Source organism: Aporhodopirellula aestuarii (assembly GCF_023701485.1).
Classification (GTDB): domain Bacteria; phylum Planctomycetota; class Planctomycetia; order Pirellulales; family Pirellulaceae; genus Rhodopirellula; species Rhodopirellula aestuarii.
In genome coordinates this window covers 1-57671 of sequence record NZ_JAMQBK010000046.1, presented here as the reverse complement: position 1 = coordinate 57671, position 57671 = coordinate 1, and the positions used below count along the sequence as shown (strand labels likewise).

51 protein-coding genes (1 of these 51 running past the window's edge) are annotated in these 57671 nt (G+C 56.5%); 18 read left to right on the top strand and 33 right to left on the bottom strand.

Annotated elements, in window-relative coordinates; all coding sequences use genetic code 11:
- The 6 genes from NB063_RS17560 to NB063_RS17535 form a co-directional block, all read left to right on the top strand.
- On the top strand, window positions 1-50 hold the 3' end of the coding sequence (locus tag NB063_RS17560) for a polyribonucleotide nucleotidyltransferase (RefSeq protein WP_250930052.1). 2200 nt of this gene lie to the left of the window's left edge; only the last 50 of its 2250 coding nucleotides appear in the window; its start codon lies off the left edge, out of view; the stop codon is at window positions 48-50.
- Between the two features lie 604 nt (window positions 51-654).
- The gene (locus NB063_RS17555; protein ID WP_250930051.1) at window positions 655-1596 is read left to right on the top strand and encodes a rhomboid family intramembrane serine protease; all 942 of its coding nucleotides are present in this window, start codon (window positions 655-657) and stop codon (window positions 1594-1596) included.
- An 8-nt stretch (window positions 1597-1604) separates the two neighbouring features.
- Window positions 1605-2618: a sugar phosphate isomerase/epimerase family protein gene (locus tag NB063_RS17550; protein ID WP_250930050.1), complete on the top strand. Its 1014-nt coding sequence runs from the start codon at window positions 1605-1607 to the stop codon at window positions 2616-2618.
- Window positions 2619-2725: 107 nt separating this feature from the next.
- On the top strand, window positions 2726-4000 hold the full coding sequence (locus NB063_RS17545) for a redoxin domain-containing protein (RefSeq protein WP_250930131.1): 1275 nt from the start codon (window positions 2726-2728) through the stop codon (window positions 3998-4000).
- A gap of 37 nt (window positions 4001-4037) precedes the next feature.
- Entirely contained in the window at window positions 4038-5201 is a 1164-nt protein-coding gene (locus NB063_RS17540) for an FG-GAP repeat domain-containing protein (protein ID WP_250930130.1), read from the top strand.
- Complete coding sequence (locus NB063_RS17535) at window positions 5198-5557, top strand: nucleotide pyrophosphohydrolase (RefSeq protein WP_250930049.1); 360 nt, start codon at window positions 5198-5200, stop codon at window positions 5555-5557. The genes NB063_RS17540 and NB063_RS17535 overlap by 4 nt, the downstream gene beginning before the upstream one ends.
- A gap of 3 nt (window positions 5558-5560) precedes the next feature.
- Here the strand turns inward: NB063_RS17535 and NB063_RS17530 are convergent, their stop codons facing one another.
- The 6 genes from NB063_RS17530 to NB063_RS17505 all read right to left on the bottom strand — a co-directional run bounded on the left by NB063_RS17530 (window position 5561) and on the right by NB063_RS17505 (window position 14269).
- On the bottom strand, window positions 5561-6550 hold the full coding sequence (locus NB063_RS17530; protein WP_250930048.1) for a type II secretion system F family protein: 990 nt from the start codon (window positions 6548-6550) through the stop codon (window positions 5561-5563).
- Window positions 6551-6606: 56 nt separating this feature from the next.
- On the bottom strand, window positions 6607-7572 hold the full coding sequence (locus NB063_RS17525; protein WP_250930047.1) for a type II secretion system F family protein: 966 nt from the start codon (window positions 7570-7572) through the stop codon (window positions 6607-6609).
- A gap of 104 nt (window positions 7573-7676) precedes the next feature.
- Complete coding sequence (locus NB063_RS17520) at window positions 7677-8996, bottom strand: CpaF family protein (protein ID WP_250930046.1); 1320 nt, start codon at window positions 8994-8996, stop codon at window positions 7677-7679.
- Between the two features lie 154 nt (window positions 8997-9150).
- Entirely contained in the window at window positions 9151-10968 is a 1818-nt protein-coding gene (locus NB063_RS17515; RefSeq protein WP_250930045.1) for a serine/threonine-protein kinase, read from the bottom strand.
- Between the two features lie 15 nt (window positions 10969-10983).
- Window positions 10984-12681, bottom strand: a complete 1698-nt coding sequence (locus tag NB063_RS17510; protein ID WP_250930044.1) for a glucan biosynthesis protein — start codon at window positions 12679-12681, stop codon at window positions 10984-10986.
- A 268-nt stretch (window positions 12682-12949) separates the two neighbouring features.
- Window positions 12950-14269 (bottom strand): glucoamylase family protein, encoded by a 1320-nt coding sequence (locus tag NB063_RS17505; RefSeq protein WP_250930043.1) that lies wholly within the window; start codon window positions 14267-14269, stop codon window positions 12950-12952.
- Window positions 14270-14959: 690 nt separating this feature from the next.
- Here NB063_RS17505 and NB063_RS17500 point away from each other — a divergent pair.
- Window positions 14960-15118 carry a hypothetical protein gene (locus tag NB063_RS17500; RefSeq protein WP_250930042.1) on the top strand — a complete coding sequence of 53 codons (159 nt, stop codon included), beginning with the start codon at window positions 14960-14962 and terminating at the stop codon, window positions 15116-15118.
- Window positions 15119-15440: 322 nt separating this feature from the next.
- Window positions 15441-17486, top strand: coding sequence for a glucans biosynthesis glucosyltransferase MdoH (gene mdoH, locus NB063_RS17495; protein WP_250930041.1), 2046 nt, complete (start codon window positions 15441-15443; stop codon window positions 17484-17486).
- A gap of 42 nt (window positions 17487-17528) precedes the next feature.
- Here mdoH and NB063_RS17490 read toward each other — a convergent pair whose 3' ends face one another.
- On the bottom strand, window positions 17529-17993 hold the full coding sequence (locus NB063_RS17490) for a hypothetical protein (RefSeq protein WP_250930040.1): 465 nt from the start codon (window positions 17991-17993) through the stop codon (window positions 17529-17531).
- A 147-nt stretch (window positions 17994-18140) separates the two neighbouring features.
- Here NB063_RS17490 and NB063_RS17485 point away from each other — a divergent pair, with 147 nt between their 5' ends.
- The 6 genes from NB063_RS17485 to NB063_RS17460 all read left to right on the top strand — a co-directional run bounded on the left by NB063_RS17485 (window position 18141) and on the right by NB063_RS17460 (window position 24165).
- A complete protein-coding gene (locus tag NB063_RS17485; RefSeq protein ID WP_250930039.1) occupies window positions 18141-18848 on the top strand; it encodes a hypothetical protein in 708 nt (235 codons plus the stop codon).
- Between the two features lie 149 nt (window positions 18849-18997).
- The gene (hemB, locus tag NB063_RS17480) at window positions 18998-19960 is read left to right on the top strand and encodes a porphobilinogen synthase (RefSeq protein ID WP_250930129.1); all 963 of its coding nucleotides are present in this window, start codon (window positions 18998-19000) and stop codon (window positions 19958-19960) included.
- Window positions 19957-20652 (top strand): class I SAM-dependent methyltransferase, encoded by a 696-nt coding sequence (locus NB063_RS17475; RefSeq protein WP_250930038.1) that lies wholly within the window; start codon window positions 19957-19959, stop codon window positions 20650-20652. Before hemB ends, NB063_RS17475 begins: the two co-directional genes overlap by 4 nt.
- 2 nt (window positions 20653-20654) lie before the next feature.
- Entirely contained in the window at window positions 20655-21698 is a 1044-nt protein-coding gene (locus tag NB063_RS17470) for a Gfo/Idh/MocA family protein (protein ID WP_250930037.1), read from the top strand.
- The gene (larE, locus tag NB063_RS17465) at window positions 21695-22552 is read left to right on the top strand and encodes an ATP-dependent sacrificial sulfur transferase LarE (RefSeq protein WP_250930036.1); all 858 of its coding nucleotides are present in this window, start codon (window positions 21695-21697) and stop codon (window positions 22550-22552) included. Before NB063_RS17470 ends, larE begins: the two co-directional genes overlap by 4 nt.
- The gene (locus tag NB063_RS17460) at window positions 22549-24165 is read left to right on the top strand and encodes a serine/threonine-protein kinase (protein WP_250930035.1); all 1617 of its coding nucleotides are present in this window, start codon (window positions 22549-22551) and stop codon (window positions 24163-24165) included. The genes larE and NB063_RS17460 overlap by 4 nt, the downstream gene beginning before the upstream one ends.
- A gap of 30 nt (window positions 24166-24195) precedes the next feature.
- Here the strand turns inward: NB063_RS17460 and NB063_RS17455 are convergent, their stop codons facing one another.
- The 4 genes from NB063_RS17455 to NB063_RS17440 all read right to left on the bottom strand — a co-directional run bounded on the left by NB063_RS17455 (window position 24196) and on the right by NB063_RS17440 (window position 27880).
- Window positions 24196-24699 carry a 6-pyruvoyl trahydropterin synthase family protein gene (locus NB063_RS17455; RefSeq protein WP_250930128.1) on the bottom strand — a complete coding sequence of 168 codons (504 nt, stop codon included), beginning with the start codon at window positions 24697-24699 and terminating at the stop codon, window positions 24196-24198.
- A gap of 159 nt (window positions 24700-24858) precedes the next feature.
- Window positions 24859-25626, bottom strand: a complete 768-nt coding sequence (gene yaaA / locus NB063_RS17450; protein ID WP_250930034.1) for a peroxide stress protein YaaA — start codon at window positions 25624-25626, stop codon at window positions 24859-24861.
- Window positions 25627-25658: 32 nt separating this feature from the next.
- Window positions 25659-26276, bottom strand: a complete 618-nt coding sequence (locus tag NB063_RS17445; protein ID WP_250930033.1) for a metallophosphoesterase family protein — start codon at window positions 26274-26276, stop codon at window positions 25659-25661.
- Window positions 26273-27880, bottom strand: coding sequence for an FMN-binding protein (locus NB063_RS17440; RefSeq protein ID WP_250930032.1), 1608 nt, complete (start codon window positions 27878-27880; stop codon window positions 26273-26275). The genes NB063_RS17445 and NB063_RS17440 overlap by 4 nt, the downstream gene beginning before the upstream one ends.
- A gap of 853 nt (window positions 27881-28733) precedes the next feature.
- Between NB063_RS17440 and NB063_RS17435 the strand changes: the two genes are divergently transcribed.
- Both NB063_RS17435 and NB063_RS17430 read left to right on the top strand, forming a co-directional pair.
- The gene (locus tag NB063_RS17435) at window positions 28734-30308 is read left to right on the top strand and encodes a serine/threonine-protein kinase (protein ID WP_250930031.1); all 1575 of its coding nucleotides are present in this window, start codon (window positions 28734-28736) and stop codon (window positions 30306-30308) included.
- A gap of 12 nt (window positions 30309-30320) precedes the next feature.
- Entirely contained in the window at window positions 30321-31571 is a 1251-nt protein-coding gene (locus NB063_RS17430) for an FHA domain-containing serine/threonine-protein kinase (RefSeq protein WP_250930030.1), read from the top strand.
- On the opposite strand, the gene NB063_RS17425 is transcribed toward NB063_RS17430, so the two are convergent.
- The 22 genes from NB063_RS17425 to NB063_RS17320 form a co-directional block, all read right to left on the bottom strand.
- Window positions 31568-32371, bottom strand: coding sequence for an ADP-ribosylglycohydrolase family protein (locus tag NB063_RS17425; RefSeq protein ID WP_250930029.1), 804 nt, complete (start codon window positions 32369-32371; stop codon window positions 31568-31570). The genes NB063_RS17430 and NB063_RS17425 overlap by 4 nt on opposite strands.
- 52 nt (window positions 32372-32423) lie before the next feature.
- Window positions 32424-32912 (bottom strand): hypothetical protein, encoded by a 489-nt coding sequence (locus tag NB063_RS17420; RefSeq protein WP_250930028.1) that lies wholly within the window; start codon window positions 32910-32912, stop codon window positions 32424-32426.
- Between the two features lie 67 nt (window positions 32913-32979).
- Window positions 32980-33741 (bottom strand): hypothetical protein, encoded by a 762-nt coding sequence (locus tag NB063_RS17415; protein ID WP_250930027.1) that lies wholly within the window; start codon window positions 33739-33741, stop codon window positions 32980-32982.
- Window positions 33742-33852: 111 nt separating this feature from the next.
- Entirely contained in the window at window positions 33853-34266 is a 414-nt protein-coding gene (locus NB063_RS17410) for a hypothetical protein (protein ID WP_250930026.1), read from the bottom strand.
- Between the two features lie 398 nt (window positions 34267-34664).
- Window positions 34665-35480 carry a DUF2310 family Zn-ribbon-containing protein gene (locus NB063_RS17405; protein WP_250930025.1) on the bottom strand — a complete coding sequence of 272 codons (816 nt, stop codon included), beginning with the start codon at window positions 35478-35480 and terminating at the stop codon, window positions 34665-34667.
- 34 nt (window positions 35481-35514) lie between these two features.
- Complete coding sequence (locus NB063_RS17400) at window positions 35515-35967, bottom strand: hypothetical protein (protein WP_250930024.1); 453 nt, start codon at window positions 35965-35967, stop codon at window positions 35515-35517.
- 269 nt (window positions 35968-36236) lie between these two features.
- Window positions 36237-36593 carry a hypothetical protein gene (locus NB063_RS17395; protein ID WP_250930023.1) on the bottom strand — a complete coding sequence of 119 codons (357 nt, stop codon included), beginning with the start codon at window positions 36591-36593 and terminating at the stop codon, window positions 36237-36239.
- Between the two features lie 723 nt (window positions 36594-37316).
- Window positions 37317-38432, bottom strand: a complete 1116-nt coding sequence (locus NB063_RS17390) for a BPSS1187 family protein (RefSeq protein ID WP_250930022.1) — start codon at window positions 38430-38432, stop codon at window positions 37317-37319.
- A 173-nt stretch (window positions 38433-38605) separates the two neighbouring features.
- Window positions 38606-39094: a hypothetical protein gene (locus tag NB063_RS17385; RefSeq protein WP_250930021.1), complete on the bottom strand. Its 489-nt coding sequence runs from the start codon at window positions 39092-39094 to the stop codon at window positions 38606-38608.
- A gap of 79 nt (window positions 39095-39173) precedes the next feature.
- Window positions 39174-39377 carry a hypothetical protein gene (locus NB063_RS17380; RefSeq protein WP_250930020.1) on the bottom strand — a complete coding sequence of 68 codons (204 nt, stop codon included), beginning with the start codon at window positions 39375-39377 and terminating at the stop codon, window positions 39174-39176.
- A gap of 289 nt (window positions 39378-39666) precedes the next feature.
- A complete protein-coding gene (locus tag NB063_RS17375) occupies window positions 39667-39921 on the bottom strand; it encodes a hypothetical protein (protein ID WP_250930019.1) in 255 nt (84 codons plus the stop codon).
- A gap of 4 nt (window positions 39922-39925) precedes the next feature.
- The gene (locus tag NB063_RS17370) at window positions 39926-41515 is read right to left on the bottom strand and encodes a HEAT repeat domain-containing protein (protein ID WP_250930018.1); all 1590 of its coding nucleotides are present in this window, start codon (window positions 41513-41515) and stop codon (window positions 39926-39928) included.
- A complete protein-coding gene (locus NB063_RS17365; RefSeq protein WP_250930017.1) occupies window positions 41508-41921 on the bottom strand; it encodes a hypothetical protein in 414 nt (137 codons plus the stop codon). Before NB063_RS17365 ends, NB063_RS17370 begins: the two co-directional genes overlap by 8 nt.
- A 33-nt stretch (window positions 41922-41954) precedes the next feature.
- A complete protein-coding gene (locus NB063_RS17360; protein ID WP_250930016.1) occupies window positions 41955-42683 on the bottom strand; it encodes a hypothetical protein in 729 nt (242 codons plus the stop codon).
- 393 nt (window positions 42684-43076) lie between these two features.
- On the bottom strand, window positions 43077-43805 hold the full coding sequence (locus tag NB063_RS17355; RefSeq protein ID WP_250930015.1) for an SOS response-associated peptidase family protein: 729 nt from the start codon (window positions 43803-43805) through the stop codon (window positions 43077-43079).
- Between the two features lie 98 nt (window positions 43806-43903).
- The gene (locus tag NB063_RS17350; protein WP_250930014.1) at window positions 43904-45970 is read right to left on the bottom strand and encodes a DUF4129 domain-containing protein; all 2067 of its coding nucleotides are present in this window, start codon (window positions 45968-45970) and stop codon (window positions 43904-43906) included.
- Between the two features lie 151 nt (window positions 45971-46121).
- A complete protein-coding gene (gene cysK / locus NB063_RS17345; protein ID WP_250930013.1) occupies window positions 46122-47063 on the bottom strand; it encodes a cysteine synthase A in 942 nt (313 codons plus the stop codon).
- Window positions 47064-47225: 162 nt separating this feature from the next.
- Window positions 47226-48236 (bottom strand): 2-oxoacid:ferredoxin oxidoreductase subunit beta, encoded by a 1011-nt coding sequence (locus NB063_RS17340; RefSeq protein WP_250930012.1) that lies wholly within the window; start codon window positions 48234-48236, stop codon window positions 47226-47228.
- Window positions 48237-48394: 158 nt separating this feature from the next.
- Window positions 48395-50314, bottom strand: coding sequence for a 2-oxoacid:acceptor oxidoreductase subunit alpha (locus NB063_RS17335; RefSeq protein WP_250930127.1), 1920 nt, complete (start codon window positions 50312-50314; stop codon window positions 48395-48397).
- A 372-nt stretch (window positions 50315-50686) separates the two neighbouring features.
- Entirely contained in the window at window positions 50687-52195 is a 1509-nt protein-coding gene (locus tag NB063_RS17330; RefSeq protein WP_250930011.1) for a hypothetical protein, read from the bottom strand.
- Window positions 52196-52206: 11 nt separating this feature from the next.
- On the bottom strand, window positions 52207-52812 hold the full coding sequence (locus NB063_RS17325; protein ID WP_250930010.1) for a gluconolactonase: 606 nt from the start codon (window positions 52810-52812) through the stop codon (window positions 52207-52209).
- A 79-nt stretch (window positions 52813-52891) separates the two neighbouring features.
- Window positions 52892-53713, bottom strand: a complete 822-nt coding sequence (locus tag NB063_RS17320; RefSeq protein WP_250930009.1) for a carbohydrate-binding protein — start codon at window positions 53711-53713, stop codon at window positions 52892-52894.
- 251 nt (window positions 53714-53964) lie between these two features.
- On the opposite strand from NB063_RS17320, the gene NB063_RS17315 reads away from it, so the two are divergent.
- Window positions 53965-54915, top strand: a complete 951-nt coding sequence (locus NB063_RS17315) for a DoxX family protein (RefSeq protein WP_250930008.1) — start codon at window positions 53965-53967, stop codon at window positions 54913-54915.
- A 110-nt stretch (window positions 54916-55025) separates the two neighbouring features.
- Entirely contained in the window at window positions 55026-56882 is a 1857-nt protein-coding gene (locus NB063_RS17310) for a Gfo/Idh/MocA family protein (protein WP_250930007.1), read from the top strand.
- Window positions 56883-57671: the final 789 nt, after the last annotated feature.

The following is a 57671-nucleotide window of genomic DNA, read 5'->3' as shown; positions in this document are numbered from 1 at the left end:
GCGGACCTCGCCGGGATGGTGGTGGCGGTGGCGGACGCTCCCGCGACTAAAGCACGTTTTGCCGGGAACGCAATTCTCGGCAGGCGAAGCGTGCTCTCCTAACGAGGCGACTCGCTCTGGCAAAAATGCAAACGCTCTTCATCCCGCCCCGTTACCTTGGGGCGGGGTGATCGAGCCGAGCATCTCAAGAGTCGAGCCATGCACCTCCGGTGTCATCGGGTGGAAGAAACGCTTTGCCGCGTCGTGACAAATCTCGTGGCTCTTTCGTGTCTCTATCAACACGGATCGAGTGCATTCTGGGAACGGACGTAGGCTTTCAATAGATAGCTACGTTCACCGGAACGTGGTTCATCGTCTGGCTACGGTGGCTACAGCAAAAAAGAGTTTGCTCTCGTCAACCTTCCCTCAAAAGAAGAATGACCGGGCACCGAGTAATTCAGCAATCAATCATCAACGGCGGCTCGAGGCATTTCCTTCAAGCCGCCGTTTTTTCAATCGCTCGTGGTTGATGTAACTCGCCCGATTGAAAAACGGTCACGGTGAATTGAAAATGGGCCTATCATGTTCCAGTGGACCATTGGCTCTCTTTGAATAGTCGGTTTGGCTATTCGCGTATCTACGATTGGCATCATTCTCGACGAGGCTTAGCTGACGATGGGGATCTACGATCGCGACTACGGTCGCTCTGAACGAACGCCCTGGGACCGCATCGAAAACCCACGCAGCATGTTGATTGTCTTGATCGTGATCAACGTCATCGTCTACGTGCTGCAGTTGCTGTTCATGCACAGTGTGCAGAGTACGACGGCGGACGGACTCGAAGTGCTCAATACCGGAAAGCAAAGCTACATCGACGAAATCTTTGCGGTCCGCGGAGTTTCGCTCGTCCGGCCCTGGCTATGGTTCCAGACGCTCACCTACGGGTTCCTGCACAACACGGGAAATATCTTCCACCTCGTCTTTAATATGTTCCTGCTCTTCGTCTTTGGACGACCGATTGAACAGCGGCTTGGCGGTCAAGAATTTTTGAAAACCTACCTCGCCGCGATCATCTTCGGTGGGATTGTCGCGATGATCTCTCCGTGGATTTTGTCGGCGTTCATGCCCGCGGCGTCGGTCCACTCGATGACCTTGGGGGCCAGCGGCGGTGTGGTTGCCATGATCGTGATCTTTGCCTGCTTTTTCCCGAATCAAGAACTGTTGTTCATGTTCGTGTTCCCCATGAAGGCTTGGGTGCTCGCGAGCCTCGTGGTCGTCATGGATTTGCTCGGTGCGGCGGGTCTAGCGGGCAGCGCGACCGCTTTCGACGTTCACCTCGCCGGCGCCCTTTTTGGGTTTCTGTATGTGAAACGTCGTTGGGATTTCCAGTGGATTGATTTAACCCGCTTGGCGGATTTGCCCGGGCAGCTGCAACTGCGATCTCGTCGAGCTAAACTAAAGATCCACGATCCGGAAAGGAAAATTCGCGAAGAAGAACGGGAAGCAGACCGAATTTTGGCTAAAATTCATCAGTCCGGTGAATCCAGTCTGACGGCTCGCGAACGCCGGACCCTCGAACGATATAGCCGTCGAAAACGCCAATCACGCGAAACCTAGCGAAAACGATGCCCAGCGCCCCACGAATCAGCCGCCGCACCGCCTCCGGGTTAACCGCCGCGGCAGCCCTCACCTCCTGGCTCGCTCGGCCATTGCTCAGCTTCGCGGATGAACCTGCGGCCGATCCTGCAAACGGAGCCCCCCCTGCCGAGGAGACGCAGTCTGGCGAATCAACGCCGCTGGGGAATTCATCGCTGCCCTATCTCGATCGCATCGGTCTGCAACTCTACACCGTTCGCGACCAAATGGCGGCGAACCCGGAAACGACGCTCGCCGCCATCGCGGCTGCCGGTTACTGGCAAGTCGAACTGATGAACATCGACGAGGGAGCGATCAAGATTGCAGCGATCGCCCGTGACCACGGCCTCGCCGTTCACAGCGGATTTCTCGATTTCAATATCATCACAGATCCGAAACGCGAAGGTGTCGCTTCGCTTTCAGAAACGCTCGATATCGCTGAACGCATCGGGCTGCGTCACGTCGTGTTTGGTTACATCGCCAAGAACCAACGTGACACCGCGGACAAGTGTCGTAAGATCGCCGACTCCGCCAACGCCGCCGCGGATCAAACGCGGGCGGCCGGGATGCGGATGTGCTACCACAACCACTCCTTCGAGTTTCAACCGTTCGCAGTCGACTCGGGCAAAGAGAATGATGCCTCACCGTTGACGGCCTATGACATTTTCACCGAACGGTTTGATCCCCATCAGATGGAATTCGAACTCGATGTGTTTTGGGCAAAAATTGGAGGCCACGATCCGCTCGCGATGATGAGGCGTCTCGCCGGCCGAATCAGCCAAGTCCATCTTAAGGATTTGTTGTCGGGCACGCCCGTGATCACCGACGAATCTCAAGTCCCCAAAGATGCCTTTCAAGAACTCGGCGATGGCACGATCGACATCCCCGCCGTCATGCGATTGGCCAAGGAGATCGGGGTCGACGAATGCCACGTTGAACAAGATCAATCGCCTGCACCGCTTGAGAGTATCGTGCAGAGCTATCAGTTTTTGAAGACGAAATAATCTCTCCCGACACACACCGGACCTAAATCCCAGTGAAGATCAATCTCCCCGGCCTCGGCGTTTCTCCTAGTCTCCGGTGCAACGGATTGTTGGCGATTGTGGTTTTGATCGTCGGCAATGTTTGCTTCGTATCTCCCGCGTTCGCCGACTCCGACTCGACCGCGAATGCGTTCCAACCTAGCGAAGAGGTCAAGGCCACCCTGCTGCCATTGTTCACCGCGATCGCAGATGCGGATGTGTCTCGCACCAAGGTCGAATTGTCCGTCGAAACCGTCATGCATGGTGAGATCGTCTCGAACGAAAAATCGACATTTCAAATCGCGTCGAAATTTCCCGGCAAGTACACCATCTATCACAAATCCGAGGAAGAACGGAAGCGGCTTTATTCCGACGGGGAAACCAGCACCGTGGCGATGTCGCCCGAAGCCTACTACGTGCTGCCCGAAGCACTCAACAACCAAACGCTCGTCACTCGAACACCCATCGGGCTCGGCCCCTACCCCGAGCCGATGCTCGCCCTTTCTGTCGCCGGCGTCGATCCCTCGGTGACGTTCTTTGGCGGCATGCTCTCAGTCTCGATTGTTGGACAAACGCAATTCCGTGGCCGGGTGGACTCGATTCATCTGCATGGCGAACAAGACGACGGAGTCGTTTGGGATTTGTGGATGACCGACGAGAAACAACCACGCCCGCTTCGGTTGCTCGTTAACCTGACGCCGATGTTGATCGCGACGGGACAAGTTCGTGTTCCCCAAGGCTACGAGCTCTCGTTGCGTTACGACTTCGTTTCCTGGCGGATGTCGGGTGAAGTCGATGACAGGCTATTCCGATTCATTGCCCCGAAAGACGCGACGAAATACGAGTCACTCGCCGACTACCAAAAACAGACGGCGGTCCGGCTCGGTAGTCATCCGCTGCTCGGCAAAGCTGCCCCCGACTACACGCTCACACTGCTCGACGGTACGGAGATTTCTTCGGATGATCTCAAGGGCAAGACTGTCGTCCTGGACTTTTGGGCGACATGGTGCACCCCGTGTATCCAAGCGATGCCGATCATCAAGGCGGCCGTCGACGAATTCAATGACCAAGACGTCGTGTTCTACGCTGTCAACGTTGCCGAAAACGCGTCACTGGTTAACGGATTTGCCGGCGAACAAGACTGGGGTGTTGACGTTGCTGTCGATCCCAAAGGCACGATGATCGAAACGTTCTCCGCGGGAAAGATTCCCTTAACGCTGGTGATCGCACCGAGCGGAATTGTGGAAGCGGTGCACGTCGGCTATCCGGGTAAGGAAGCGTTAAAAAAACAGTTTCAGGACGAACTTGACGTCCTCACCCAAGGTGGGCGGATCGCCACCTCGCAACCCCAGAAGGCGGATTAGGATGAGTCGAATCAGTCAGTTTTTACTGCTCACTTGGATGATTGCACCTGCTGTTCCCTGCGTCGCCGATGAGGCTCTGCAGTTTGACATTCGGTTGCTCACCGTTGACGCCAACGAGGGGATCGCCGCGGGCGATGTGGATGGTGACGGAAATCTCGACCTCGTTGCCGGACGAAACTGGTATCGCGGTGGCGACTGGTCGCCACGGCCGCTTCGAAACATCGATGATTGGAACGGTTACGTACAGAGCAATGGCGATTACCTGTTCGACGTCGACGGTGATGGACGGCTCGACGTCATTGCCGGCTCGTTTCTGCCGACGCAGGTTCAGTGGTTCCGAAATCCCGGCGAAGAAGGTCTGCGGCTAGGCAAGCAGTGGCAAGCCAATCTGCTCGTCGATACAGGTGCATCGGCAAACGAAGGGCAATTACTCGAAGACATCGATGGTGACGGAAACCTCGAATGGATCGTCAACAGTTGGAAGGCGGATTCGGCGATGGTCGTGTGGCGTTTGCTACCTAAGTCTGCCGAGAAGGTTAATGCGAAATCGGCCAATCGCCCTGCCGCCTATGAGATCAAACGCCAACTGATTGGCGAGAACGCGAACGGTCACGGGATCGCGATCGGCGATATCAGCGGTGACGGCCGCAAAGACATCCTCGTGGGCAACGGATGGTACGAACAACCTGCCGAAAATCCGTGGGAGCAAACGTGGACGTATCATGCCGATTGGAATATCCACTCGAGTCTTCCGATGATCGTGACCGATCTCGATCAGGATGGCGACAATGACCTGATTTTTGGAAACGGTCACGACTTTGGACTGCAGTGGTGGGAGAACCAGGGCATTGCCGAAGCTTCATCAGGGACGATTCAGTGGCAGGAGCATCCGATCGATCGAAGCTACTCGCAACCGCACTCGATGATCTGGAAAGATCTCAATGGCGACGGCAGCCCTGACTTGATCACAGGTAAACGCTACTACGCCCACAACGGACGAGATCCAGGCGGCCAGGACGTTCCCTGCTTGTACTGGTATCAATGGAACCCAACGTCAAAATCGTTCACCCGTCACACGATCGATGAGGGACGCGTCGGTACCGGCCTGCAAATCGTCGTCGAAGATTTGAACCACGACGACAAAATGGACATTGCCGTGGCTGGCAAGAGCGGCACTTATCTTTTGATTGCCAAACCATGATGGATGATCGCGGCAACGACTCAGGCCCTCTCACCATCGGTGACGCGCAGCGTTGTGTCGACCAGTGGATCCAAACGATCGGCGTCCGCTACTTCAACGAGCTTACGAACCTCGCGCAGTTGATGGAGGAAGTCGGCGAAGTAGCTCGAATTTTGTCTCGCAGTCATGGAGAGCAATCGAGCAAACCGGGGGAGTCGCCCGGCGAACTCGCTGACGAACTCGCCGACGTGATGTTCGTGCTGATTTGTCTCGCAAACCAATCGGGTATTGACCTCACTGAGGCTCTGCGAAAGAACCTCATCAAAAAGACGCACCGAGATCGAGATCGGCATCAGAGCAACGACAAGCTCCGCTAGCGATTATTTCGCGAGCATCTGACGGTACATGTTGATCGCGGCCGGGCCGACGAGCACCACGAAGATGCCTGGGAAGATGAACAGAACGAGCGGGAAAATCATTTTCACGGCCGTCTTCGCTGCTTTCTCTTCCGCAATCTGACGACGTTTGGTTCGCATCGAATCGCTCTGCACCCGCAGTGCCGTCGCGACGCTGGACCCGAATTTGTCGGCTTGGATCAGAATCGAGGCGAGTTGCTTTAGATCGTCCACACCACTGCGATAGCCCAACGCTTGCAACACTTCGCTACGCGCCCGGCCGAACTGCAGTTGCGAGTTGGCGATACTAAACTCGATGCCAATGTTCTTGTGGCTTTTCCCCATTTCCTCGGCGACTTTTCGCAGGGCTTGGTCCATCCCCAATCCCGCTTCCACGCAAACGACCATCAAGTCGAGTGCGTCAGGCAGGCCCAGGAAGATGGATTCTTTTCGCTTGCTCGCGAGATAACCCAGCGCCAGTTGAGGGATGCCGAAGCCGACGATCATGCCGCCAAACAGCTTGATCAGCAGACCCTGCGTCATGCCATCAACGAGGAGTCCCAGCACGCCACCAAAGAACAGACCGACTCCGGTGCAAACGAGTTGAATCATCTTGAAAACGATTGGTGAACTCTCGCGTCGGAAACCCGCGTTAACGAGTTTCTCACGCAGTTTGCCCATTTCTTCTTCGTTGCCCGACACCGAATTTGCGATCGGATTAGCCGCTTTTTCTAGTGCGGCCGTCAACGCTTCATTCTTGCTGCGTGCTTTCTCTTCGGCTTCGATGTTGCGGACGCCACGCTTGGCATCCTTCATCCGGTCCAATCGCGATTCGGCAGGTTCTTGGTCGGACCCGCTCATCTTGTTGATGATCAACCACGATACCGAGGCAACCCCTAAAAAGATCGCGACGGTGGTCAGAAGCATCGGATTGATGAAGCCCGGAGCGGCGGTTTCAGCGAAGAGAGTACACATGGGAATGACGATGTATGGATATGGATGGAATGAGTAGGATCAGCGATCGTGCGAAATCAAACCTTGATCGTAATAATCTTCTTGATCACCAACGCGCCGATGATCTGCGAAACAATGGCGGCTCCGAGTGCGTATCGACCGAGTTCATCGGTGAACAGCATCATGATGTAGTCGTAATTGAGTCGTAACATCGTTAGGAACAGCACGGGCGGCAACGCCAACAGCACCGCACCGCTCATCCGGCCTTCCCCGGTGAGAGCTTGAATGGTTCCGAGAATCTGCAGACGCTCACGAACAAGGTGACCAATCTTGTCAAGGATTTCGCTGAGGTCACCGCCCGTTTGTCGTTGCAGCAGCACGGCTGTGGCGAAGAAGCGAATGTCCATGTTGGGAATCCGCTCCGCCATGTCCTCGATCGATTCATCGAGTGGAATGCCGAACTTTTGTTCCTCGTAGCATCGCTTGAATTCGGTCGCCAACGGTGCTTCCATTTCTTCGCCCACCAAACCAAAGCCGGCTTGCAGCGAGTGACCGGCACGAAGTGATCGCCCGAGCAATTCAAGGGCTTCAGGAATCTGTTGACCAAAGCGGGCCAAGCGTCGTTTGCGTTTGAAGAGCACCACGCACAAGGGCAGTGTCGAGAGCACGAGTCCCAACATCGGACCGAGCAATGCCGGCACGGGTGTCACCACGCAGATCACAACACCCGCGAGGAAACAAAGGCCGGTCATCCCCATGAATTGCACCATCGAAAGCTTCATGTCGGCTTGTTCGATGTACTTGTGAATCGCGGGAACATGATTGCTCACGCGATCGAGTAGCGACGCAGCTTTGTCCATCTCGTCGACCAGCAACAACGACGGCGATTTTTCGGCACCACCGCCACGGTTTTTGGACGCCAAAGCGGCTAGGCGATCTTCAGTCGCCGTCGTCTCTTCGGACGGCATCAAGACCGACGCGGCGAATGCCACCATCGCGGCGACAAACACTCCGACGGCAGCAATGATTATGAGCGATGACATGTGAGAACTAGGTCTGAGTACAAGAGGTGAGAACAGAAAAACAAAGGGCGATTACGTGAGGCCGGTTTGGAACGCCGGCCTCCGTCACCACGCCTCCCTACTGATTAGGCTTCCATCATGATGCGTTCGCGGAAGGCGCTGCTAGGTAAACGCACGCCTGCCGATTCGAGCTTGCTCATGAATCCAGGGCGAACACCCGGGCATTCGAACACGCCGTGGGCTTTGCCTTCTTCGTTGATTCCGATTTGTCGATAACGATAGATGTCTTGCAACACGATCGTGTCTTGCTCCATCCCGACGACTTCGGTGATCGCCGTCACACGACGCGGGCCACCTTGCAATCGGTTGGCTTGGATCAGAACGTCGACGGCACCGGACACTTGCTGACGAATCGCTTTGACGGGCAGGTCGAATCCGGCCATCATGACGAGCGTTTCGAGACGGGCGATCGCGTCACGTGGCGTGTTCGCGTGAATCGTCGTGAGCGATCCGTCGTGACCCGTGTTCATCGCCTGCAACATGTCGAGTGTTTCACCACCACGGCATTCCCCGATGATGATCCGCTCAGGACGCATCCGGAGGGCGTTTTTCACCAGATCGGTTGCAGTCACCGCTCCGGTTCCTTCAATGTTCGCCGGGCGGGTTTCCAACCGGACAACGTGATCCTGTTGCAGTTGCAACTCGGCCGCGTCTTCGATGGTCACAATCCGGTCGTCGTGTCCAATGAACGATGAGAGCGTGTTGAGCAGCGTCGTTTTACCCGAACCCGTACCACCAGCGATGATCATGTTTAATCGAGCTTTGATACAACCTTCGAGCAACATCACCATCTCAGGTGTGAACGCACGGTAGTTGAGCAAGTCTTCGAGCTTCAGCGGATTGCTGCCGAATCGACGAATCGAAACCGCGGCACCATCAAGCGCCAACGGTGGAATGATCGCGTTGACCCGCGATCCGTCCTCGAGTCGAGCGTCGACCATTGGACAGGTTTCGTCCACGCGGCGACCGACCTTACTGACGATCCGGTCGATGATTTGCAGCAGGTGCTTGCCGTCGCGGAATTCCACGTCGGTCTTCTGCATCTGGCCGCCCTTTTCGACATAAATGTTCTTAGGGCCGTTGATCAGAATGTCGCTGACCTTGGGATCCTTGAGGATCAATTCGAGGGGGCCAAGGCCGAATGTTTCGTCGAGAACTTCGTCGACAATCCGTTCGCGTTCTTGACGGTTCAAAAGAGTGTCTTCAGCATCACAAAGATGCTCGACGACCATCCGGATTTCACGTTTGAGCGTATCGCCTTGCAAATCACCCACGCGGGAAAGGTCGAGTTTATCGACCAACTTGCCGTGGATGCGCCGTTTGATTTCTTCGAATTGTTCTTGGCGACTGGTTTCTGGCCGGACGGTGGCGGTGTTCGTGCGCATATGGTGCTTTCCTTTGCGAGATGTCTGAATCGACCCACGCAAATGTACGACGCGTTTGATGACACACCGTCATATGGCAAACAACACAAACCCTTTGCGACAGAGAAACCTAGCCGATCACGTCAAAAATAGCGGTTGTACCGATCAAACGGATTCACTCGTTGACGGAGTCCCGCGATTCGGTGGGAATGCGCGGTGCGGCATAGCGTCGCGCGAGCACCGACATGGCAATCATCCAACCGGTCCCGAGTAACAGCGGACTGACCCGCGGCCACGCGGCGCTGCCGACGGCAATCGCGAAGAACATCAACCCGGTAATGGCGTTGCCTCCCCACAAGTGACCCGCCATCGCGAGAAACCCAAATCCGCTGAGCACGCCCGCCAGCACCATCACGTCGGAATGATCGAAGTAACCGAACGCCCAGAAACCGTTAATCATCGTGAGGGTCGCCAAATACCCGAGCCAAATCGACCAAACCGGGCGTTCGGCGACACCGCGAGGCATCCATTGTCCGTCGCGCGCATAGTGAATCGTCCACGCGATTCCCGCCAACATGAACATCCGCGGGAGGAAGTAGCCCAAAAACGAACTGCTGCTCCATGCCGATAACAACATCGACTCACGCACCTCGGTGGTCATCGATTCTTGGATCACAAACATCAGTGTGTGAGCGACCAGGACCACGATGCCGATTCGCGTCAACGCACGTCCCCAATTGGCGAACGAGGCCTGGTGCTGATCTCGGGCGAGTTCACGGGTGACCTTCGAGACGATCCCGTCATTGCCCGCCGTGGGAGGTTCGCCGGCCAACACGCGATCCAAATCATCCGCAAAATCATCCGCCCATCGATATCGCTGAGCGCGCTCGGGAGCCATCGCACGCGACAACACATGCTCGAGATCCGCGAGTTCAGGCAAACGTGGCATCCCGCCAGGCCAGGTCAACCGCAGCGATGGCGCGTCCGAACATAACACGTTTGAGAGAACTTCCGCAGTCGATTGACCGCGATGCGGTGGGCTACCGGTCAGCAATGCAAACAGAATTCCTCCAATCGAATAGATGTCCGTTGCTGAGGTGACGTCGGATTCCCCTCGGGCTTGTTCAGGACTCATGTAATGTGGCGTGCCGAGAATCTGTCCGTCGAGCGTCACCCCCGGCTCATCGCGGTGCCATTTTGCCAACCCGAAGTCGACAATTTTCGGCTGCCCTTCATCGTCAATGAGTACGTTGTCGGGTTTGAGATCGCGATGAATGATCCCCCGGCGATGAGCGTACGCTACCGCTCGGGCGATGTCTCTCGCCGTCGCGATCGATTGCCGAATCGCATCGCGTTCTTCCGAATCGCAAAACTGAGATCGCGGTTCGTCGGCGATGGATTCGAGATGTTTCTTTCGCGAGTTAACCTGAACCTGCAAGGATCGACCGCTCACCAGCGGCATCACGAAATAATCCATACCACGCCAACAACCGATCGCGTGGATCGGCAAGATGTTGGGGTGGGATAAAGCTGCCGCGGCCTCTGCCTCGATCCGGAATCGCATCTTGAGTTCGTCATCGGCGAGCAGGCCGTCGCTGATCAACTTCACGGCCACGTCGCGCCGCAAGCTCTGCTGCGTCGCTTCGTAGACCGTTCCCATTCCTCCGCGAGCGATCTCGCGTTTGAGTAAGAAATCGTCTAGCAATTCGCCGATGAGGCTTGGCGAAGATTCCGATGGCCCCGGATCGAGCCATTTCTGGTTCGCCAAAAAGCTTCGCAGAGGTTCGGCGTGCTGCGGATAGCGATCGGCGATCTGGTCGAGCCGAATTGGCCGCCCGGCTTCGTGACGTTCGATAAAAAAGGCCAATACCGATTCAAGACTCGCGTTTTTCCCGAGCGGAATCGGATCGTGCAGCGTCGTTTGCTCCGCAACCTCGTGCGGGTCGGCTGAATCGCCTGTCGTGCTGCGTTTCGGATCGGAGGCATGGTTCATCCCCCCGATTCTAGCTTACTCCTGACGGGTATAAACGGCGGGATACACGAATGTCGGCGTCTCATGGGGGCAGAGGTAGCGAAACGTCTCGCTGGCCGGTCTACCGGAAGAATCGTTTAGCAGCAGCTCGATCTCGATCGGTGCATCTTCCGTCGGCTCAAACACCAACTCCACGAGACAACCCTGTAACGTCTGCGTGACTCGTTGGTCGAGCTTTTTGCCGCGAATCAATTGCACCGATTCGACCAGTTCTTGGTCCGCGACAGTATTGGTTTTCTGACTCGTCGCAGTCGCAACGCCGGCATCTTCCCCATCGTGTGCGTCGGAAAGTCCAAAGTTCACTTTCAATGTGATCTGTTTTTCGTCGCGCACGACGTCGAACTCGCGGCAGGTCAACATGCTCGTTCCGTTCTCAGTGATAGGCACGACCGCCGATCGCAACGCGGATTCATCAGAAAAGAAAAACACCGAGTAGTTCAGCATCATCGGCTCGCTCGCGACCACGGGCGAATCGCTGACGAAGTAAGCGCCGATGTTGTCGATCCCCTCGTGAGCCCCGGGGATTTCGAGCAACTCAATTCGCCCCGGACCCCACGACTCGTTCGGACGAACCCAAACGCTCGGTCGCTCGTGATAGCGGGCGTTGGAATCGAGGTAGTGTTCAAAGTTGCGATCGCGCTGCAGCAATCCGAATCCTTTGACTTCGTCGATCTTCGTGCTCGTGACCGAAGGATATGGCAACCGTGCCAGCCCACGCCACTGCCATCCGTCGTTGTAATGAATGAGAAGGCCGTCGCTATCGTGAACTGAGGGACGCTCGTCTTTTTCTGGCCCCTTCAATCCATCACCCCATATCCACATGCTCGTCAAAGGAGCGAGCGCAAGCTTGTCGGGCGTCTGACGGAAATAGAGACTCGCTCGTACATCGAGTTGCGAAACCTTCTCGCCGGGATCGAAGTGGAATTCATACGCACCGCTGAGGCTTGGGCTATCCAACAAGGCGAGCGCACAAACGGTTTGATCCCCGGGGGCCGGCTCCTGCACCCAAAACGCCCGGAAGTCAGGGAACTCCTCGTCTTGGTTCATGCCGATGTTGACGGCCAGACCTCGTGCAGAGGTTCCATAGACGGTGTCCGACGAACGCGATCGAAAATAACTCGAGCCCAGAAACGTCAGCAACTCCTGGGGATCGCCACCTCGCTGAAATCGGCCTGCGATTTTCAAACCCGCATAGCCGACTGACGGAGGAATCCGCAGGTCAGCGGCGACACCGCCGAAGTTGAATTGAGACGGGTGATACTTAACTTCGGTGGCGAGCCCGGTCCGTGAGCGGCGATCGAGTTGGTAGACATCGACCCGATCTTGCTGAACAAACCCGCGATGAAAGAACTCAACCCAGAACGGGTGTCTTGAATCATTCCATACGCCTTGATCATGGCGAAACTGGATTTCCCGGTACTGGTCGTAATTCATGTTCGCCAGAACCGGGATCAATGGCGGTTCGGGAACATAGCTGGATGCCGCGGTCTGTCTCGCGAGCTCTTGCAGGTCGGCGAAGCTGGAGACGCGTCGTTCGGGTTTCTCATCGAAGCTTGCCGATACAGCCGGAACCTTCTTGACGGTGATGGTTTCAGGACGCTCGGCCCAACCAGGCACACAAGCATGGAACACAACGAACCAAGTCAAACACAGAAGCAATTGAGGGGGACGCATGACGCAGACAAGAAAAGAGGAGGAGCGATTGAGGCAAAACGCTGTCCTCTCGCAGTAGCGAATTGTGCGCCGAAAATGCTCGAATCACCAGCTTCCTTCATCTCCGATCCAGCGATGAATCCGCTTCTCACATGTCCGCCCGAAAGCCGACGATCATCGACGCGATCACACTACCTTATGCCGCTGCGACGGTGCGCAGACGCCCGTTGTTTCGCGGGCGGCTCGGAGCACGCATAAGAGAGGCTCACGAGCGACGCAATAACACGATTTAGGCTGGTGTGAATCCGGCCAGGCGGAATGCCCGTTGCGGCAGCGGATGCTTCATGAAAGCGCTCCATACCCCACCACTGCGTAGATTTTCAGCCATCAGCAAAGAAATGCCGGTATCGATCCCAATCACGTCGCGGCTGACCCAACCCGTGGCCGGATTGAACGCGTTTGCAAACCCGTATCGACCGTAAATCTGGTCACCGAATTGATCGCGTTGATGTTCCAATGTTGAAACTGCCAATTCGGGGACGATCGCCAACCCGCCTGCCGAAGCGCTCGGCACGATGGTTCCGTCGATGCCACGATCCGGTTCGAAGCGGTTGTCTTCGTACGGTCCGCCCCAATCGCGATAGCCCGATACGGAATCGCTGCTCGTGATCCCCCAAAGCTGCTCGCCATAATGGCCGAGATCCTGTGGGAAACGGTCGGCGAGTCGCGACAAAAATTCGATCTGAGCGTGATGAGCCGTGATCGAATTCTTCCAGTAGCTACGACCGCTCGGGCTTCGCACGTTTCGGAAATCGAAGAACGCCATCGGATACTGGTGAACGAATAGCGGCGGGTAGCTCAAGAACGACTCACCGTGATGAACGAGCAAACGGTCGCGTTTCCAGGCTTTCCAAGCCGAAGGATCGATCGCGTGATTGGGCGCGCCGATCGCCATCAAAACAAGAATCGTCAGTTCACTGAAACGGTCCCATTGATACGGCAATAGCCCTTGCTCGGGCGTCCATCCCATGTGCAGACAATTCCCTTCCCCGAGCATCGATTGCCAGTTCGTCCGGCCGATCAATTCTTGGCAAAGGTTTTTGATCTCGATGTCGTCCCCAAACGTCGTTTCGCAACAGATCACACCTGCCAACATCAGGGCGGTATCGACCGTCGACGCCTCACTGTTCATGCGACGGTCGCCATCGGTGCGGCTGATGAAGTGATAGACGAACCCGTTGTGATGTTGGGCGAGGTCGACGAGTGAGCGGAGCATCGTCCGGGAACGCTCCCTTGCGCTCTCAAAGCTTTCGAGTCCCGAAGCGGGCGCGATCGCATAGGCCGCCAACCCAAAGCCACAACTCGCTGAACTGGCGTGTTCACTAAACCCGCTTCCGTCGCGCATCCCGCGATCACTCACCAATCCGGTTGATGGGTCCGCGGCGTCGATAAAATATTGATAGCACCGCTTGCGCAAATCAGTTAAGAAATCGGTGCTCGACACAGTAGAAGTCTCGCCGAAGGTTGCTCCGCTCATTAGCGGAACGCTAGCAACCGCAACGCTAGAAAGGAATCGACGGCGCGTCAATGCGCTGGAAAGATGCGACATTGCAAGTTCCAAGTGAGACGAAAGGCGGGAGGCAGGCGAGGCAGGAGTAACGAAGGGATCACGAACATAGAGAAATGACCCAAGCGGCGTCAAGATGTCCTTAAATCTCGTTTACGGGATCGGTTCGTTCCATTGCGTGCGTTTGCTACGACAATGGGTTCCTGTCTGTTCACGAGAACGCATGCGCCCTGCTTAATTTTGGAGCATTTTCCGCCAAACGCTCAATAAGTGGAAGGCATTCTGGTCATTTTACGATCACGTTTGGATCGAATGACAAACGGCCAAGGCCCACTATTGAAATAGCTTGCAATTTCCAGCCGCAAAGAACTTCCAATCATCTTTGTCTGGAATTCATTGCATGGTTGTCTTCGAATACCTCGATCGCCGCCTTAGGTGGTTCAGGGGCGCGATAAGAAAAGACGCGTCGGCAACCACAAAGACAAAGCTGTTCATGTCAGAGGCAACTGCCGATACCCATTTGTGCCTTTGGCACACGCTTTGAAGTATTAGCAAAGCCGTCGGCAATAACGACGTGCGGGACGTCAACGCTTCTCCAAGTCCCGATCCTCATCTCACAAAAAAGGTGCCCAGATGGACACGAACAACAAATTAAACACAAACAACGCAATAAGCACGCAATCCGCAGACTCCACCAGGAGACGAAGCGTGCCGCCCATTATTCAAAGATCCATGAACCACCCCGAACCGATACGGATGGCGGGACCGTTAAGGTTGGATTGGTGGGCACGCTCGATCGCGGATGGATCCCAAATGATCCTACGTTTCCTCATGGTTCCGCAAGGCGGATCGTTTAGCGTTCTTAACGACTCGACACGTCGCGGTCGCTAACGGACGTGCTGTCGTACGCGCAGCGACGATGGGAAACTCCCGTCTGATCAGCAGAGTGTTATCTGTGTTCAACAGACGGGTTGGAATGTTCTCGTCGTCGCGTGCTGCCGTCGCATCAGTCTCTGATTTCGTTTGCTTCTGACTGTTGCGTCTTGAAATTGTTCCGCGAGGCTAGCAGTGATGCTCTGCCTCGCTTGGAAGCATCGTTCGTCTAACAACAAGTTTTCAAACTTGGCACAACGTTCGCATCAACCACGCCGTCGATGCACGGACGTGCAATTTTGCAAGGACGTCTCCTCTTCACTTTTAAAGTCGGTATCCCATGGCCACTTCTGACCCCGCTGTTTGTGAGTCGTCTCCTAACATCGTGTTCGTCCGATCGAGAGTGATCGGTATGTCGTTGCTGATCTGGCTCGTGGGCTGTTTGACGTTTTATTCCATCACCATTGCTGATGGTTCGACTCGCTTCTTTGAATCGCTGAGCATGCTGCTCTTTAGCGTGCTGTTTGGCTGGATTGCGTTTTCGTTCTCACTGGCGATGGAAGGTTTTTTTGGAAAGCTCCAATCGGTATCGGCCGGTCCACCGTCCCCGGCTGAAGCACCACGGGCTTCGTCAAATCGCACCGCGATCCTGATGCCCGTTTACAACGAATCACCTACAAGAGTTTTTGCCGCCGTCGCCGCGATGCGGGAACAATTGTTGGAAAGCAACCGGGCCGGAAAATACGATTTCTTTGTGCTCAGCGATTCGACGGATACCGATGTTTGGCTAGAAGAAGAGTGGTGTTGGTCCGAGCTCGTCGAACGGTTGGGCGATATCAACGTCGACACCGACCCGGCCTCGGACCAGATCGGGATTTACTATCGTCACCGATCCGAAAACACCGCTCGGAAAGCAGGCAATGTTGCAGACTTCTGTGAAAACTGGGGTGTCCACTATCGCTACATGATCGTTCTCGATGCCGACAGTCTGATCGCGGCTCCGACAATCAACGAAATGGTCCGCCGGATGGACGCGGATGATGCGATTGGCATTCTACAGGTGCCCCCGGTACCGGTTGGTCGCCAATCGTTGTTTGCCCGATTGCAGCAGTTCGCTGCCGCGGTGTATGGGCCGATGTTCGCCGAAGGATTTGACCGCTTTGCGGGCGATCGTGGCAATTACTGGGGGCATAACGCGATCATTCGTACGGCCGCTTTCATGCGTCACTGCAGTTTGCCAATACTCAATGGCCTGCCACCGCTCGGCGGTGAAATTCTCAGCCACGATTTCGTGGAAGCCGCGCTGATGGTCCGCGCGGGTTGGAAGGTCAAGTTGGCCAACGACCTGAGCGGCAGTTACGAAGAATGTCCGACGACCCTTTTGGATTTCGTCAAACGCGATCATCGGTGGTGCCAAGGCAACCTCCAGCATTGGCAGATCATGTTGGCCGAACGGATCCATCCCGTTTCTCGTTTGCACTTTTTCAGCGGGATTCTTTCCTATGTCGCCGCACCTTTGTGGTTGTTGTTCCTTGCTACGACGGTTATCGCCGCCGTCGTGAATGCCCAACTCGGAGGGGATTCCATTGCTCCGGACACGACGACGATGTGCGTCACGCTTTTTGTCGGTTCAATGGGGTTGCTGTTGCTTCCCAAAGTATTGGCAATCGCCACGGTCTGCATGAACAGCGAGCTACGTAAACGCCTCGGCGGGGTGCCAGCGATCTTATTCAGTTCGACGTTCGAAACCATCGCGTCGACGATTCTGGCGGGAGTGATCGCGATCTACCACGCTCGATGCGTGGTCTCTGTACTCACCGGACACAACGTTAAATGGAATGCCCAGCAACGCTCCGAGACTGGCGTCTCGTGGTCGGAAGCCACCGCGCAGATGTGGGCATTGACGCTGTTGGGAATCATTACCACCGTCGGCCTCGCATCGGTGGAGCCCGGATGGCTGATTTGGTTTTCACCGTTGCTGATCGGTTGGACGTGTTCCATTCCGATTGCGGTCGCCATGGGGAGTCGCGCCGTCGGCAGAAAACTCGCCAAGCTGGGCTTGCTCCGCATCGTCTCTGAACGCTACCCCGAACCGATCCTGTCACGCCACCAGCACTGGGTTTGTGAACTCACGGCAATGCGTGGCGAACAGAAGCACGAGAGTCTTTTTGAACGACTGTTCCGTGATCCCAAGTTTCGAAACCAGCACATCGAGATCTTGCGATCGGCGGCCAACGACCGACGCGTACCATCCGATGCACCCGAGTGGGAAACCCGCTGCCAACCAAATCTGGACGCGTCAAAGATCGAGAAACCGATCCGGCGACGGCTGTTGTGTGACGACGAATGGGTAGAGAGCATCGGATCGAACTCGCAGGCGAACTGAGACGCTGCCTGAATGGTTGACACCCTACGAGTTGTTCACGTCTTACGAGGCGTTCGAATCGTCGGGGGTTTGGTCCTGAGTGATTGTTCCAGCCTGCCCGCTCTCCTCGTCACCGACTGCCTGAATCTGATTGTCGCCGCCTTCCGCCTGTGGGACGGCATTTTCAGTTTCCCCGTCAATTTCGATTGATGGGCTCGCATCGTTTTCGCTGTTCAGTTTCCTGAGCTTGCGTTCGGCCCGTTTGGCGACGTGCTCCGCTGCCATCTCTTCGATGGTCCTAATCTGATCGGGCTCTGTCTTGTCAAATTGTCTCTGGTAGAGAAACTCGATGAACTCGACCAGCGGCAATTTCCAGGGTTGCTTGTCACGGTTGGCGTAGCTGCCGAATTTCTTGGGACTCAACCCCAGTTCTCTCGCCATTTGAACATGCTTGTGGGAGAGATGAAACTTTCTTCGAACGTCAATCCAGGGTTGAAATTTGTGGGGAATGCGTTGTTTTTTGGGCATAGGGAGAGCGATCGAGGGCGGGCGTTTGGCACCGCGAGGGAATTTCGGTTGGCAACCATCTGCTGCCTGATTTTCGAGACATGATACTCTACAATATCCCGAGCGTATCTCCCACACAGACCCCCCCTCTCCCTCCAGTTCCCCACCATGCGAAAAATGTCTCATCGAGGGTCCATCGCCCTCTACGCTGGCTTGTACAGCATCGCACTCTCGGCGTTCGCGGTTCCGTCTGCACTTCATGCGGAGGATACCTCGGTTGCAACGCCAAATGCCGATGGAAAAGTAGTCTTTCAAGACGATTTTGAATCGGGGACCGGATCTTGGGAAACCTTGGATCCAGGAACCTGGGAATTGGCAGAACGTGACGGGAATCACACGCTGGCAATCACGGCGCGGCAGTCTGATTATGTGCCGCCCGTGCGCAGTCCATTCCATGTCGCGTTGGTCAAAGACCTCGAACTCGAGAGCGTCGAGATCAACTTCCGAGTTCGCAGCACCAAGGACACCGGCAATCACCGCGATTGCTGCGTGTTCTTTAACTACCAAGACGACCAGCATTTCTACTACGTGCATCTCGGGGCGAAACCCGATCCACACAGTGGACAAATCATGATCGTCAACGAAGCTCCACGTTTGGCGATCACGCAAAACGAAAAACCGACACCGTGGGACGACGATTGGCATCACGTACGCGTTGTGCGAATTGTCGAAACCGGTGCGATCGACGTGTATTTCGACGACATGGAAACGCCGCATCTGAGCGTGATCGACAAAAGCTTCAGCAAAGGACGGGTCGGCATCGGCTCGTTCGATGACATGAACGAATTCGACGACGTCGTTGTCAGTGCCCGCTAGGGTGTGTCGCAGTTTGATGTGTCGCGGTATGATTTTTCCTTTTCCTGGCTGAGCGTTTTACCAATTCGCCAGGCAGGATTTTTGCCCCCTTTTGCGACCTGCTTACGCCTGTGCCTTACCCCGCTCGTGCACCGTTCCCCGCCACCCGCATGCGCCGTGTCCGGGCTCATGATTGGACCCGCCGCCTCACCCGCGAGAACACCCTGAGTGTTGATGACTTAATCTGGCCGTTATTCGTTTTCGACGGACTGGGAACTCAACCGATCCCAAGCTTGCCGGACGTCTCGCGGTTGGGAATTCCCGAAGCTCGTGATGCCGCTCGCCGCGCCGTCGATCTTGGCATTCCCGCGATCGCACTCTTTCCGGCGACTGATCCGAAATTGAAGACGGAAGACGCTCGCGAAGCGATTAACGAGGACAATCTTGTTTGTCGCGTGACCCGTGAGATCAAGTCGGCTGTGGGGGATTCGTTGGGAGTGATCCTTGACGTCGCGTTGGATCCTTACAGCAGTCACGGGCAAGACGGACTGGTTCGCGACGGTCGCGTCCTCAACGACGAAACCGTCGACATGCTGTGTCAGCAAAGTATCGTGCAGGCCAACGCCGGTTGTGACATCATTGCTCCGAGCGACATGATGGACGGGCGAATCGGACGCATTCGCGAAGCACTCGACACGGCCGGACACACCGACGTCCAAATCATGTCGTACGCGGCGAAGTATGCCAGTGCGTTCTACGGCCCATTCCGCGACGCGGTGGGCTCAGCCGCCAATCTCGGTGCCGCTGACAAGAAAACCTATCAGCAATCGCCTGCCCAAAGTGACGAAGCGATTCACGAAGTCGCGTTGGATTTGGCCGAAGGTGCCGATTGCGTCATGGTTAAACCGGGAATGCCATATCTGGACATCGTCGCGAGAGTGAAACAGTCCTTTGGCGTTCCCACCTACGCCTACCAAGTCAGTGGTGAGTACGCGATGTTGCGTGCCGCCGCCGATGCCGGATGGCTCGATCGAGATGCCGTGATGATGGAAAGTCTGCTGGCGTTCAAACGTGCCGGTGCCGACGGAATCCTTACTTACTTTGCCGACGCCGCCGCGGAGCTACTCAAATGAGTTCAGACACATCCCACGAATCGGCTCCGCATCACTCGGCTCCGTTTGCCTTCCCGTGGCATTGGGAGGACACATTGATTGCAGGTAAAATCCGCCCCCTCGCCGCCGCTTCGGATCCCGATGGCATGTTGCTCGACGCCTGCCGTCGGCAAGACGACGGCGAAGAAGGTGTGATTGATCCTTTTTGGGCGACAACGTGGCGTGCCGCCTCGGGGCTGGATCGATTTCTCGACCGCGTTGATATCCACGGCAAACGAGTTCTCGAAGTCGGCTGTGGTACGGGGCACGCCGGCATCGCCGCCATCCTGCGTGGCGCCGAAGTGACGATGACCGATGGCGTTGCCGATCCGCTGCATCTCGTCCGATTGAGTTTGTCTCGATTGGGTCTGAAAGCAGACGTTCGGGTGCTTCGTTTGGGCGAAGATAAACTCTCCGGCGAAAAGTTCCCGTTTATCCTCGGCAGCGATGTCACGTACCTGCGTGATCTCTGGCCGGTGCTCCTCGTTTCCGCTGACGAACATTTGGCCGAAGGAGGAGAACTTTTACTCAGTGATCCGTTCCGAGTCATTGGCAACGAGTTTCGTGAATGGCTCAAAGATTTTCCAGCGTGGGAGTACCGGGAGGAATCGATCACGCTCGACGATGACCCGGAGCACCCGATTCGCATCATGCGTCTGACCCGGAGGGCATAATCATGCGAGCGGCAATCCTCGGCGTCGGTTTTATGGGGTGGATTCATTCGCTCGCGTATCGCCGCAGCGAAAACGCCCAATTGGTCGGTTTCGCCAGTCGAGACTCGGCCAAGCGAGATGGCGACTGGTGTGGTATCCAGGGCAATTTCGGCCCGCCTGGGGAACGTATTGATGTTTCAGAGATGATCGTTTGCGAAAGCCTTGATGGATTGCTCGCTGATGATTCCATCGACCTCATCGATATCTGCTTGCCACCGCATTTGCACGTCGAGGCGGTAACGAAATCACTGGCGGCGGGCAAGAGTGTGCTTTGCGAAAAACCGCTCGCTCTTTCAGCTTCGGCGGCGGCGGAGTTGACGGCGATGGCCGCCCCCGGGCAATTGATGGTTGGCCACATTTTGCCGTTCATGCCTGAGTACACGTTCTTGACCGATGCCGCCGCGAGCGGACGGTATGGTGCAATACTCAGCGGTCGGTTCCAACGAACTATCGGACCGCCTGACTGGGTTCCCGGTTTCTACAAAATGTCTCGTGTCGGCGGACCGTTGCTGGATTTGCAAATCCATGATGCGCATCTGATCCGCATGTTGTTCGGCATGCCCACGGCCGCTCACACCGTATCGCACTGCGTTTCGGAGGTTCCGAAACGTTATGAGACGGTTTTAGATTATGATGGTTTTGTCGTTTCGGTTGCCGGCGGCGTGATCGATTCCCCCGCCCGTCCTTTTACCCACGGATTTGAAGTCTCGTTCGAAAAAGCAACTCTAAGATTCGAACATGCTGCCTACTCCGACGGAACGTCGGACTCGATCCCGTTGGTTGTCATGCACAACAATGGAAAACTGGAACGGCCTGTCCTTAAAGACTCTGACCCGATTGACGCATTCGTGGCGGAAGTGGACTGGGCGGCACGCGTCGTCGCGGGCGAAGAGATCCCGCCCGCGCTTGATCCTAAACTTGCCACCGACGCTCTGAAAATCTGTGAGATGCAGATGCCTGCCGCACTGGTCCCCTCGTCGAACGGCTCTTCAGTAACGGCCAAATGAACGCTACGAAATCATCAACGTTTTCCTCCACCACGGAGAGACTGATCAGCCATCTCCATGGTCTAGGCAACGTGGTGATTGCGTTTTCTGGTGGCGTCGACAGCAGCGTGGTGGCGGCCGCGGCATTCGAGGCGATCCGGCGACACGGTGGTCACAACTGCGTCGCTGTCACGGCTCGGTCGCCGTCGTTAGCGAGCTGGCAGGCTGACCTCGCATTCCGTGTCGCCAGCGAAATTGGGATCGAACATCGGTTTGTCGCGACGGACGAAATCGAGCGGCCCGGATATGTCCGCAATCACTCCGATCGATGCTTCTACTGCAAGCAGACTCTTTACGAATTCCTACAGCCGATCGCGACAGAGCGAAACGCAGTCATCCTTTCAGGAACCAACGCAGACGACTTGGGCGACCACCGTCCTGGCATCCGCGCCGGTCAAATCGCGTCGGTGCAAACACCGCTGGCGGATCTCGGGATCACCAAACCGATGGTTCGCGAAATCGCTGCATCCCTCGGGCTGAGTAACTTCGACTTGCCGGCTTCACCATGCCTGTCTAGCCGAATTGCATACAATGTCGAGGTAACGCCGGAGCGACTGGCACGGATCGACGCCGCCGAAGCATGGCTTCGTTCCCATGGAATCGAAGACCTGCGGGTCCGACTGCATCACGGGGATCTCGCGCGGATCGAAGTCACGCCTCAAAATTTCTCGCGGATCATTGAACTGCAAACTCACGAATCGTTATCAGAAAAATTGGTCGCTATGGGTTTTACGAACGTCACCTTAGACTTGCGAGGACTGCGCAGCGGCAGTCTTAACGAAGGTCTTGTCACACTTTCGATTGAACGGTCATGAGCGATCTGATCGGATGCCGCATCGGCGATTACCAAGTGCTCCGCCGCTTAGGCAGCGGCGGAATGGCGGATGTGTACGCAGCCCGCCAACTGACCCTGCAACGGGACGTCGCCCTCAAGGTCCTGAAGTCGGTCACGCAAAATGACGACGATCACCTCAAGCGTTTTCGCCGGGAAGCGCAAGCGGCGGCTCGGCTCAATCATCCGTCGATCGTGCAAATCTACGAGTTCGGCGAAGTCGACGGGGTGCACTTCATCGCCCAGGAACTCGTCGATGGCATCAATTTAAAGCAAGCCCTTGATCGCGACGGGCCGTTCTCGACCGAGCACGCGGTGGAGGTCCTTCGGAACGTCGCCTGCGCGCTCGATTTGGCTCATCAAAGCGGCGTGACCCACCGGGACATCAAGCCCGAAAACATCATGTGGGGCCATCACAATACGATCAAAGTCACCGACTTTGGTTTGGCTCGGATGCTAACGCAGGTGGACTCAAGCACCGCGAATTTGACTCGGGCCGGTTTAACTCTCGGTACTCCGCGATATATGAGTCCCGAGCAAATCCAAGGTCAAACCGTTGACGCCCGCAGCGACCTGTATTCGCTCGGGGTCACGATGTATCACTTGCTCACCGGGTCGCCTCCTTATGAAGCGGACGAACCGCTCGCGTTAGCGATCAAGCATTTGCATGAGATGCCGCGTCCGCTCGACCATGTGCGCGGAAACGCCGACTTGCCCGCCTGGCTGGTCTCGCTCGTGATGAAGTGTTTGCAGAAATCGCCTGACGCGCGGTTTGAATCTGCGGCCACGTTGCTGGAGGTGATCGATACCCATTGCCCGGCCATATCGAGTGCATCACGAACCGTCGTTTCCGACACGGTTGCTACGACGCAAACACGGGCAAGCGGAAACACCCCCGCTGCTGGATCTGGTCCTTCTCCTTCTGATGTTCGCAACGCCGGTGCGCAATTGGGGCTGACGGTCCCGCAGGGCATCGGCGTCAGTTCGGTCACGCTGCAGTTGCAGCGAGCGACCGATCTTGTGCGAGCGACGCAGCGTCGTCGTGCGCGTCGTTTGATGTTCTTTCGCATGCTATTCCTCGTCGCGACGGTTCTCTGTGGTGTCGCCGGATGGTTCGCCGCGAACGCGTCGCGTCCCGATTCGATCGCCAGGGAACTTCGCGGCCCCATCGTCGCTACCGCCGCGTCGATCGAGCAGCAATACTTAACCGCCCTCACTCGAAACGACGTCCCCGCATGGCGAGCGGTGCTCTCCTTTCCGGCGGCGCCGGATTCACCCCAGGAAGACTATCACGACAAAGCCAAGCTGCAGTTAGCGAGGCTTTACATCGATCAAAAAGAGTACGCCGATGCAATCCAATTGCTCAATGAGCTAGAAGCCTCATCGTCAGTCAAGCCCTTGTATCAAATCCTTGCTATGGTCCATCGGCACACCATTGCGGTGGCGACTGGCGATGTGCGTGAAGCCTCGCGTCTCAAAACTCAGATCAGTGGTGATCTCAGTTCATTAGCAACCGACAACCCGGCTGCGGCCGAAATGTTTCGCCGTGTCGTTCCTGAATCGGATCGGCTCGCCCTCGGTCTTGTCGGTTACTAGAGCTGGCCGTCCGGCATGACGGGCGCTAGCTCATTCGTTGTCGATTTTCCACGGCAAGCGGCAGACGCCCCATTGGCCACAGTTTTCGTCGACGGCGACCTCGATCCAGCTCAACGCGTCGCCGAACTGTTCAGCTGTTTGTTCGCGAACCCGCTCGGCGATTACCCTCGCGATCTCCTCGGCCGTTGTGTTCACAACCGGCAAGATGACCGCGTCTTCATTGGGAAAAACCCAGCGTCGTTCGCGAAAACGCACCGTCGTTTCGGTTTCGTCTTGCGACACCAAGATTTCACGGTGATCACGAGGCAAAATCACGTGATGATCGAACTGCTGAGTTTGCAACAGCACCGCATCACGAAGTGCAATGAAGTCGACCACGTAGCGGTTCTCATCGAGCGGCCCCTCGACGCTGACTCTCACTCCGTAATTGTGACCATGGATGCGTTCACAAATGTCACTGGCGAAGGTAATGAAATGAGCAGCCGAAAAAACAAACTGCTCTTTGCTCACATCAACACGAAACGTTGGTTGCATCATCGGTAGACCAGAGGCAGAAAGAAATTGGCAAAACAGGATCAGACGCGGAATGATGCGTTGTAGCCGCTGGGTGTGAATTTAGACACCACCCGGCATCCAATACCGTTCATCTCCGGATACGGCGGCAATGCACCGGGGCTCGCTCCGCAAACGCACTCAGCCTCTCAGGAAGACCGGGACTTTCTTGGTCGATGATTCCTCATCATACCGATAATCATCTTCAGCAAACTGGATGAGTTTTGCCATTGTCTTCACACGATTTCGAATCACCCAGGCGGCCATCGTGCCCCGAGCTTTCTTGGCAAAGAAGCTGATCATCTTGTACTTGCCGTTCTTCAGTTCCTTGAATGCCGGCGCCACAACCGGTGCCGGCAACGCCTTCGCATCGACGCAGCGGAAGTATTCGTTTGATGCCAAATTCAGCAAGAAACGTGACCCGTTAAGTTGCATCTGTTTCACAACCGAGGCCGTGACGCGGTCACGCCAGTACGCGTACAAGTCTTTCCCACGAGAATTCGGCAACGGTGTTCCCATCTCGAGCCGATAGGGCAGGATCCGGTCGAGTGGCCGAAGGATCCCGTACAGTCCTGACAAGATCCGAAGCTGTTCCTGAGCCACGTCGAGTTGCTTTTTCGTGAGCGTGTCCGCCTGCAATCCCTGATACACGTCGCCCTGGAATGCAAAGATCGCTTGTTTTGAACCTTCGACCGGAATCGGCGCCATCCAATCCTGATACCGCGCGTGGTTGAGCTCCGCGAGCGACTCGCTGACGCCCATCAGATCGCGCAACGACGCCGGTGTCTGCTGCTTGAGCAACTCTGCAATTTCAACACTGTCGTCGATGTATTCAGGCTGCGTTGAGGTTTTGAATTTAACCTGGGACTCAAAGTCAAGAGTTTTCGCGGGTGATAGTAGGATCAGCATGTGGTTGGTTTTCTAAGAGGTGCGATGCGAAATCATACATCCACGTCAATGATCGTTCCGCGCGGTCCCGCGTTGATGATCAGTGACTCACCGACCCGCACCTGTTTTCCCCAATCGCTGTGGATGTGACCACAGACGACGAGTTTTGGCGAGCATCGTTCGACGCAATCGCGAATGCTTTGGCTGCCACGGATCCGCCCGCTGCTGTCGTGGTCGACCGTATCAATCGGCGGTGAATGCGTGACGAGTATCCCACCAACCCCGCAATCCGCCAACATCTCCGCAGCCCGATCTTCGTCGAAATCGTAGCTCCAATCGCCAAATGGGGTGACTGGAATCCCTCCTCCCACGCCCCACATCTCCACGTCGACTCCGGCTGTTTCAATCTTCTGGCCGTTACCGTGAAGCACGACTGCGGATTTCCATCCTGTCACGGCGTCACGCAGTTCTTCAAGCGTTTCTCCGTTGCCCGGCACCAACACCGTCGGCAATTCGATGACGCTGAGAATGTCGAGCGTATCGGCGAGTCCTTTGTGTTGGTTCGCGAAATCTCCCGCACCGATGACGAGGTCCGCATCCGCCGCCAGATGGACGAGGTTCCGCGCCGCGTCTTGATCACGATGCAAATCGCTGAAACAGAGCACTTTCATAACCACCAAACCTTGATGAGGGAAATCGTTAGAAGCAGAACAAGGCCGATATCAAATCGACCGATCCGATGGCTCGCCGATGTGCGGCGCAGGTAGCCCAAGAGGAATCCAGTCGGACATCCCAAGCGGCAATACACCATCGGTACACGTAGTGAAACAAGAAGAGTGGCAACGCACAACACCACACTCGATACGGCAGCCATCGGCCACAGGTAAGCATGAAACGGTTCGAGCCCTGAGACGTCACTCTCGGGACGCCATAACAAAACGAGATACGCGATCGCCAGCGTCATCGGTGCCAGATAAGAAAGACGCCGCGACCAACTCGCCGATAATGACAGATGTCGTCGCGATTTGGCGGGCGGCCGAACCAATTGTTGAATCGCACCATGCGGGCAGAGATGATTGCAATAAGGATTCCCTCGCGTCAGTGGAGGCATCGCGAGAGCCGTTGCTAACAGGGCGAGCAAGCCGACCGCCAAATACCAACACACGCCCGACGAGGCCCAGCCCATGATCAACGAAAGCGAAATCAAATTTCCTGTCCATAATCCGATCGTGATCACGACCAGCATCAACCACGCCGTCCGCAGTCGTCGCCGTCGCATCACACCCGCGGCGGTCAACAACCACAGCAAACCCAGCATCCCGATAACGCAAACATCCCGGCTTGTTACACGGATTTTCGAGACCACACCAGCGATCGACTCCCACGACCAGGGTGCCGGAGGTGGCTGCGTCCAGCGGTCAAGCCCGCCCAGCGATTCGATCTCCTTCGCGATCTTCGGCATCGAATCAGCGATCGCCAGACTTGTCATGGTTGCGCCCGAGACACCCTCCACACCATCTGCGACCGGATCCCAGTGAGCCAATTCGCCGAGCGTTTTTCCACGAAACGTATTCCAGAAAGACGCTTCGTCGCGGACATAATCCACATACGGCTCATTGTCGAGCGACTTGCGAATCCGCAATTCCTGCACCGTTCCGGTTGGATCGACGGAAATCAGTAGTTCGGTTGGTCCTTGATAGCCGATCACATCATCCGAAAACGGACCGCTGCGGATCACAACGTACTGCAGCGTTCCGGTTTCGTCACGAACAACCGCGACAGGATCCGCTGCCTCAAAGTCCTCGGGCGGAAGCTCTGCATCAAATTCATCCGGCTGCAACGGCTGGTCAAACAACAGCGAACCGCTCGACGACTTGCCCAGCCTCGCAAAAATGCCCTCCGCCATCGCCAAACTCGTCAGAGTCGCTCCGCTGACGCCGTCGACTTGCGGTGTGTTCCCCTTTTGATCGACCGCGTTCCAGGTCAGTCCTACAAATTGCGAGAGAAACTTCGCATCCGCTTCGACAGCCGTGACGTGTTCGTCGGTATCGTGACTGTGCAAGACGCCCACCGCCGTGATGACATCATTCTCATCCATCACGAGCAAGGCTTCGGTCGGCCCGCGGTACCCGCGTGACCCCGCAGCATTCGGCATCGTGCGTGCTACCCACCGCGGTTGATCGTCATCACGCACTTGAACGGCCCACATTCCGTTCTCGTTGGGCTTTTCATCCAAACTCGACGCGGACGTTATGAGCTGGAGAACGGCATCCATTGGAGGCGATGTGACGTGTTCCTTATCAAACGTCCCGGTCACAAGGGGGCGGTGAGGTGAAGGTAGCAGCGCGAACAACTCCGCCACCATCAACACGCGAGCTGCATGCACCGACGCAGCTAGCAAACGCCGACGCTTTGCTCGCGGTAATGTGGCATCACCGGAGGAATGTACGATGGGAAGTGGCTGACTACTCAAACGCGATCACTATCAAAAATCCAATTCACGAATGCAAAGCTGCTATCTTGACCAGGTAATTGCGGGTAAGTCAATTCGAGAGAAACACTGTGAAGGTGCCGACTGAACGCAGGCTGCGATCGGCTCACATCGATCGATGGCAGGCTGCACATCCTTATCAACCCGCAATCAATCGACCTAACGTTGAAACGCGAGATTCTATCGACCCGTCGTATCGGCGTCCACGTTTCCGCTTGGATGACTGTCACTTATCACGCGAGTGCATCGCCCAACCTTAGCTTGCGGAGCCAGAACCGAAGGGCTCGCCTGCCGCTAAATGACTTAGCGGAACGGCGCAAACCGTGCGGTCTCGCCTTCATTCTCAATGCTAATAAAGCACCAATTTATCGAGACGATTCGTTTCAGTTCCGTTTGCAGCTTTCGACGCCTCACCTGTCGACAATGTCCCCTTTCTATACAGGTGCCGGGAGGGCACTGATCTTCTTTTGTAGGGGGGAACGCAAATGGTCTGTTGCGTGAAGAAACCAGGAAAATCTCACAATTTAGTTTGCTGGGGTTGCACAAAAGCACATGGGGGCGGTTTGATCGCGATACATTGAACGCGGCTTCTTCGACCGCCGATTGTTCGGCCTCTCGACTCCCCCCACAGGCGACCGTGGACAACAAAACGAAGTTGGAATCCCACGCTATCGAACCCGTCCCAGACGAGTTGCTCGATTTGCCCACATTCATCGGTCCTGCATCAGGCTCACGTCCGCGCAATGTGGCCGGCGACGAGAATGCGGGGATCGCTGCGTGCGGTTCGATCGTTGGGCAATATGAACTGCTAGGCGAAATCGCGCGCGGCGCAATGGGAGTCGTCTACCGCGCTCGTCACCAAAAACTCGGTCGACTGGCGGCGATCAAGATGATTTTGGATCCCGATGCAGTGGGTGCCGACGTCCACGAGCGGTTTGAGACCGAAGCCAAAGCCGCTGCCACGCTGGATCACCCAGGTATCGTGGCGCTCTTCGAAACCGGTCGATGGAATGGCTATCCGTACTTCGCGATGGCTTACGTTGATGGCGAGAGTCTGCTCGAACGACTGCGGAGCGGTCCGATGACTCCTACGCAAGCGGCGGGGATGGCCCAGCAGGTATCCGAAGCGATGGCGCACGCTCATAAACGCCACATCATTCATCGCGATCTCAAACCGGCGAACATTCTCATTGATAGCGAAGGGGTACCTCACATCACCGATTTCGGTGTTTGCAAAGACCTCAGTTCGTCATCACATCTGACTACCGCAGGTGAGTTGGTCGGCACGCCGCACTACATGCCTCCCGAGCAAGCCGGCGCCTGCGATAGCCCGCTCGGTCCCGCCGCTGACGTCTACAGCATCGGTGCGGTACTGTTCGCGATGCTGACAGGTCGCCCCCCGTTCTTGGCAGCGACCCCGGTCGATGTTGTTGCCCAAGTGTTGACACAAGAACCCGTCTCGCCGAAAGCGCTTAATGCCAACATTCCTGTCGAGCTTTCCGTTATCACGATGAAATGCCTGAGGAAGAAACCGCAACAGCGTTACCGCGACGCCAGCGAATTGGCTGCAGACTTGGCACGCTATCTTGACGGAAAACCGATCCAAGCTCGGCCGCCGAGTCTCTATGATCGAGTGCATCTCTTTTTGCAACGACACGTGTTCTTTGCGAGTGTGTCCGGAACAGCAGTGCTCGTACTTTTGTCATTGATGGGATTCGTTTTCGCCTCGCTGCTACAAACTCGCGTTCAACTGGCTACCGTCGAAGTGGAACTCGACCAAACACAAAGACAACTCGCCAATGAACGCCGGCTAACGACCCGCTTTCTGTCGCAGCGTTCTAACTTGTCCGCCGATGAGGACCGTCAATCGTTCATCACCCAATACGAAATGGATCGACTGAGCAGTGCGGTCGAGCAGGTCGCCGAATCGGCCCCCGACGTCGCGCTGCAATTGGCGATCGAAGCTGCGAAGTTTTCGATCGAGCACGAGATTCAGTTACCTGAGACAGTTGAGTCGCTACTCGTTGCGGCGACGACGCCAGATGGAGAGACAGCGGGCGAAGACTCATCCAATGGGATGTCGCTTGCGGAGCGAATCTCTCTAGCTCAACAACGAATCATCCTTCCGATGTCGGCGGAGGACCGAACGCTCTTTGGCCTACCCTCGTTAGAAACAACACCTGCAGTCCCTCCGACGCCCCCCACTCCTTGAAAAAACTCTTTCATGACTCATCAAGTAACGATCATCGCCGGCCCCGACGCCGGTAGGAAGTTTCCTGTCCCCAACGAGGAACCATTGGTGATCGGACGAGGCAGCGATAGCGATACCAAAATTCGCGATCCGCGTCTCAGCCGTATCCATTGTGAATTGCGAAAGGTTGATGGTCGTTATGTCCTCTTGGATCGTGGTGGCGTGGGTGGCGTTAACGTCAACGGGAAAACGATTACCGACAGCATGCCGATTAGCGTCGGGACCGTGTTCCAAATTGGAGACACCCGCCTCAGATTGGAGATGGATGACTCTCTCGACGCGGCGACCATGGCCGCTCACCCCGGAACCGACACCGCTGGCCTAGTGAAACAGGCTTCCAAAGCCGTCGAGTCATCGCTACGCGACCTCGTCGGTCAAACGTTTCAAGAAAGATTTGAGATCGAAGCGATTGTTGCCACCAGCCCGACGAGTGTTGTCTTTCGCGGTACTGATACCAAACACAATCGCGCCGTCGCGATCAAAGTCCTCCGTCCCCAACTCGCTTCGTCCGACGTTCAACGCGAGCGATTCATCCGAGCGATGAAGACCGTCATGCCGATCAAACACCCCAACATCGTCCGCTTAAGGATGGCTGGGCGAAGTGGTCCGCATTGTTGGTGCGTCACCGATTGGGTCGAGGGCAAAAGCGTCTCCGAGCTAATCGACGACATCGGTATTTCGGGGATGCTCGATTGGAAGCAAGTCTGGCGGGTCGGCATCGACATCGGCTCAGCGCTGGAAGAAGCCCATCGTCATCAAGTGGTACACCGCAACGTCACACCAGCCAATCTTTTGCGACGCTCGAGCGACAAGGCGTTTCTCTTGTCCGATCTGATCTTTGCCCGCGCGCTCGAGCTCACCGACGCTTCACGCTTGACCAAACCCGGCGAAGTCATCGGCGATCTCGGCTACATGGCCCCAGAACGCGTAACGGGTGTCGACGAAATCGACGAACGCTCCGATCAATTCGGACTCGGAGCGACCATGTACACCCTCCTGACCGGTCACCCGCCATACCCGGCAACCAGTCTACCGCACCTGATCTCATTGCTAATGGGGGCTCGTCCTCGTCCACCTAAATCGATTCAATTCGGAGTCGACGAACGTTTCAGTTCGCTGGTGATGAAGATGATCGAGGTGAACCCCAAGGACCGCTACGATGACTCTACCGAGTTACTAGCCGAACTCAAGCGAGTCGGAATGCTGAGCGGTATGAAAGTCTAACAGGAATGTTGCGTCGTCACCTGAAACCATGTCATGTGAAACGAACGTCGAAATGCTTCGATCGTTTCGTTGAGCTCGGGGGCGAGTCGATCACGCGCGGGCGACCACAGGCTTTCAGGAACTCCGCCGTAAAACGGTTCTGCGATGGCGCCGGCGATACATGCCATCGTGTCGGAGTCGCCGCCGAGCGAAATCGCTAACCGGACCGCATCCTCCACCGACGACGATTCCAAGAACGCAATGATTGATTCGGGGACCGACCCAGAACAAGAAACATCGAAAGAATAAGCTGGTCGAATCGAATCGAGCGAACGGGATGCGTCATAGCCGATTTCGCTCTCCACAAACTTCCGAATGTCATCTTTGGTTCCACCTTGGCGGGCGACGAAAACGCTTCCTGCTACCGCCATCGCACCGAGAATTCCGTCGGGATGATTGTGCGTCACAACCGCCGTCTGCTCAGCGAGCAAGAGCACTTCCGCCAGCGAATCCCGAGCGTAGGCAACCGGCGAAACTCGCATCGCTGAACCATTTCCCCAACTGCCGTATGGCTCAGTCTCTCGACATCTGGCCGAGTTGATGAATGTGCCACCATAACCAGCCCCTGGGTATCGATCGACGTAATCGTGGAAGTACCGATACAGTTCACCACCATTGAGAATCCAGTCCGCGACCGCCACGGTTAGCACCGTGTCGTCAGTGAAGAAGGAGTTCTCCGAGTACAATTCGAAGTTGGTGGTCTTGGTGGGGTAGTGCTCGAAATACGAACCGATCACATCGCCGACAATTGCGCCAATCATGTGAACGTTCCTCCTGTTATGTGAATTCAAATTCTGCTAGCTCGGTAGAAGGCTACCCGTCACTCAATGCCGCCAGCATCACGATCGTTCCAAAAATCAAAATGCTCCCTGATCCGATCCACGCGATTGCGGGCCACGTTCGTCTGGGGTTTAAGAGCACGTTGACGAAGCTGAATAAGAACAGCAGCGGTACGGTCACTTTTTGGATCTTCGACAGGAGCGGATTGAGTCGTCGGCCTCCTTCTCGATAAGACCTGTGGCGAGTTGCATCATCGACCGCTTCTACCCAGGCGTGGGGTGCACTGAAAGCCCCGACGATGATCAGTGCGATTCCGATGCAAATGGATATCAATGCAACTGTGATTGGTCGATCCATCGCCTCGGTGTTGACCACGATGAGTGCGGCAAGCCCAAGGCCGATTGTGATCACGATACCCAGCTGAAGTCGCGTGATCGGCTTTGGGGCGGTCGGATCCTGATTGTGGCGTGATCGTTTCTTTTTGCTTTGTCGCTTTCTTTTTTGACTCGATTTCTTTGCCATCAAACGCCTCATACCCTATGATCAGATTCGAAGTTGAAAGTGGATGCCGATCACTTTATTGACCATTCTAGGATCGCTTGTCGTTCCGCAGTCGCTGCACTTCGTCTTGGGTGAGCTGCGAGTAGAACCCCTTCGAAACCATGAAATCGACTTGTGCTAAGCTGCGTTGCTCGAGGTGCGAAATGAGTGACGTCGGATCCAGCGAGATCAGGTCCGTTCGATTTGTGATTCGCGCCTCGTGGCGGGCGATCACTTCGGAAGCGTTTGAGGTGATAGGAACCCGCTCCACCTCAACATTTGGCGGTATCAGTTGCTGATACAAGTCATCGGGCGTGTCCGCAGCCGTGTGCAGTTCCGTCCCGTCTGCAGCTTCGGAATGACACGCAAAGACGACACGGGTAACTCGGCTGTCACGGACGAGGATTTCAAACCAAGTCGAGGTGCACCAGACGATCCCGCGTTGATTGATCGAAACCGAGAGCACTCCGCGTTTTCCGCCAATCCAGCTGGGGGCAAAATACCCTGCGTGGTCCATGCCGGCGGCATGGCAATCGTTATCGAAATCGGCGATTGCTTGGGTCGCGTCGTCGAAAACCTCTGCTTGGGTGATTTCTGTGAGGGCCGGCGGGTATTGAGTCGCGTGGTTTGCGGGCAGACGCTTGCCCAGAGCTTTCCGCGCAAGCAAGTAGGTGAAGGCGAGCGTACGGACGAAGGAAGGCTGCCCTCGCATGGTTCGCCAAATGGTACTCACGGGCAGCAGTGTAATGTCATCGGTAAAGTATCGGTGATGCTCTAGCGATGCGGGCAACGAATACGGGTTGGGGATCATCAGATGAGACGCTGGGAAGGTTTCAGAGCGGCAAACATTCCCGTCGCCGAGGACGAGCGAATGGTTTTGTCTGCAAGTAAACGTTAGCCGTCCGGCGGTGCAAGGGAGTAATCATCCGCGGCTCCGGATCAGGATAAAGCGAATCCGGCGAAGGACACGTCGAATGTACGAAGGGCTTTTTGGTGGGGTGCGTTTGAGTGTGATATTTGCCCTCCAAAACGGCATGCCTGACCCCGATTGCATGCCATGCTGTCCGACGCCCTTCGATCCCGTCGCTGCGTACCGCGCCAGACGATCGGCGAACGGTCTTGGATTGGGACTGGTGCGTTGAGCTGGAACGTGCCGATGCCGAACCGGCGTTCGAGCCAACCCAGTCGCGACGCGGTTGCCGACGAAAATACCGGCCGAGATCGAAACGAGAAACGATGTCGCCAGAGGGAGGTTGCCGCTCAGGGGATCTCGCAGGACCGCCGTCCCAAGGAGCCCAATGATGATTGCGATACCGACTGTGATGATAGTTTTCATCAGATTGATATTCGGATGCCATCGGTCGGATAAGCAATTAATGCAAAATCCGACGTTTGAAGGAATGGTGTCAATTGGCAACCCAGACCCGTGATCCGGTCTTCACCCGTCTGCCTGCCACATTCATTTTACCCGACCGACGCACGGCGTACATCGCCGACGAAGTGCCTCCCGCTGGGATCTCATGCAGTTCAAATTCGTACGCAATCCCGAGCGTCGGAGTTGCGCAATCGGCCAAGGGAATCGTGTTTAACGCGGTGCTTCCAGAGGGCAAACAGCTGACGCAACCTTCCTCTGGGAGAGTCGGACTCTGCGTCCCGGAGAGAGACTGCCCCTGCCGCTACCGCATTTGACCCTGTCTGACGACTTTTGCGAATCGCTTACTATGCCACGAGGTTTTATGATTTGGTCTGGAATTCACCAATGTGTGCGTAGGAATCGTCGTAGCTGGCGCTCGCAAATTGCGAAACCAATCTGCACTGCTCGCATCGGAATGGGAAATTCCAAAAGTGCGTCAGTTCCGTGTCGGTATCGCGTCGCCAGTGTTTGCCACAACCGGGGCACCGACGCTCCGATTCGCACTCACCTCGCCCATAATATCGCATCAAGAAGTAGTAGACCGGTATGTGAAGTGCCGATTCCACTGCCAACGCGAGTTTCCGACCCTGTTTCGAAAGCAGCGAGGACGGTGAGGCCAGTTGCTCGTACGCGGGAACCTCCAACTCACCCGATGACAACCAAATGTCGTCCATGCGATTGTATTCGCGAGACCAGAAACACAGCCGTTCGCATTCGTCGTTATCAATCGGGATCAAGTATGTCGGGAAGCGATCCCAGGTATCCATCGAGCAGACTGGCGATTGGCCGTCGAACGCGGATGGGAACAGGCACAACGATGACGCCGTTCTAACGTCTGGAAAATCCGCAGGAATCTCATCCGCCAAAACTTGCCAACTGGGTTCTTGCCCAAATAGTTCGCAAACGCCGTCTAGATCCTGGATGCCATAGCGCGAATGGTATTGGCGGGTGATTGAATCGGGCCGAACGAGATATGCGTAGGCGATCGCACTCCCACCAGAAACCGCATGCAGAGCTTCGCCACAAATTTGGCCATTCTTTCGAAGTGCCGACAAATAGCCATCAAGCGTGTCTCGCACCATCTCTGAGTCCACGTCAGAACGTGGTTTGCCGAAGGATCCTTGGGATAAAAACATGTTAAGACTCACTCACTCGAACGGTCAGGGTTGGTCATGAATCCGTTGTCGGAGGATTGAAATCAGAGTCTGCGGTCACGATCGTCAGTTGCCGTTCAAGAAAAAAGAAATCTTCCGACAGCAGTTCTGAAATCTTGACTGTTCGCTCATGTTCACGTGGTAGTGATTCGTCGCCACTCCAGCAACTGAATAGTTCCACTGAACCTTCTTCGGAGAGGCAAGCGACCAAGTAATCATGTAACCGCCGCTGGTTGTCGGTTTTGGAAGCAAGTTGCTCCGGATCATCAATCGCGTAGTCGTGTTCAGCTCGGAATCCGCATCCACAACCGTTGTCTGAGCCGACGTAGGCCAGGTTCGTTTTCGTGAATTGAGCCGCGGCATTGGATGCAGCGGGATCGTTTGGGGTGACGTAGAAGCTCGGCGCGGATGCGTCCCAGTCGATCGCTGGTAGTTTCCCGTTTGACGCGAGGTAGAGCACAAGACACATGATGGTTTGATTCGACAATCGTGTTGGTTGTAGACGGGTTCGGAAACCTGCTTGTTTGTCCAAAAAATCCGATCGCTCCACCTTGGATTGTCATTTACGCTTTCGGCCTGCGAGGCGAAAACACAGTAGACGTAGCAATCGGAGGCCTCATCGCCTTGAAAGGTTCATTGCCATTGCCAAAAGCAAGAAAGGCGTGAAACGCAAGCTGCCAGTTAGTGATCAGGACCGCCGCCTCACATGGTCCGCTGCGCTATCCCTTCCGCCTCACTTTAACCCTGTAAGAGAGTGCTCGGCTTCGCTTTCACGGTCCCACGCAACACGTCTATCATCGTGAGCAGGACGCCCACGATGATACAAACAACAAAATACAGACCAAATTGAATGCTCGCGATGCTGGGAATACCGAGTCCCCACGTCAGCAAAAGTGTGAACAGGCAGATCCGCACGAGAAGCAGGGCAATCGACTGTTCGGCTTGGTACCAAATGTGTGTGTGGCAGGAAATGCACACGTATCGAGGGCGTTTGCGTCCAAAAATGGGGATGCGGATGGCGGCAAAGTAACACTCGGCGATTCGCGGGACGCCGCATGATGGACACCGGTGGCGGGGGTTGATTTGTATCAGCATTCGTACGGTCATCCCTGCGTGGATCGTGGAGGCTTATGCGACGCATTGAACCAGCGAACGGAGACGGAGATCAACGAATTCATTTCTGCGTCAGAATCATAATGCATCTCCACCAGAGCTTTTGGGGGGCGAACCGTTGGTTGATTCGGTACCGAAACCGGTGCCGCTTCATGTTTGGAGACAATCGGAATGACGAAGCCATCGGGGCGACTCAGTGTCGGGCTCGGGTTGGTGAGCCGCAATGAATACTTCGCCACAAGGTTCGTAAACCGGTACCCTGACCATTGCTCTGCTAGCAAACCTCAATTGGGTGGAGCATCGTGCCGCGGCCCCGATTGGCATCCACCGAGAATTTGTCCGCCGATGGCTACGAGCAACCAATTGAGCGTCGAACGTCGATCCCTCGCAAGCTACAACTTTCAGAGAATGTTGGTCGGGTCATTTTCCAATGAAGGAGGCGAGCCGGTAAGGCTGACAATCGCCGACTGGTACGTTATCCAACCTGAACATTGAGCTGTTCAAACCGGAGGGCTCACACCCACTGCCATCTACCTTCGCACTCACCGGTGGTTCGTGTAGCGGATCGGCGCGAGCCGTTCGGTTTCACATCTATTATCAATGCTGAAAAAGCACCGGTAACGGTAAACGAAAGAATTGGCGCTGAAACCCCGGAAGTCGGCTAGGCCACGGAGCTTATGCCCACCGAGTTGCTGTTGTTGTGGGCTACTGTTTCTGGTCGTGGTCGCAACCGGGGTCTCGTGGAACGGGGCTGCCGACTTGATCCACGGGGTGCGTGAAGAGGTATTCCCAGACCGGTTCGTGCAGGTATGCACCCGTTGACGAGTCTTTTGCCGCGGCACGGCCCGGTGTCACACTGCTGTGGGCACGGCCGGCGTTGCCGCCGACATCGGCATCGGTCACGAGCCGGCGAGTATTTCCGTACGGTGGTGCGGATTGATCCACGTTGACGATCGGACCAAATTCATTGAGCCCGAGCATTTCCCAGCTGCGGCAATAGTGGTCCTCCACCCATCCCTGATCGAGCACGTGGGAGAACGCGAAGTAGCGGTTGGCGGGCGTCGCTGAGGGCAGCGATTGCCATGTTTGATGCTGGTCCCGCGGGCCGCACAACGCAACAACGCGTGCCACTTTTTGATGTTTGGCGAAGCGAGACGCCGTCGTCGATCCGTGTGAGCTGCCCGCGACGATAACCTTGTCCCAATCGAGGTCTGATTTGTCGGCGTTCAAAAATTGCCCCCAATCGCCTTCGGCTTCTTCGTCAGCCAACCATTTTACAAACCGATAGGCACGCTCGGCCATCGCATCGGGTTTCGCGATATCGACTTCATCACTGGCATCCAACCCGGTCGCGGCCTCGAGCCGCAGGTTCCCGCGACACTCAGGATCTACCGGCGTCTGTTGACAACACTTTGAGAACCAGCGGTTGGCATAGTGCACCCGCATCGCATGGAGGCCATAGCCGGTGAGTCGTTCAAAAAGCGGCGAGTTATGCGCCATCAGCCAAATGACCAACCGACCGCGAGAAGGAACTCGTGGGTCATACCAAGCCTGCTGCAGGTCGGCTGGTTTCCCATCGGGTTGGTCAATCAAGAAATCGATTTCGGGGTAGGCCCGGACGCGTGGGTCGATCACGCTCGCCCGAACGTTCGCTTCGAATCGTTCTACAGATTCGACACTCGTAGTTGGGCGTTTGGGAGTGACCCGTTCGTCGGCACGCAATGGCGAAACCGTCCACGAACACGCCAAGAGGCTGGCAAGGAGGCAAACGAGTGCAGGATAACGATGGGCGGCGGGGAGCGGCGGGATGGTGGGCGACATGGGATCGGTGGGAGGTGGGGATGTTGGGGAGCACCGGATCAACGCCAGTGTCGATCGCTCGGTTCGGCACATGATAACCGAAATCGAAATGACATCGTTCGCAACGTATGGTCGGGGGCCAACGCGAAAGCGTCCTGGTGAATGCCGATGCCGCGAGATGTGGTGATGCGCGGTTAGCCGGCCACGTTGGGGCTGTCGGCGACTTGCACCGGTAGCGAGTCGTCGCACCAACGGCGGACTCGTTCTAGAAACTCAGTTTGCTCCATGCCAATCGTCTCGACGATGATCTGGCCAGAGTTGAGTGTTTTGAGTAGCTCAGCTTTGGTCTGAGCCAAGCGATCGTGCACCCGCAAATGTTGCTCGTCCGAGAGAGCCTGCGGGTGCAGTGTCATCCGTCCGTTTGCAGAGACGGTGCGAACCATCTGGGACAGACGCCCGTTCTGAGCAGCGAGTTTTTGGCCATCGAGATAAACCCGACGCAGTTGCCCACTCGTGTTGAACTGGAATACCGGATCGACGCCGTCGAACACGCTCACTGCCGCCGGACTCCGCCATCCTAGAACCCAAGCGTGATCATCTCGTGAATCGGAAATCCTACCACGTTCGGGCAAGTTGACGCCTTCAACGAGGAGGTCCTCTCGATCCGCTTCGTGTCGTACCATGGGATGTTTGTTGTTCCGATCGGGATGAACCGGTCGGACTTACAAATCAGTCCAACGACATGACCGTGAGCGACCGTGATTACGCCAAGCGTGATTCATCATCCGATGATTTCGGCTTTGCTTCAACCCGATTGGTCTTCCGCGACAATTGCGGATCCTCATTCTCTTCGTGTTTCGAAGTCGCGGCGACTTTGTAAGTCAGCCCGTGAACGGTTTGGATGATGATCGGAGTGTTGATTGGAGCGAACATGATTGTGTCTCGCATATTTGGTTCTAGTGACATCGTGATACGCAAGAAAGCGTACGTCATAAACAGATGTTTCGACGTTTCTTTTGCGTCTCGCAATTTTGATGCCAGTAGTTATCTGAAATCAGGTGCAGACGATTCCGGTTGTAACGATTAGCTCGCGGCAATGTGACGTGTGGCATCATCAAGATGGCGCAACGGGGGAATTGGCGTCGTTCTTGGTTTGCCGCAAACTCCGATTTGCTCGAGCGGACCGCATGCAGGCTGCGGCACAACTGCGCATTTACGTGATTCGCTGCGTACGACGTGGCCGGTTGCCCACGATTCAAGCACCTTCATTCTGATCTGGGTCGAGCAAGAGTTGGTCGGACAGCCTGCAGGCATCGGCGAAGTTCTGCATCGCCGCGGCAACCCTCGTCAGAGTTGGCGCCAAGTCACAGAGCGATTCTTGCTCGAACTTGCGAGCCGGTTCGTCTCGCCATCCGTCGCGGGTGCGTTGCCATTGTTCGGCAAAGTCCAAGAACTCTTGATGGATTCGATTTTGGCTTTCGTACAGCGGTCCGAGGGGAAACGGTCTCATCGAGTTAGATCCCTTGTGGATTAAAGGTTCGCAGCATTTTGCGTCCCTTGTAGAGGTGGAACAAATCGTTCGGACCGGCCGGACGCATTCGCCCCACGGTAGGGAGATCGATCGTTTCGAGGCCGTCGGTCACGACGACGCATTCGATCCCACCGCGTGTTGCGGTAAAGACGGCCGCGTTCTCCTCCAAAAAGAAACCAAGCAGGACGACTTTGACGTCTTCGTAACTATTCCGTTCGAGGTGCGTCTGTAGCGGTTCGATCAATCTCCGCTGGGCCTCGTTAAATTCCGCCGCAGGTACCGTGAAGATGTCTTCGTGTTCCGCGTGCCAGCCCGCGTAGATCGCGTAGATGTCTTCCGGTGGCAGGTCGGCCACGTCGGCACTGAGAGTGAACACGGTTGGTCCGGCTATACCGATATTACTGTAGCTGCGATCGCCAAAGTCGTATTGGAATCGGACGAGGAACACGTCGACGGGGTCGTGAAAGCTCGGCCACAACATCCGCCGCGAATCGACCACTTCCACCGATGTCGGCGGGACGCCCATTTGTTGCGGTTGGGACAACCACAACGCGACTTCGGCTTCCGCGTTTGCGGAAGGCGTTCGAAACGATTCGTCGATCCGATCGCCAAACCCGAGTTCGTCGGCATATGCGATCGCGCGGAGACGCGCCGAGGGTTCTTCCGCTAACGCGATCAGTTGTTCGATGCCAGCTTCGTTGCCAAGTCTCGCCAACGCACCAGCGGCTTCGCATTGGACACGGCGATGGCGAAGTTCCGCGGCTTTGTTGAGTTCGGGGATTGAACTTTCGCTGCCGATCAATCCGACGGCATCGCATAGCGAAACCGCCAACGCGACCGCCTCTCCCAAAATCGCCTGCACCTGTTCAACATCGGTGCCGAAGCTGCGAGGGTCCTCTTCGAATTTCGCCAACCGTTGGGCGACGTGACGCAGCAATCCATTGAGCGACTCGGCACGCGAGGCAGCGGGGTGTTCGGTGACCCGGCCGCTGCGGACGAGATGACCGGCGAGGTCGAGAATCGGCGCCGCCAAAGAGGGCTCGGACAAACAGTCCAGCAACGCGGGGAACACGGAGTCGACCGGCCAGTCACTGTGCTGCATGAGCGGGCTGAGGATTTGGCCAGCCGCCATCCAACCACGTGGCGGAGAATCCGTCAGGATTTGAACCAGCGATGAGAGGGATTGAGGTGTGCGTATGATCGCTAGCAAATGCAGCAGAAGGTGCCGGTTGGCAACTTCCGGTGACAGTGCCGTGATGACTCGGACCAGCCAATCGATTTGCAAACGACGAACGGCATCCTCATCGCCACCAGCCAAGGCTTGCAGACATCGCATATGGAGCAAACGCAGCAGACCTCCCAGGACGGCGGGATCGGCGTCAGGCAGCCGCTTGGACGCGTCTGCCAACTTCGAGATCAGGATATCGCCGCTGATCTGTTCGTTGTCGGCGAGTTTTTTCAGTGCCAGCCCAGCTTGGATCGGATCGACGTCCGGTGTGAGGGTAACGGCGAGCAACTCGTCAGGATCGGTTAAGTTTGCAGCGTCCATATTCGGTTCATTTGATTCAGGCATCGGATCGATCCCCACGTGGGTCATGAGTAAGTGCAGGATCGATCGCGTCGGACCAACCTAAAGAAGCGACATCGGCAGCGTTTGCCCAGCGGCTGAATCGATTGTCGTATAACGGTTTGCCGCTGACCGGGCACAACGGTGTTTCTGAATTGGCGTAGACGTGAACTCCGCGAGTGTTCGGTTGCAACCAAATCGCTTCGCATTCGTCACAGGCAACTAGGCCATGCGAGATTTGTTCGGAGGTGCTGTCGGGACCGGTGTCATCAAAGAAGACACGGACGGTGCACAGGCCACCGTCGCAGATCGGACATTGTCCGACGCAGAAACGCAGCTCCTCGTGGTCGTCCGCGGCGCCCCCAGGAGGTCCAGATTGAGAATCATGCGATTCAGGTTCGAGTCGTGTCACGTCGTTGTTATCCTTACGGAATGATTCAAGGTCTTAGAGAGGGTAGGCGGTGATCACGCGATTGCCTTCGAGTACCAATTGCACTCGCCGCGCCATCGGTTTGCGTCGTTGATTGCCTTCCCGCCCGCCGACGAAGCCGACACGTTTTCCCATGTCGACGGTGTAAATTGTGCGGTCTTGATCCGTTTTCTTGGTGGTCCGTTTGCCCGCTTTGGCATTCTCATACGCTTTGTCGATCGTCTTCAAAGCACCTTCCATGCCGCCATCAAAGACCCCGTGTTTACCGGGCCGGCCCGGTTGATCGGCGGTGTGCCGTTTCAAGTGTTCGAGTCGATGTCCCTCGGCGCTGCCGGGTGTGTACATCAACCCGGCGGGCGAAATATAGCGGTCATTTCCGATCTCGCGCAGCAATCCGTATTTGAGCGAGGGATCATCGGCTTCCGTCGGTTCAACCGAGGTCGCACTGATCGGTTTGGATTGAGCGGTTTGGTTTTCGAGCGAATCCGTTTTTGACTCAGATGTCGTCGAGGGCTTCGTTTTCGCTTCCGAGGTGGGTTGGGGGGCGGTCGTTTTTGTCGACTGAGCCGTCGGCGCATCGAGTTGAGCGACGCCCCCATGATCTTGCTCAGCGATCGCAGGCAGATTCCAGCCCGTCGCATCGTTAATCGCAGGCCGTAGCAGCGTGTAACCGCCGATCAACAACGCGATCGCGACGCCCGCTACCGTTGTTGTCTTTTTGCCGGAGGAGTGAGAGGTGGCCATGAGGGGAATGTCCGCATATCGGGCGGGGAGAAGAGTCAGCCAAGAAAGTAGCACTTTCTACCCACATTGGCCAACCAGCCCCCCGTTGGTGAGCCGCGGAGGCTATCGATCTGCATGACCCAGTCAGGGATTGAAGACCGCGGTGTGGTGGGGAGCCGATGGCGATTTCGCGTTGATTGAAATTCGGATCGCCAAAGATTCGTGCAATAGAACCACCGAGTCATAGAGGAGCCACGAGATAAGAGTTTGTGCTTTTTGAGCGTGTCCTTCTCTTGGGCTCTCGATGTCGCAATGTCGTTGATCAGATCACGCTTCGTAGGGACAGGTTCCCGCAGCAACCGGACACCTCAATCACATCGCGTTAAACGTCCCGCAGAAATTGTGAATGGATCGTTAGCTTGGGAGCTCAAAACCGAGTGGTCCCGTTGTTTCGATGTCGGCGAGTTGTTCGTCGCGTTTCTTAAGGTTGGCGGATTTGCGTTTGACCCACGACGCAGCCATCTCGCGATCGACTTGATGGGTGAGCGGGGGTTCGTATGCGTAATCACGCAATACTTCGAGCGATCGGCCTGGTGGTCGGGGTTTGCGATCCATCCAGTCGTCGAGTCCATCCTTCTTCAAGAAGAACGGTGATCGATGATGGCCGTGCTCCATCACGTACGGCAGCGCCGGTCGCATGATCAGGCTCATCGAAAGTTCCGGATCATCGGGGGCATCCTTGCGGAAGGAAAAGATTGCGGCGGCCAAAAGGATCTCGTCGTTGGGTGCCGCGAAACTGACTTCCGTCCCCGCCGTTTCGCCCCAATAACACGGTTCGCGAAACGAGGTCATCGGGACAACGCATCGGTATTTCTCGAACGGGGTTTTCCATGGCCATTTGGTGTGGGACTCGATTCGCGTGTTGTTGAGCATGTAGCGTGCGCCGCCCGATTTGCCTTTTGCATCGCCCATCCCAAAAGTCATCGGCCGGATTTCACGCATGCCCTCGCGGTTGAGAACGGCCACCGGTGCTTTCGTCATCGGGAAGACTTCTTGAGGAACGTCAAACTCAAACGTCGTTTGGGCTTGGAGGTGTTCGCAGATCGCATGCAGGTTGGTTCGAATATGAAAACGATTGCACATGAGTTGAGAAAACGTTGGGAGGTGACATCGGGGCTTCAAAATTGATTGGCAGGACGCGAGTCCGCTCATAACGAACCGTTCTTGACCGTGCGGGCGGGTCACAATTGAGGACGCATGATTTGCCATACCGAGGAAGCTGCGGTCACGTCTTCGGTGCCGGCGACGGCACGCCCGTAGACAACGCGATTGTAGGCATCGACCACACGTATCGCCGATTGTTTGAGGTTAGGGAATTGAGAGACCAGTCGCCGTGTGTATTCGTTCGGTGTTTCATCGTCCTGTCGTGAGATGCCATGCTCGCGGCCCCAAGCTTCGAGTGCCTGGAACGTCACCACAACGACTTGTCCCGCGTCAGCTTTACCGATCGGGTTCTCGAATGAGGAAAACGGTCTGGCCGGTTCGCTCGGTTCACTCTCGGGAGTGTCGGCGAAGACGCTCGTCTGGCCCATGTCACGCTCGCCGAATAAACGGTTCCACCACGCAAGAAAGGCGGCGTGATTGAGATAGATGTAGACGGCGACAATGACCAAGAGGCCGATGATCACGAGGAATTTGATCAGCCCGCCCAATCCCGCCAGCATGCCCGACCAGTCGGTCGACGATCCCGGATCCGGCGGTGTTGGAGGTTCGGCAGGCTGTTCGCTGGCTTCGGCAGGTTTTTGCTCAGCACGCTCATCGGGTTCGGAGTCAGGTGTCTCGGGCTCGGAATCGTTTGGTTGATTCTCGTTGGGTTGCGGTTGGATCTGCTCTGAATCGCTCTGCGCGGGATCGGACGGCTCTTCAGCTTGGGGTTGGTTCGGGTCGGATTCGGAATCGTTGGACTCGGGGGGAGCTTGATTTTCCTGCGGCTGTTTTGACTCGGGAGAATCGGATGGTTGGGAGGAATCTGGCTTCTTGCCGCTCTCCGACGGTTTGCTGTCGGACGGTTGGGTTTCTGGGGGAGGCTGTTTGGATTGGGGTGATTTGGAATCAGGAGAATCGGGATCGGGTGATTTGGAATCGCTTTTTGAGTCGTCGCCCTTCTTGCCGTCGCCTTTTTCGCCCTCGCCGTTTGCTTGCGGCTTCGATCCATCAGATTTGGTCTTGCCCGAGTCGTCGTCGGATTTTTCGCTCGCCTTCTTGCCACCGGACTTTTTGCCGGTGGGACCATCGTCGCGATTGCCCGAGTCGCCGCCGGGAGGTGCTCCGGCTTGTGCTGTGGTGGGAAGCCCCGGTGCATCGGATGGTGTCTTGGCGTCTGGCCTCGGAGCCCCTTTTGAGTCACCCTCGCTGCCCGGTTGGTCGGCGCCTTCGCCTCCCCATCCATACTGACTCGCGGTGGTCGGTTGCGAATTGGTTAGAAAGTCCGGCATCCGAAACGACACGATCGCTTGGCCGGGCAGCGGCGCAATGAACGCGAACATCAGGATCAGCAGGATGATTCCGATGCCGCCGAGCACCCAAGCGATCGTCACGTGACCGGGCATCTCGGTGTTGCGTTGCCGCAGATAGCGACGCAGGTTTAGGAACGAGGTGACGACCAGCAACGAGAGACTCGCGAAGAGGTACGACGCCAACAGCCACCGGGCTCGCTCCCAAGTTGACGGATTGCCACTCAGGAAAAACTGTCCGATTCCGAACAGGGGGAGGGCGCCGAGGGCGAGGTACAGAACCGTCCGTCCAGGCTGATGCCCTTGCTTGCCGGATCGTTGCTTCGCCGGAGGTGAGGGGGATTCGTTTTCGATCGCAGGTCGAGTGTGTGACGACCGGAGATTCTCGAACCACTTGCGGGCACTATCGACGAGTCCCTGCCCGCTGCTGTCGATGCCGTCGTCAACGATGGTGCAGTCATGGACGATTCGGTCCGCGAGATAACCGATCGTCATGATGATGGCGGCCGAAAAAATAGGATCGCCGAGAAACCGCAACATGACGAAGAACGTCGCCGCACCCAGCGCGGTCGCGTATACCGAGGAGTAGCTGCGGCTCTCTTCGATCGTTACCCGAGCCAGTGCGGTGGCGCCCATCGTGTACCAGAACAAAGTCCACATCACGCGTTGTGGATAGTTGCCGTGGTAGAGCACCAGCATCAAGAACCCGGCCAAGCTGTACAGCATCCAAAAGATGAGCAGCGGCGCGATCGCGATTGCCGCGTAATCGGCTAGGGTTTGGTATCGGCGGTTCAAGAGCGGGCCTGGGCAGGCATGCCATTCGTGAAGTGTGAATGAGCGAAGTGGAATCGCTATTCTACACCACCGCGGTGAGCCGATCGGTGCGAATCGATCAGCAGGTTGCCTGTCCGAAGGGTTGCCGATTAAGAACCCGAAATCCGGGTGCCTACAGTCCCAGGTCGCCGAACAGCGGGGTGCTGAGGTAGCGTTCGCCGAGGCTACACATGATCGTGACGATCCGTTTGCCCTTCATATCCGGACGAGCGGCGATTTGAGCGGCGGCGCAAATGTTTGCTCCGCTGCTGATCCCGGCGACGATGCCTTCTTCCTTGGCCAATCGACGGCCCCAGGTGAACGCGTCTTCGTCGTCGACCTGCACGACGTCATCGATGATCGATGTGTCCAAGTTGCCGGGAATGAAACCGGCACCGATACCTTGGATGCGGTGTTTGCCAGGCGATCCGCCGCTGATGACGGGCGAGTGGGTTGGCTCGACCGCGAACGCCTTGAAGTTCGGATTTTGTTTTTTCAAGAACCGGGCCACGCCGGTGATCGTTCCTCCGGTGCCGACGCCAGCGACAATGGCGTCGATGTCATGACCGCTGTCTTCCCAAATTTCAGGGCCGGTCGTGGCCTCGTGAATCGCCGGGTTGGCGGGGTTTTCAAACTGCTGCGGCATGAACGCGTTGTCGGTCTTGTCGACGAGGTTTTGAGCGGTGTCGATGGCGCCTTTCATGCCGTCCCCGGCGGGAGTCAGGACGAGGTTCGCACCCATGGCGCGGAGCAACGCGCGGCGTTCGACAGACATCGATTCCGGCATCGTCAGCGTCAGCTTGTATCCCTTGGCGGCACAAACGAACGCCAGCGCGATCCCCGTGTTGCCGCTCGTCGGCTCAATGATGTGCGTGCCCGAGTTGATATGACCATCACGCTCGCCGGCTTCGATCATCGCCACGCCGATCCGGTCCTTGACGCTATTGAGCGGCTGAAAGAACTCGCATTTGGCAAATACCGTTGCACCGCCGGCTGGAATCAAACGGTTGATCTGCACCATAGGCGTGTCACCAATGGTGCGGGTTACGTTGGCGAAAGTCGTTCCACGAGCCATGAAAATTCTCCTAGTGTGCACTTAACGTCCAGCGATTCGCTTCTTGCTGTTGGGGGTTGTGCGTTGATGATAACGGTAGATTCGTCGGGCATTTCAAAGCGACAGGGGTTGTGAATTCACTGGAATCACCCCCCTCCGTTCGCTCGTCAATCACGACGAATTTCAGGCGACCTGCCAAGTGTCGCCGGAATGGAAGAGAGCCGTCAGGTCCCCTTCACCCTTCTTCGCCTTGGCGGCGGTGACTTGTTCGTTGATCTGGTCGTTGTAAGTCGCCACGCCTTCGACGGCACGCAACACGCCGATCGGTTCGGGCATTTCGGGATACCGCATTCTCGCGAGCATCATTTGAATCGCGGGATTCGGATCGTGTGCGTCGTGGATCAGCAGGTCGTCCGCGGGCACGTCGGCCGTGTTGACGACTTCCAAATGGTTGCCGGTCAAACGAATGCCTTTGTCTCCCTTGGCACCAAAAATCAACGGCTTGCCGTGTTCGAGTTCGATCACGTTCTCGGCACGTTGTTTTTTCTCTTGGGCGTACGCCATCGCACCGTCGTTGAACACGTTGCAGTTTTGATAAACTTCGACCAGCGATGTGCCCTTGTGTTCGGCGGCTGCCTTAAGCGTCTCGCCGAGGTGTTTGACGTGGGCGTCGATGCTGCGGGCGACAAACGTCGCTTCGGCGGCCAGTGCTAGCGACAGCGGGCTGAGCGGGTGATCGATCGCGCCCATCGGCGTGCTCTTGGTGATCTGCCCTTCCGCACTCGTCGGGCTGTACTGGCCTTTGGTCAATCCGTAAATCCGGTTGTTGAACAGGACGATGTTGACGTCCAAGTTTCGCCGCAGGCAGTGAATGAAGTGGTTGCCACCGATCGACAGCGAGTCACCGTCACCCGTGATGACCCACACCATGAGTTCCGGGCGGGTCGATTTGAGACCGGTGGCGAACGTCGGTGCACGCCCGTGAATGCTGTGCATTCCGTACGTGTTCATGTAGTACGGGAATCGGCTGCTGCAACCGATTCCGCTGATGAAGACGGTCTTTTCGCGAGGATACCCGAGTTCGGGCAACACCTTTTTCATTTGCGCGAGGATCGAGTAGTCGCCACAGCCGGGGCACCAGCGGACGTCTTGATCGGAAGCGAAATCAGCAGCTTTCAGGACAGGAAGATTCATTGTTTGAGAACTGAGGGCTGAGGACGGTGGGCGGGAAAATGTTGGGAAATGAGGGGAAACCGATATCGGGTGGCATCGAGATCAACGTGCGTCGATCTTCTGCCGGCCAAACACGCAGGCTCGTCAGAGCGAGCTGGTCGTGTCGAGGAGGCCCAACATCATCCGGCTTTGGTTTGGCGATGCGATGCGGCTTGGTGTGTTGCGGCCTGGTGGGTGGTCGCGTGATGCGTGATCGCATCCACCAGTTCACTGACGGCGAAAGGTTTCCCTTTGACCTTGTTGATACCCACGCAATCGACGAGGTATTCAGCACGCAATAGCATTCGCAATTGACCGGCGTTCAATTCCGGCACGATGACAGTACGGAATGAACGCAACAACGTTCCGATGTTCGATGGCAGCGGATTCATGTATCGGATGTGAGCGTGGCTGACGTCATGACCTGCGTCCCGGCAACGGGCGACGGCTGTCAAGCAAGCACCATAGGTGCCGCCCCAAGAGACGACCAACACATCACCGGAGGTGGGGCCGAAGACGTCTTGCTCGGGAAGTCGTTCTGCGATCTTGGCAACCTTCGCCGCGCGGGTTTCGACCATGTGTTGGTGGTTGTCGGGATCGTACGACACATTGCCGGTGCCGTCTTCTTTTTCCAACCCACCGACGCGGTGCATCAATTCGGGAGTGCCGGGGATCGCCCACGGACGGGCCAAGTTTTCATCTCGGCCGTATGGCAAGAACGGTTCATCCGAATCGCTCGCAACGGGGTGCGAGCATTTGATTTCGGGAAGGTCCTTGATGTCGGGAATCTTCCACGGCTCGCTACCGTTGGCGATGTATCCATCGGACAACAGCATGACCGGCACCATGCATTCGGTGGCGATTCGCCAAGCCTCAACGGCCATCGCGAAACAGTCGCCAGGCGAACGTGGCGCGAGCACGGGCATGGGGGCTTCGCCGTTACGTCCGAACATCACCTGCAACAGGTCGCTCTGTTCGGTTTTGGTGGGCAAGCCTGTGCTCGGTCCGCCGCGTTGCACGTTGATGATGATCATCGGCAGTTCGAGCATCACGCCGAGGCCCATCGCTTCGCCTTTGAGGGCAATCCCGGGGCCGCTGCTCGCGGTGACGGCCATCGTTCCGCCGAACGCCGCACCGATCGTCGCACAGACCGCGGCGATCTCATCTTCGGCTTGGAAGGTTCGCACACCGAAGTTTTTGTACTTGGTCAGTTCATGCAAAATGTCCGACGCTGGCGTGATCGGATACGTTCCATAGAACAGGTCCTTGCCACTGACCTTCGACGCGGCGATCAAGCCCCACGCGAGAGCCTGGTTGCCCATGATGTTCCGGTACGTGCCAGGCTCGAGTTTGGCGGCTTCGACTTGGTAGCTCTCGCCGAAAACTTCGGTCGTTTCACCATACGCCCATCCGGCACGCAGCGCCGCGATGTTTGCGTTCATGATGTCAGGCTTCTTCGAAAACTTCTCTTCGATGAACCGCAGGGTCGGGTCGAGTGAACGACCAAACAACCAATAGACGAGCCCCATGGCGAAGAAGTTTTTGCAGCGATCGGCGAACTTGGTGCTCAAGCCGAATCCGCTGACAGCTTCACGGGTGAGTTCCGTCATGGAGACGCGGACGACGCGGTAGGATTGCTCGATCACGTCTGCGTCGAGCGGATTGCTCTCAACTTTGGCGAGCTTGTATTCCTTGTCGTTGAAACCGTCTTCGTTGGCGATCAGGATCCCGCCTTTGCGGAGGTCACCGATGTTCGTGACCATGGCCGCCGGGTTCATCACGACGAGTGCGTCGAGCGTATCGCCCGGAGTGAAAATCTCCTTGCTCGCGAACTGCACCTGGAATCCGGAAACGCCCGCCCGCGTCCCACGTGGGGCACGAATTTCCGCTGGGAAATCGGGGAATGTCGCCACGTCGTTGCCAGCCAGCGCCGAAGTATTCGTCAACTGGGTGCCGAGCAACTGCATCCCGTCGCCCGAGTCGCCGCACAATCGCACGGTGATGCCAGAGACGGTTTCGACAGTCTTCGAGGTGGCGGAAGAAGTGCTGGTTTCAATCATGGAAGGAGCGGAGAGGGCTGGGGAGTAAGCGGCAAAGGGCGATGGGCGGTCGTGCGAAACCGAGTCAGTTGGTGAGGTACACGAATCGCAGTCCGGTGTGTTTGGTGTTCCGAACGTCTGGGGCGAGATCGAGATATTGACGGCGATTGGCTGGTGACGGCGTTTCATTGCCCCACGTCGAAGGTTTCGAGCGGGGACTCACGATTCGTCGGCGACCGTTTGTTATGAAAAACCCGTTTGCCTGGGGTGACGAAGACCCAGAAACGCGCCGAGGCGCGATTGTAGGGACTTGAGGGATTTTATCGAGCGCTGGTGACCGTCAAAATCACCCTAATCGTATCTTTTTTAATTATTTGCGGGAATGGTTATTGTTCACTCCCGTGACATTTCCCGAACGTAAACCGCCAAGGACGTCTCAAAGGTCGATTTTTCGATTTTGAACTGGGGGGCAGAATCAGTGAAATGGTTGCAGTGTTCGGAGAGCACACGATAGAGGAAGCGGAATAAATGCCGCGGAACCCGCAGTGACTCGAACGAAACGAGCATCTTTTCATACGACAACGAGTCCTCAAAAAGATCCTTCGGTTCGGGCGATTTGCCGTCGGCGGCGCAGGCCTGCATCCGCGCACGAGTGAGATCGTAGAGCGATTCGCCTGTCCACTGAAATGCAGGAATCACATTCTGTTTGTCCAAACGCGCCCGTTCATGAAACTCTCGCGTTTCACGTTCGGTGTCCCGGTACAGTTCCTCCGGCAACATCATTTTAAAGCCGAGTCCAGGGTGCTTGAGCAATTTATTGTCAAGCAACGGCCAAACGAACCGACGCATCAGCTCCGGTTTGCCGCCCGTCATGTGGGGCTCGTCGACTCGGTCCATCAACACGATCATGCCGTCAAAACCGATCCGTGAGAGCACGCCCTGGAATTTGCGGAGTAGTTCATAACGATCGTCCGTTCGGTCATACCGCGGCATCGGCTGGCTCTCGAGTTCCTTGGACGGGAACTGCATCAGCACCTTGCGAACCGCACCGGTCTCGCGTTTGCCCACACGCATGTGCCGATGGATCCCGGCGGCGGCAAAGTGGTTTTTCACCAAGCGGATGACGTAGGGCAGTTTTCCAAAAAAGATGAGGATCGGAATCAACCAAAGCAGATTCCACGTCATCACGCCTTCCTCATCGGCCGAATTCAAAAACAGCCAGCCGATCACTCCCGTGACCAAAATCGACCACACGACCGCGAAGTAGAAGTCGATCGAAGCGGTCCAATTGTGATACCCCAGCCGATGACGCAATTGTTTGAAACGCCCGGTGAAGGTCGACGAAGTCGATTGGTCGTAACACGCCGCCAACAACAGCAGGTCGCGCGCATCGTTGCGATCAAGACGTGAGATCCGGTCCGGGGCGATGCGATTGCCGTCGTCTGCCCGAGGGCGGAAGTCGGTGTCGTCGGCCAACACCTGGTCCACCAACTGCGTCACGCCGATGCACATGATCGAATCCATGTGATCCCACAAACGCCACGCGTCGAGCGCCTTTTCGGGTTTCCGCGCCGCGCGTTTGCCGATTCGTTCGCAGAAGTGATCCAGGAACGGATTGAAATCGTCATAACGCAGGATGTAGACCCTGTCGTCAGGGTGCTGTTCGTTGTACTGCATCAAATGCCGATCCACCTGTAACCGCATCGCCGTTTTCCCAGAGCCTTTGGGCCCGAAGATGATCGCGGTGGCTGGTTCGGTCGGATCGCCGTAGACCTTGTCCCAAGCGGGATGGTAGGCGTTGCGGATGCAGTGCTGTTTGAACACCGGGTCGGTTTGAGCGTCCTCCTCTGCGAAAGGATTCCGAAGGATACCGTGGTGTTCTAAGAAGGATTGAGTATTCACGCGAGTTGTCGTTACTGACCGACGGAGTTGACCATTTTCTTAAAGGCTTCGCCATTTGCTTTGATGACCGACTCCGGGCCGATCATCTTGACGAAGTATTGACGGCGATGCGGTGCGTCGCCTTCGGGTTCGACCAAAATCGCACCCATCATGGCGTAGCCTTCGCGACGCACCACGCGGCCACCTGCGAAGGGGCCGCCACCCATGCGTTCGGAGTATTGTCCCGAAACTTCGACGACGTGTACGGTCCAACCTCCACTCTCGGTTTCCTTCGGCCCGACCGTCTTGCGATCCGTGCTGCTGAACTGACCGATCCAGCGATCGATGTTGGCTTTCACTCCACCGCTGGCGGGCATCATCGTGACGCGTGCGGTTTCGACATTGTCTCCTTCGCCGGCGCTCGCGGCGAACTCGTGTTCGATGATGTTGTTCGCTTTGGGGGCCGGTTTGAATTCGGGGGGAACGACGAGCGTTCCGGACTCGAACACGGTGACCTTTGTGGGCGAAGCCGCTGCGGGGGCTTCGTCACCGACAGCGACGGCGGCAACAGTGGCAAACGAGGCCAGGCAAACCGCGATCACCAAGGTCGAAAACGGTCGATTCAAAGCGAATTTCATGGGGACTACCTCAATCGGGAGAGACAATTCGGACTTCAGTGGGACACAATACTGTTTGATCGCTGTCAAGATGAGGGGGCTATGGCGACGGACGCCGCACCAGTTGGATTTGCCGGACATCCATCAATGCCTTCACCGCGATCCGCTGGGGACGCAGCTTGACGGTGTAGACTCCCGGTTCCGCGATGGCGATTTCGCCAATGTTTCGCCAGACGAAGTTCTGGAAGTGGCCCGTCTCGACGACTTCAAATTCTAATTCGGAAACCGGGGCGTTGTCGGGAGTCGCGGCGTGTGGGCTGGCTACTTGTGGGCTGACGCTGAGCACGGCTTGGCTGCCGCCTTGTCCCGCCCCACACCCTTGCAGTAACCCCACGTTGAAGTTGCCCGGTTGTTCGACGTTAATCGTCCAGGCGGCGAAATCACCTGGATCGATCCAAAATCCGACCGTGTTCTTATAGGGCTGAGGTTCGTAGCGGAGCTTTTCGCCTGTCGTGGTGGCTTCGAAGGCGTGCATGTTGATCCGGCCGTCGCCGAGTTGCTCGGACGCTTTGAGATCGCCTCCGAACTGTACCGCAGTATCAAACACGAGCTCGATCTCTTTGGCGCCAGCGGGCCGGTCGTCCCAGCGAATGAGCCAGTAATCGGGTTCGGGCGCAACAGTCAGGCCAGTGTTTTCGTCCGCGGTCAACCAGTTTGCAGACTTGAGGGCGGCGAAGACTCGAGGAATCTGGATCGAGGTGTGATCTTCGCCTGGAACCAGGAGGATCCGGTTGTCAACAATCTTCAGTCGTTCGTTGTTAGTAAGTTGATCGAGCATCCGCAGATTCAGGGGCTCCGCCGCACAGCACGTCGTGGCGGTAAAAAGCACAAACAGGAGGCTGAGCAAGAGAAGCGTGGGCATGGAGATCAGCGTCCAATCGGAAAACGGGAGGAATGGGGCACCGGGGCGGATTGTAACCGATTAGACTTTGGGGCCGCGATGATTTAGCGTTGCCGGTTTGTAAGATTATGCGATGTCGAAGTCGATCGATTGTCGCACATCATTACTTTTTCTGCGACAATGCTTGGCGAACGAATACGCAGCTGGCATACTGTCGCGCGTCGTTGCGAAAGCATCCGATCCCGCCTCAACCATTTCTGGAGCCCTCCTTAGTGGCCAAAATCCTGCTTCTCCCGATTCGTCTGGCCGTCGGTTATGGGCTCTCACCGCGAATTCTTGGACACATCGCAATTGTGATGCTGGTGATCCTGCGGATCACGATCGGATATCACTTTCTCAGCGAGGGCACCGAAAAATACCAACAGGGCGACTGGACCGCGAAACCGTTCTTCGCCAATGCGACGGGTCCGTTTGCGGGTGAATTCCGCAAAATGGTCTGGGATTACGACGGTGCGATGCGGTTGGATCTCGAACGCACGAAGGTCGTTTGGGCGACCTATCGCGATAACGTCGCCAGACACTATGGATTCGACGATGCCCAGCAGGCTGACGCTCAGCGAAACTACGCCATGGCCGTCGAGCAATACAATTACGTGATCGAGCTCAACGAGAGTGAGATCGAAGAGTTCAAACTGGGGCTCGGCCGGATCGAAAAACTCGACTCCGACCCGGTCCGTGACGGCGTCAGTTCCCTTGGCGGCCAACGCGAAACCGTCCGTAAAGAACTGACCAAATTGATCACGCCGACATTGGACCAAATCGACATGATTTGGGAAAATTACGAAACGGCGCAAAATAAGCTCGCCACCGACGAACAGATCGCCCGCCGTCCTCCGTACCGACTGGTGAGGCCGCGACTCGCGATGATGGATACCAGCGTGATCGACGTCATCATCCCGTATTTTGACATGGCATTGGGATGGTGCTTGATCCTGGGCTTGTTCACTTCCGTCGCCTCGCTCGCCCTGGGCGTGTTCTTGTTTTCTGTCTTCCTGAGCCAGTTCCCACCGACCACCGGTCCGGGATCGTCGAACTATCAATTGATCGAAGCTTTAGCTTGTTTTGTCCTCGCCGCGACGGGTGCGGGGCGGTTTGCCGGGCTCGATTTCTTCCTTCACCTGATTGTTCGAAAAGTCTGCGGGCCGGGCCATAAGGCTGGTTAATCCAGCTCGCGGCCGATCGGTTGAGTTAAGGGCCCCAAGCGACGACTCAACAACCTCCCTCCAAACTCACTCACCTCATAAGCATCACCCCCGACGGGAAATTCACTGCGATGGTTGACAAACTCTCCAAAGACCAACGTGACGTTGGCGAATCAAATTACTACAACGCCGTCGGCAGTTACTACGATGTCAACCGCCGCGATTTTCTGCGAGGTGTTGTCGCAGCCGGAGCCGCCGGTGGTGCGGGTGTCGGAGCTGCTTACTTTGGGTATGGCAAAGTCAAGGATCCCGTCCGGGTCGCCGTGATCGGCACCGGAGACGAGGGCAACGTGTTGATCGGTGGTTGCAACCCCGAGTACGTCGATGTCAAAGCGATCTGTGACATTCGCCCCTACAGCCAACACCGGGCGTTCCACGGTGACTGGTCGAGCCCGTCGGCACTGCAACGACGCCCCGGTTTGATCCGTATTGCTGGATACAAGGATGAAGCCGAAGCACGTCGTAACGTCAAGGTTTATGACGGCAGCAACGGTGGCATCATGGAATGCCTCGATCATCCCGATATCGAAGCCGTTATCATCGCATTGCCATTGTGGTTGCACGCACCGGTTGCGGCACTCGCGATGGAACGTGGACTGCACGTGCTGACTGAGAAACTGATGGCCCACAATGTGGCCCAGTGTAAAGTCATGGCTCGGATGGCTGCGGAATTGGAAGACAAAAACGGCAACCCGATTCACTTGGCGACCGGGCACCAACGCCACTACAACGTGAAATACGAAAACGCGGTCAACCTGATCCGCTGGGGACTGCTCGGCCAATTGCACCACATCCGCGCCCAATGGCACCGCGGGAATGTTCCCGGTGCCGACAGCTGGTCGATGCCGATTCCGGGCGGGGAAATGATCGGTTCAGAACGATTCGACCGAATCGCCAAGGACCTCGAATATCGTCGGAAGGCCCTCAAAGAAACACGCGACCCCGATGAGCAAATCCGTTTGCAACAGGAAATCGCTCTGTGGGAAGCGTGGGATGCGGACAAGAACGTCGATCCCAAAAAATTCGGATACAAAGATTTCTCCGTCGGCGACAAGCTATTCACCGCCGCCGAAGAACTTCACCGTTGGCGATTGTTCCAACGCACCGGTGCCGGTCTGATGGCCGAACTCGGTTCGCACCAACTCGACGCCGTGAGTATCTTCCTCAGCTCGCTGCGGGATGACGGCAAGAAAGTGCACCCACTCTCCGTGCACGCGGTTGGTGGACGTCACATCATGCCGCTCGACCGCGAAGTCGGCGACCACATCTACTGCATGTACGAGTTCCCTGGCCCTGAGTACGCACCGTCGTTCGATGTCGGCTACTACGACCGGGTGGAAAACTATCCGAAGTCGAAGAAAGTCAAAGGCGGTTACGAGCAAATCGATCCTGTCGCCGGATACGAAACCGACCCGAACAAGAAGGTTGTTGTGACCTACTCGTCGATCAACGGCAACGGTTTCGGAGGATGGGGCGAAGTCGTCATGGGGACCAAGGGGACGTTGGTGATGGACAAAGAAACCGACGTTTATCTGTACCGCGGTAGCGACACGAGCAGCAAAGCCGGCGTTGCCAAGAAGGGCGGCGGATATGCCCTCGATACGTCCGCATCCGGTGACTTCGCCGCACCTGTCGCCCAAGCAGCAGCATCGGGTCCAGTCAGCCGCGGATATCAAGAAGAGATCGAGCACTGGGCGTACTGCATCCGCAACCCAGATGGCGAAAACAAACCGCGTTGCTACCCTGCCGTCGCAATGGGTGACGCGGTGATCGCGTTGGGAACCAACGTGGCACTGAAACGCGCCAACCGCGGTGAAAGCGGATACATGAAGTTCGAAGAGGAGTGGTTCGACGTCGATAGCGACGCCACGCCAGACGACAGCGACATCGCTGCCGAAACCAAGTTCATGAAGAAGCCAGTCGCCTAAGACTCGCCGTTTCCATCGGTTACCCCGCGTGAGCATCCCCTCACGCGTCGGTACCCCAACCAATGCATCCACGGCGTTCCTGAACAAGGAACGCCGTTTTGCATTGGCACGCACGGCATCTCGTGGACGATGTTCTTAAAGCTCCCCCGGCAGGGCACCCTGCGAGAATTGGAAACATTCATTCTGGAACTTGGAACGGACTTCGCGTTTGTCGGTCGCCGGCACCGCATCAAAATCGACGACGAAGACTGTTAGATTGACTTGCTGTTCTATCACAGAAGGTTCCGCCGTCTTGTTGTCATCGACCTCCAGCTAGGCAGGTTCAAAGCGTCCTGCGGAGGGGAAATGGAGCTCTAAGCACCTAGGCTGGAGTTTTTCGGTGTATCGGTCGTTTGATGCTAACCATGGTTCCTACGTTCAACCAAAGCTATCGCTGGACTGCCTGAAATTCGCTCTGGACAAGTCGTGTCGCTGTCCCTTTAGCGTTTAGCTGGATCCAGTATCTCGCGAATGGTTAAGCAGTTATGCAGGAATCATCTGGCGAAACTGCCGCGAACGGTAGGCCGGACCGAGGCTTTGCGAGTTCCGACATTCACTTGCTCAGTCGTGCCGGAACTGCGTCGCTTAGGCTCCTTGGTCCGGCCTACGCCGAATCGATCACGATCTGCGGAATTGTCGTTATACCGAATCACTTCTATGTACCTGCTTAGTCACGGTCGTGACGACATGTCAAAGCCACGGAAGTAAGTCCGTGGTTTGGGAAAACAAAGCGAAGCAAGTCGCAACGCG

What these genes read in the sequence shown, in the direction of transcription:
- NB063_RS17500 (WP_250930042.1), top strand. Translation starts at nt 14,960, where the DNA reads ATGAACCACCCCGAACCGATACGGATGGCGGGACCGTTAAGGTTGGAT.
- mdoH (WP_250930041.1), top strand. Translation starts at nt 15,441, where the DNA reads ATGGCCACTTCTGACCCCGCTGTTTGTGAGTCGTCTCCTAACATCGTG.
- NB063_RS17535 (WP_250930049.1), top strand. Translation starts at nt 5,198, where the DNA reads ATGATGGATGATCGCGGCAACGACTCAGGCCCTCTCACCATCGGTGAC.
- NB063_RS17395 (WP_250930023.1), bottom strand. Translation starts at nt 36,593, where the DNA reads ATGCTGATACAAATCAACCCCCGCCACCGGTGTCCATCATGCGGCGTC.
- NB063_RS17335 (WP_250930127.1), bottom strand. Translation starts at nt 50,314, where the DNA reads ATGATTGAAACCAGCACTTCTTCCGCCACCTCGAAGACTGTCGAAACC.
- NB063_RS17405 (WP_250930025.1), bottom strand. Translation starts at nt 35,480, where the DNA reads ATGTTTTTATCCCAAGGATCCTTCGGCAAACCACGTTCTGACGTGGAC.
- NB063_RS17340 (WP_250930012.1), bottom strand. Translation starts at nt 48,236, where the DNA reads ATGAATCTTCCTGTCCTGAAAGCTGCTGATTTCGCTTCCGATCAAGAC.
- cysK (WP_250930013.1), bottom strand. Translation starts at nt 47,063, where the DNA reads ATGGCTCGTGGAACGACTTTCGCCAACGTAACCCGCACCATTGGTGAC.
- hemB (WP_250930129.1), top strand. Translation starts at nt 18,998, where the DNA reads ATGCGCCGTGTCCGGGCTCATGATTGGACCCGCCGCCTCACCCGCGAG.
- NB063_RS17420 (WP_250930028.1), bottom strand. Translation starts at nt 32,912, where the DNA reads ATGGCAAAGAAATCGAGTCAAAAAAGAAAGCGACAAAGCAAAAAGAAA.
- NB063_RS17325 (WP_250930010.1), bottom strand. Translation starts at nt 52,812, where the DNA reads ATGAAATTCGCTTTGAATCGACCGTTTTCGACCTTGGTGATCGCGGTT.
- NB063_RS17310 (WP_250930007.1), top strand. Translation starts at nt 55,026, where the DNA reads ATGGTTGACAAACTCTCCAAAGACCAACGTGACGTTGGCGAATCAAAT.
- NB063_RS17320 (WP_250930009.1), bottom strand. Translation starts at nt 53,713, where the DNA reads ATGCCCACGCTTCTCTTGCTCAGCCTCCTGTTTGTGCTTTTTACCGCC.
- NB063_RS17490 (WP_250930040.1), bottom strand. Translation starts at nt 17,993, where the DNA reads ATGCCCAAAAAACAACGCATTCCCCACAAATTTCAACCCTGGATTGAC.
- NB063_RS17550 (WP_250930050.1), top strand. Translation starts at nt 1,605, where the DNA reads ATGCCCAGCGCCCCACGAATCAGCCGCCGCACCGCCTCCGGGTTAACC.
- NB063_RS17505 (WP_250930043.1), bottom strand. Translation starts at nt 14,269, where the DNA reads ATGTCGCATCTTTCCAGCGCATTGACGCGCCGTCGATTCCTTTCTAGC.
- NB063_RS17410 (WP_250930026.1), bottom strand. Translation starts at nt 34,266, where the DNA reads ATGAAAACTATCATCACAGTCGGTATCGCAATCATCATTGGGCTCCTT.
- NB063_RS17520 (WP_250930046.1), bottom strand. Translation starts at nt 8,996, where the DNA reads ATGCGCACGAACACCGCCACCGTCCGGCCAGAAACCAGTCGCCAAGAA.
- NB063_RS17525 (WP_250930047.1), bottom strand. Translation starts at nt 7,572, where the DNA reads ATGTCATCGCTCATAATCATTGCTGCCGTCGGAGTGTTTGTCGCCGCG.
- NB063_RS17355 (WP_250930015.1), bottom strand. Translation starts at nt 43,805, where the DNA reads ATGTGCAATCGTTTTCATATTCGAACCAACCTGCATGCGATCTGCGAA.
- yaaA (WP_250930034.1), bottom strand. Translation starts at nt 25,626, where the DNA reads ATGCTGATCCTACTATCACCCGCGAAAACTCTTGACTTTGAGTCCCAG.
- NB063_RS17425 (WP_250930029.1), bottom strand. Translation starts at nt 32,371, where the DNA reads ATGATTGGCGCAATTGTCGGCGATGTGATCGGTTCGTATTTCGAGCAC.
- NB063_RS17540 (WP_250930130.1), top strand. Translation starts at nt 4,038, where the DNA reads ATGATTGCACCTGCTGTTCCCTGCGTCGCCGATGAGGCTCTGCAGTTT.
- larE (WP_250930036.1), top strand. Translation starts at nt 21,695, where the DNA reads ATGAACGCTACGAAATCATCAACGTTTTCCTCCACCACGGAGAGACTG.
- NB063_RS17390 (WP_250930022.1), bottom strand. Translation starts at nt 38,432, where the DNA reads ATGTCGCCCACCATCCCGCCGCTCCCCGCCGCCCATCGTTATCCTGCA.
- NB063_RS17555 (WP_250930051.1), top strand. Translation starts at nt 655, where the DNA reads ATGGGGATCTACGATCGCGACTACGGTCGCTCTGAACGAACGCCCTGG.
- NB063_RS17440 (WP_250930032.1), bottom strand. Translation starts at nt 27,880, where the DNA reads ATGGATGCCGTTCTCCAGCTCATAACGTCCGCGTCGAGTTTGGATGAA.
- NB063_RS17485 (WP_250930039.1), top strand. Translation starts at nt 18,141, where the DNA reads ATGCGAAAAATGTCTCATCGAGGGTCCATCGCCCTCTACGCTGGCTTG.
- NB063_RS17370 (WP_250930018.1), bottom strand. Translation starts at nt 41,515, where the DNA reads ATGCCTGAATCAAATGAACCGAATATGGACGCTGCAAACTTAACCGAT.
- NB063_RS17470 (WP_250930037.1), top strand. Translation starts at nt 20,655, where the DNA reads ATGCGAGCGGCAATCCTCGGCGTCGGTTTTATGGGGTGGATTCATTCG.
- NB063_RS17460 (WP_250930035.1), top strand. Translation starts at nt 22,549, where the DNA reads ATGAGCGATCTGATCGGATGCCGCATCGGCGATTACCAAGTGCTCCGC.
- NB063_RS17475 (WP_250930038.1), top strand. Translation starts at nt 19,957, where the DNA reads ATGAGTTCAGACACATCCCACGAATCGGCTCCGCATCACTCGGCTCCG.
- NB063_RS17400 (WP_250930024.1), bottom strand. Translation starts at nt 35,967, where the DNA reads ATGTGTCTTGTGCTCTACCTCGCGTCAAACGGGAAACTACCAGCGATC.
- NB063_RS17375 (WP_250930019.1), bottom strand. Translation starts at nt 39,921, where the DNA reads ATGAGACCGTTTCCCCTCGGACCGCTGTACGAAAGCCAAAATCGAATC.
- NB063_RS17510 (WP_250930044.1), bottom strand. Translation starts at nt 12,681, where the DNA reads ATGCGTCCCCCTCAATTGCTTCTGTGTTTGACTTGGTTCGTTGTGTTC.
- NB063_RS17515 (WP_250930045.1), bottom strand. Translation starts at nt 10,968, where the DNA reads ATGAACCATGCCTCCGATCCGAAACGCAGCACGACAGGCGATTCAGCC.
- NB063_RS17385 (WP_250930021.1), bottom strand. Translation starts at nt 39,094, where the DNA reads ATGGTACGACACGAAGCGGATCGAGAGGACCTCCTCGTTGAAGGCGTC.
- NB063_RS17360 (WP_250930016.1), bottom strand. Translation starts at nt 42,683, where the DNA reads ATGGCCACCTCTCACTCCTCCGGCAAAAAGACAACAACGGTAGCGGGC.
- NB063_RS17530 (WP_250930048.1), bottom strand. Translation starts at nt 6,550, where the DNA reads ATGTGTACTCTCTTCGCTGAAACCGCCGCTCCGGGCTTCATCAATCCG.
- NB063_RS17415 (WP_250930027.1), bottom strand. Translation starts at nt 33,741, where the DNA reads ATGATCCCCAACCCGTATTCGTTGCCCGCATCGCTAGAGCATCACCGA.
- NB063_RS17445 (WP_250930033.1), bottom strand. Translation starts at nt 26,276, where the DNA reads ATGAAAGTGCTCTGTTTCAGCGATTTGCATCGTGATCAAGACGCGGCG.
- NB063_RS17455 (WP_250930128.1), bottom strand. Translation starts at nt 24,699, where the DNA reads ATGCAACCAACGTTTCGTGTTGATGTGAGCAAAGAGCAGTTTGTTTTT.
- NB063_RS17430 (WP_250930030.1), top strand. Translation starts at nt 30,321, where the DNA reads ATGACTCATCAAGTAACGATCATCGCCGGCCCCGACGCCGGTAGGAAG.
- NB063_RS17380 (WP_250930020.1), bottom strand. Translation starts at nt 39,377, where the DNA reads ATGTCACTAGAACCAAATATGCGAGACACAATCATGTTCGCTCCAATC.